Annotated in this window: 54 protein-coding genes (1 of these 54 running past the window's edge); 27 read left to right on the forward strand and 27 right to left on the reverse strand. The window is 47.7% G+C overall.

The features are described 5' to 3' along the window. Positions 1 to 977, reverse strand: partial view of a transketolase gene (gene tkt / locus ACK5NH_RS10590; protein ID WP_416919920.1) — the start only. It extends 1018 nt beyond the left edge of the window; 977 of the gene's 1995 nt are visible here — the first part of the coding sequence; it begins with the start codon at positions 975 to 977; its stop codon lies off the left edge, out of view. Between the two features lie 480 nt (positions 978 to 1457). Here tkt and metK point away from each other — a divergent pair, with 480 nt between their 5' ends. Both metK and ACK5NH_RS10600 read left to right on the forward strand, forming a co-directional pair. Beyond that, positions 1458 to 2609, forward strand: a complete 1152-nt coding sequence (metK, locus tag ACK5NH_RS10595) for a methionine adenosyltransferase (protein WP_416919922.1) — start codon at positions 1458 to 1460, stop codon at positions 2607 to 2609. Between the two features lie 130 nt (positions 2610 to 2739). Then, positions 2740 to 2940: a hypothetical protein gene (locus tag ACK5NH_RS10600; RefSeq protein ID WP_416919924.1), complete on the forward strand. Its 201-nt coding sequence runs from the start codon at positions 2740 to 2742 to the stop codon at positions 2938 to 2940. A gap of 254 nt (positions 2941 to 3194) precedes the next feature. Here ACK5NH_RS10600 and ACK5NH_RS10605 read toward each other — a convergent pair whose 3' ends face one another. The 3 genes from ACK5NH_RS10605 to ACK5NH_RS10615 form a co-directional block, all read right to left on the reverse strand. Next, positions 3195 to 3536: a hypothetical protein gene (locus tag ACK5NH_RS10605; protein WP_416919926.1), complete on the reverse strand. Its 342-nt coding sequence runs from the start codon at positions 3534 to 3536 to the stop codon at positions 3195 to 3197. Beyond that, a complete protein-coding gene (locus ACK5NH_RS10610) occupies positions 3529 to 5544 on the reverse strand; it encodes an EAL domain-containing protein (protein ID WP_416919928.1) in 2016 nt (671 codons plus the stop codon). Before ACK5NH_RS10610 ends, ACK5NH_RS10605 begins: the two co-directional genes overlap by 8 nt. Before the next feature lie 114 nt (positions 5545 to 5658). Beyond that, complete coding sequence (locus ACK5NH_RS10615; RefSeq protein WP_416919930.1) at positions 5659 to 6210, reverse strand: GNAT family N-acetyltransferase; 552 nt, start codon at positions 6208 to 6210, stop codon at positions 5659 to 5661. Between the two features lie 172 nt (positions 6211 to 6382). Here ACK5NH_RS10615 and ACK5NH_RS10620 point away from each other — a divergent pair, with 172 nt between their 5' ends. Next, positions 6383 to 7396, forward strand: coding sequence for a GGDEF domain-containing protein (locus tag ACK5NH_RS10620; protein WP_416919932.1), 1014 nt, complete (start codon positions 6383 to 6385; stop codon positions 7394 to 7396). Positions 7397 to 7413: 17 nt separating this feature from the next. On the opposite strand, the gene ACK5NH_RS10625 is transcribed toward ACK5NH_RS10620, so the two are convergent. Further along, positions 7414 to 7647: a hypothetical protein gene (locus tag ACK5NH_RS10625; protein ID WP_416919934.1), complete on the reverse strand. Its 234-nt coding sequence runs from the start codon at positions 7645 to 7647 to the stop codon at positions 7414 to 7416. 113 nt (positions 7648 to 7760) lie between these two features. Here ACK5NH_RS10625 and ACK5NH_RS10630 point away from each other — a divergent pair, with 113 nt between their 5' ends. After that, positions 7761 to 8177, forward strand: coding sequence for an META domain-containing protein (locus ACK5NH_RS10630; RefSeq protein WP_416919936.1), 417 nt, complete (start codon positions 7761 to 7763; stop codon positions 8175 to 8177). A gap of 54 nt (positions 8178 to 8231) precedes the next feature. On the opposite strand, the gene ACK5NH_RS10635 is transcribed toward ACK5NH_RS10630, so the two are convergent. After that, the gene (locus tag ACK5NH_RS10635) at positions 8232 to 9554 is read right to left on the reverse strand and encodes a dicarboxylate/amino acid:cation symporter (RefSeq protein WP_416919938.1); all 1323 of its coding nucleotides are present in this window, start codon (positions 9552 to 9554) and stop codon (positions 8232 to 8234) included. Positions 9555 to 9716: 162 nt separating this feature from the next. Then, positions 9717 to 10013 carry a hypothetical protein gene (locus ACK5NH_RS10640; protein ID WP_416919940.1) on the reverse strand — a complete coding sequence of 99 codons (297 nt, stop codon included), beginning with the start codon at positions 10011 to 10013 and terminating at the stop codon, positions 9717 to 9719. 222 nt (positions 10014 to 10235) lie between these two features. On the opposite strand from ACK5NH_RS10640, the gene ACK5NH_RS10645 reads away from it, so the two are divergent. Next, entirely contained in the window at positions 10236 to 10679 is a 444-nt protein-coding gene (locus ACK5NH_RS10645; protein WP_416919942.1) for a GNAT family N-acetyltransferase, read from the forward strand. Positions 10680 to 10738: 59 nt separating this feature from the next. Here ACK5NH_RS10645 and ACK5NH_RS10650 read toward each other — a convergent pair whose 3' ends face one another. Next, positions 10739 to 12031 (reverse strand): serine/threonine transporter, encoded by a 1293-nt coding sequence (locus tag ACK5NH_RS10650; protein WP_416919944.1) that lies wholly within the window; start codon positions 12029 to 12031, stop codon positions 10739 to 10741. A 433-nt stretch (positions 12032 to 12464) separates the two neighbouring features. After that, positions 12465 to 15032 carry an acylase gene (locus ACK5NH_RS10655; RefSeq protein WP_416919946.1) on the reverse strand — a complete coding sequence of 856 codons (2568 nt, stop codon included), beginning with the start codon at positions 15030 to 15032 and terminating at the stop codon, positions 12465 to 12467. A gap of 256 nt (positions 15033 to 15288) precedes the next feature. On the opposite strand from ACK5NH_RS10655, the gene yjjX reads away from it, so the two are divergent. The 3 genes from yjjX to ACK5NH_RS10670 all read left to right on the forward strand — a co-directional run bounded on the left by yjjX (position 15289) and on the right by ACK5NH_RS10670 (position 19600). After that, positions 15289 to 15828 carry an inosine/xanthosine triphosphatase gene (gene yjjX / locus ACK5NH_RS10660; protein WP_416919948.1) on the forward strand — a complete coding sequence of 180 codons (540 nt, stop codon included), beginning with the start codon at positions 15289 to 15291 and terminating at the stop codon, positions 15826 to 15828. A gap of 107 nt (positions 15829 to 15935) precedes the next feature. Then, the gene (locus ACK5NH_RS10665; RefSeq protein ID WP_416919950.1) at positions 15936 to 16916 is read left to right on the forward strand and encodes a bifunctional helix-turn-helix transcriptional regulator/GNAT family N-acetyltransferase; all 981 of its coding nucleotides are present in this window, start codon (positions 15936 to 15938) and stop codon (positions 16914 to 16916) included. Positions 16917 to 17149: 233 nt separating this feature from the next. Next, positions 17150 to 19600 carry an ankyrin repeat domain-containing protein gene (locus ACK5NH_RS10670; RefSeq protein ID WP_416919952.1) on the forward strand — a complete coding sequence of 817 codons (2451 nt, stop codon included), beginning with the start codon at positions 17150 to 17152 and terminating at the stop codon, positions 19598 to 19600. Between the two features lie 139 nt (positions 19601 to 19739). Here ACK5NH_RS10670 and ACK5NH_RS10675 read toward each other — a convergent pair whose 3' ends face one another. Further along, positions 19740 to 20936 (reverse strand): serine hydrolase domain-containing protein, encoded by a 1197-nt coding sequence (locus tag ACK5NH_RS10675; RefSeq protein WP_416919954.1) that lies wholly within the window; start codon positions 20934 to 20936, stop codon positions 19740 to 19742. A gap of 123 nt (positions 20937 to 21059) precedes the next feature. Next, positions 21060 to 21377 (reverse strand): hypothetical protein, encoded by a 318-nt coding sequence (locus tag ACK5NH_RS10680; RefSeq protein WP_416919957.1) that lies wholly within the window; start codon positions 21375 to 21377, stop codon positions 21060 to 21062. Between the two features lie 158 nt (positions 21378 to 21535). On the opposite strand from ACK5NH_RS10680, the gene ACK5NH_RS10685 reads away from it, so the two are divergent. Beyond that, complete coding sequence (locus tag ACK5NH_RS10685) at positions 21536 to 21805, forward strand: ankyrin repeat domain-containing protein (RefSeq protein ID WP_416919959.1); 270 nt, start codon at positions 21536 to 21538, stop codon at positions 21803 to 21805. Positions 21806 to 21994: 189 nt separating this feature from the next. Here the strand turns inward: ACK5NH_RS10685 and nqrF are convergent, their stop codons facing one another. The 6 genes from nqrF to ACK5NH_RS10715 are packed head-to-tail and all read right to left on the reverse strand — an operon-like array spanning position 21995 to position 27867. Next, the gene (gene nqrF, locus ACK5NH_RS10690; RefSeq protein WP_416919961.1) at positions 21995 to 23212 is read right to left on the reverse strand and encodes an NADH:ubiquinone reductase (Na(+)-transporting) subunit F; all 1218 of its coding nucleotides are present in this window, start codon (positions 23210 to 23212) and stop codon (positions 21995 to 21997) included. 51 nt (positions 23213 to 23263) lie between these two features. Beyond that, positions 23264 to 23872, reverse strand: a complete 609-nt coding sequence (nqrE, locus tag ACK5NH_RS10695; protein WP_037429000.1) for an NADH:ubiquinone reductase (Na(+)-transporting) subunit E — start codon at positions 23870 to 23872, stop codon at positions 23264 to 23266. Between the two features lie 9 nt (positions 23873 to 23881). Then, the gene (locus ACK5NH_RS10700) at positions 23882 to 24502 is read right to left on the reverse strand and encodes an NADH:ubiquinone reductase (Na(+)-transporting) subunit D (RefSeq protein WP_416919963.1); all 621 of its coding nucleotides are present in this window, start codon (positions 24500 to 24502) and stop codon (positions 23882 to 23884) included. Continuing rightward, the gene (locus tag ACK5NH_RS10705; protein WP_416919965.1) at positions 24499 to 25293 is read right to left on the reverse strand and encodes a Na(+)-translocating NADH-quinone reductase subunit C; all 795 of its coding nucleotides are present in this window, start codon (positions 25291 to 25293) and stop codon (positions 24499 to 24501) included. The genes ACK5NH_RS10700 and ACK5NH_RS10705 overlap by 4 nt, the downstream gene beginning before the upstream one ends. Continuing rightward, positions 25283 to 26497 carry an NADH:ubiquinone reductase (Na(+)-transporting) subunit B gene (locus tag ACK5NH_RS10710; protein WP_416919967.1) on the reverse strand — a complete coding sequence of 405 codons (1215 nt, stop codon included), beginning with the start codon at positions 26495 to 26497 and terminating at the stop codon, positions 25283 to 25285. Before ACK5NH_RS10710 ends, ACK5NH_RS10705 begins: the two co-directional genes overlap by 11 nt. Further along, the gene (locus ACK5NH_RS10715; protein ID WP_416919969.1) at positions 26497 to 27867 is read right to left on the reverse strand and encodes a Na(+)-translocating NADH-quinone reductase subunit A; all 1371 of its coding nucleotides are present in this window, start codon (positions 27865 to 27867) and stop codon (positions 26497 to 26499) included. The genes ACK5NH_RS10710 and ACK5NH_RS10715 overlap by 1 nt, the downstream gene beginning before the upstream one ends. A 466-nt stretch (positions 27868 to 28333) precedes the next feature. Between ACK5NH_RS10715 and ACK5NH_RS10720 the strand changes: the two genes are divergently transcribed. Next, positions 28334 to 29374 carry an NADP(H)-dependent aldo-keto reductase gene (locus tag ACK5NH_RS10720; RefSeq protein ID WP_416919971.1) on the forward strand — a complete coding sequence of 347 codons (1041 nt, stop codon included), beginning with the start codon at positions 28334 to 28336 and terminating at the stop codon, positions 29372 to 29374. Positions 29375 to 29498: 124 nt separating this feature from the next. After that, on the forward strand, positions 29499 to 29921 hold the full coding sequence (locus ACK5NH_RS10725; protein ID WP_416919973.1) for a VOC family protein: 423 nt from the start codon (positions 29499 to 29501) through the stop codon (positions 29919 to 29921). Positions 29922 to 30090: 169 nt separating this feature from the next. Here the strand turns inward: ACK5NH_RS10725 and dbpA are convergent, their stop codons facing one another. The 5 genes from dbpA to ACK5NH_RS10750 form a co-directional block, all read right to left on the reverse strand. Further along, entirely contained in the window at positions 30091 to 31467 is a 1377-nt protein-coding gene (gene dbpA, locus ACK5NH_RS10730; RefSeq protein ID WP_023266948.1) for an ATP-dependent RNA helicase DbpA, read from the reverse strand. Between the two features lie 490 nt (positions 31468 to 31957). After that, positions 31958 to 32815: a pirin family protein gene (locus ACK5NH_RS10735; RefSeq protein WP_416919975.1), complete on the reverse strand. Its 858-nt coding sequence runs from the start codon at positions 32813 to 32815 to the stop codon at positions 31958 to 31960. A gap of 528 nt (positions 32816 to 33343) precedes the next feature. After that, entirely contained in the window at positions 33344 to 33652 is a 309-nt protein-coding gene (locus tag ACK5NH_RS10740) for a hypothetical protein (RefSeq protein WP_416919977.1), read from the reverse strand. Between the two features lie 297 nt (positions 33653 to 33949). Next, positions 33950 to 34663, reverse strand: a complete 714-nt coding sequence (locus ACK5NH_RS10745) for a hypothetical protein (RefSeq protein WP_416919979.1) — start codon at positions 34661 to 34663, stop codon at positions 33950 to 33952. 628 nt (positions 34664 to 35291) lie between these two features. Continuing rightward, on the reverse strand, positions 35292 to 35492 hold the full coding sequence (locus ACK5NH_RS10750; RefSeq protein WP_011621538.1) for a YheV family putative zinc ribbon protein: 201 nt from the start codon (positions 35490 to 35492) through the stop codon (positions 35292 to 35294). A gap of 390 nt (positions 35493 to 35882) precedes the next feature. Here ACK5NH_RS10750 and ACK5NH_RS10755 point away from each other — a divergent pair, with 390 nt between their 5' ends. Beyond that, positions 35883 to 37796, forward strand: coding sequence for an ABC transporter ATP-binding protein (locus ACK5NH_RS10755; protein WP_416919981.1), 1914 nt, complete (start codon positions 35883 to 35885; stop codon positions 37794 to 37796). A 33-nt stretch (positions 37797 to 37829) separates the two neighbouring features. Further along, positions 37830 to 38291 (forward strand): TIGR02444 family protein, encoded by a 462-nt coding sequence (locus ACK5NH_RS10760; protein ID WP_416919983.1) that lies wholly within the window; start codon positions 37830 to 37832, stop codon positions 38289 to 38291. Between the two features lie 16 nt (positions 38292 to 38307). Here ACK5NH_RS10760 and ACK5NH_RS10765 read toward each other — a convergent pair whose 3' ends face one another. From ACK5NH_RS10765 to ACK5NH_RS10775, 3 genes are read right to left on the reverse strand one after another with little or no spacing between them, the layout of a single operon-like run. After that, on the reverse strand, positions 38308 to 38718 hold the full coding sequence (locus ACK5NH_RS10765) for a GFA family protein (protein WP_416919985.1): 411 nt from the start codon (positions 38716 to 38718) through the stop codon (positions 38308 to 38310). Positions 38719 to 38730: 12 nt separating this feature from the next. Beyond that, positions 38731 to 40332 carry a GMC family oxidoreductase N-terminal domain-containing protein gene (locus ACK5NH_RS10770; RefSeq protein WP_416919987.1) on the reverse strand — a complete coding sequence of 534 codons (1602 nt, stop codon included), beginning with the start codon at positions 40330 to 40332 and terminating at the stop codon, positions 38731 to 38733. A gap of 46 nt (positions 40333 to 40378) precedes the next feature. After that, on the reverse strand, positions 40379 to 40885 hold the full coding sequence (locus tag ACK5NH_RS10775; RefSeq protein ID WP_416919989.1) for a TAT leader-containing periplasmic protein: 507 nt from the start codon (positions 40883 to 40885) through the stop codon (positions 40379 to 40381). Between the two features lie 111 nt (positions 40886 to 40996). Here ACK5NH_RS10775 and ACK5NH_RS10780 point away from each other — a divergent pair, with 111 nt between their 5' ends. From ACK5NH_RS10780 to ACK5NH_RS10790, 3 genes are all read left to right on the forward strand, one after another. Then, entirely contained in the window at positions 40997 to 41980 is a 984-nt protein-coding gene (locus ACK5NH_RS10780; RefSeq protein ID WP_416919991.1) for a hydrolase, read from the forward strand. A gap of 9 nt (positions 41981 to 41989) precedes the next feature. After that, positions 41990 to 42235, forward strand: coding sequence for a YheU family protein (locus ACK5NH_RS10785; protein WP_011621531.1), 246 nt, complete (start codon positions 41990 to 41992; stop codon positions 42233 to 42235). 88 nt (positions 42236 to 42323) lie between these two features. After that, positions 42324 to 43211, forward strand: coding sequence for a phosphoribulokinase (locus ACK5NH_RS10790; protein WP_011071167.1), 888 nt, complete (start codon positions 42324 to 42326; stop codon positions 43209 to 43211). Between the two features lie 317 nt (positions 43212 to 43528). Here the strand turns inward: ACK5NH_RS10790 and ACK5NH_RS10795 are convergent, their stop codons facing one another. Beyond that, positions 43529 to 44041, reverse strand: a complete 513-nt coding sequence (locus tag ACK5NH_RS10795; RefSeq protein ID WP_416919994.1) for a GNAT family N-acetyltransferase — start codon at positions 44039 to 44041, stop codon at positions 43529 to 43531. A 174-nt stretch (positions 44042 to 44215) separates the two neighbouring features. After that, positions 44216 to 45508: an aminopeptidase PepB gene (gene pepB, locus ACK5NH_RS10800; protein WP_416919996.1), complete on the reverse strand. Its 1293-nt coding sequence runs from the start codon at positions 45506 to 45508 to the stop codon at positions 44216 to 44218. Positions 45509 to 45739: 231 nt separating this feature from the next. Between pepB and sfsA the strand changes: the two genes are divergently transcribed. The 11 genes from sfsA to ACK5NH_RS10855 form a co-directional block, all read left to right on the forward strand. Beyond that, the gene (gene sfsA, locus ACK5NH_RS10805) at positions 45740 to 46444 is read left to right on the forward strand and encodes a DNA/RNA nuclease SfsA (RefSeq protein ID WP_416919998.1); all 705 of its coding nucleotides are present in this window, start codon (positions 45740 to 45742) and stop codon (positions 46442 to 46444) included. Positions 46445 to 46607: 163 nt separating this feature from the next. Further along, positions 46608 to 47051, forward strand: a complete 444-nt coding sequence (gene dksA, locus ACK5NH_RS10810) for an RNA polymerase-binding protein DksA (RefSeq protein WP_007644947.1) — start codon at positions 46608 to 46610, stop codon at positions 47049 to 47051. 138 nt (positions 47052 to 47189) lie between these two features. Next, positions 47190 to 48086, forward strand: coding sequence for a tRNA glutamyl-Q(34) synthetase GluQRS (gluQRS, locus tag ACK5NH_RS10815; protein ID WP_416920022.1), 897 nt, complete (start codon positions 47190 to 47192; stop codon positions 48084 to 48086). A 284-nt stretch (positions 48087 to 48370) separates the two neighbouring features. Then, a complete protein-coding gene (locus ACK5NH_RS10820) occupies positions 48371 to 49678 on the forward strand; it encodes a polynucleotide adenylyltransferase PcnB (RefSeq protein ID WP_416920024.1) in 1308 nt (435 codons plus the stop codon). Next, positions 49678 to 50166 (forward strand): 2-amino-4-hydroxy-6-hydroxymethyldihydropteridine diphosphokinase, encoded by a 489-nt coding sequence (folK, locus tag ACK5NH_RS10825; RefSeq protein WP_416920000.1) that lies wholly within the window; start codon positions 49678 to 49680, stop codon positions 50164 to 50166. The genes ACK5NH_RS10820 and folK overlap by 1 nt, the downstream gene beginning before the upstream one ends. Before the next feature lie 56 nt (positions 50167 to 50222). Then, complete coding sequence (gene panB / locus ACK5NH_RS10830; RefSeq protein ID WP_416920002.1) at positions 50223 to 51017, forward strand: 3-methyl-2-oxobutanoate hydroxymethyltransferase; 795 nt, start codon at positions 50223 to 50225, stop codon at positions 51015 to 51017. A 76-nt stretch (positions 51018 to 51093) separates the two neighbouring features. Next, the gene (gene panC, locus ACK5NH_RS10835; protein ID WP_416920004.1) at positions 51094 to 51939 is read left to right on the forward strand and encodes a pantoate--beta-alanine ligase; all 846 of its coding nucleotides are present in this window, start codon (positions 51094 to 51096) and stop codon (positions 51937 to 51939) included. A 298-nt stretch (positions 51940 to 52237) separates the two neighbouring features. Then, positions 52238 to 52765, forward strand: coding sequence for a DUF4124 domain-containing protein (locus tag ACK5NH_RS10840; RefSeq protein WP_416920006.1), 528 nt, complete (start codon positions 52238 to 52240; stop codon positions 52763 to 52765). Between the two features lie 486 nt (positions 52766 to 53251). Then, the gene (locus ACK5NH_RS10845) at positions 53252 to 53671 is read left to right on the forward strand and encodes a curlin (protein ID WP_416920008.1); all 420 of its coding nucleotides are present in this window, start codon (positions 53252 to 53254) and stop codon (positions 53669 to 53671) included. Between the two features lie 28 nt (positions 53672 to 53699). Further along, a complete protein-coding gene (locus tag ACK5NH_RS10850) occupies positions 53700 to 55052 on the forward strand; it encodes a beta strand repeat-containing protein (protein WP_416920010.1) in 1353 nt (450 codons plus the stop codon). A 271-nt stretch (positions 55053 to 55323) separates the two neighbouring features. Further along, on the forward strand, positions 55324 to 56068 hold a 745-nt coding region (locus ACK5NH_RS10855), incomplete at its 3' end, for an IS5 family transposase (RefSeq protein WP_416920012.1).

Genomic DNA, 56068 nt, shown 5'->3' on the forward strand with positions numbered 1-56068 from the left:
TCGTATTCGGCTGCCAATTCTGGGTAAGCAGCAGCGTAAGCGGCAAACTTGTCGTTCCAAGCCGCTTCACGGGCGTTACCTGCTTCTTTGGCATCCCAACCTGCGTATACGTCTGCTGGGATTTCGAATGGCGCATGTGGCCAGCCTAAGAATTCACGGGCCGCTGCGATTTCAGCATCACCTAATGGCGCGCCGTGGCAATCGTGGCTGCCAGATTTGTTTGGTGAACCAAAACCGATAATGGTTTTGCAGCAGATCATGGTTGGCTTGTCGGTAACCGCTTTAGCCGCTTCGATAGCTGCACGAATCGCATCGCTGTCGTGACCATCTACGTTAGCAATCACGTGCCAGCCGTAAGATTCGAAACGTTTTGGCGTATCATCGGTAAACCAGCCTTCAACATGACCGTCGATAGAGATACCGTTGTCATCCCAAAATGCGATCAGTTTGCCTAAGCCTAAAGTACCAGCCAGAGAACATGCTTCGTGGGAAATACCTTCCATCAAGCAGCCATCGCCGAGGAAGCAGTAAGTGTAGTGGTCAACAATCTCGTGACCTTCACGGTTAAACTGTGCCGCTAAGGTTTTTTCTGCAATCGCCATACCCACAGCGTTGCTGATCCCCGCCCCTAATGGGCCAGTGGTGGTCTCAACACCAGGGGTGTAACCATATTCTGGGTGACCAGGAGTTTTTGAATGTAACTGACGGAATTGCTTCAGTTCATCCATTGGCAGGTCATAGCCAGTCAGGTGTAATAAAGAGTAGATCAGCATAGATCCGTGACCGTTAGAGAGAATAAAACGATCTCTATCTACCCATTTCGGATTGTTCGGATTGTGCTTAAGGAAATCATTCCACAGCACTTCAGCAATATCTGCCATGCCCATTGGGGCGCCAGGGTGGCCTGAGTTTGCTTTTTGAACTGCATCCATACTTAACGCACGGATTGCGTTGGCGAGTACTTTACGGGAAGACATGCTCTCTCCTGCTTAATTTGTGGGGTCTAGCGGGCAATTTGGACGCATATTTTCCCCTACATAGCGAAGCGACGCAAACGAAAATTGCATTCCAATGCCCAGTCCTGTGGATTACACCTTAGAAGCGTTAGGCTAATTCATCTTAAAACACATTACATTTATTTGTAATACAATAACTCAAATGCAACTAATAGTTTTTCCACATCGAGTCACTTAGCGCTCAAGCTACAACCTTAGTTTTACCTTAGCTCAGCAACGATTTACGCAACTCGCTTTGAATAAAAATCACATACCGCTATCAATTCATTGAGTTAGAGCCGGAACTCAAAACACACAAACGCTCCCCGATTTGGGGCTTACCTCACTTTACACACAAATATTTAGTTTAGGGGGTGTCAACCAAGGGAAATTCCACTAAAATAGCCGTCTAGATGTAGATGCTTCTACACGTTTGAATGCTAACGACGAGATTTTCCTACTATGGCAAAGCACTTGTTTACTTCTGAGTCGGTCTCAGAAGGTCATCCCGATAAGATTGCAGATCAGATTTCTGATGCTGTGCTAGATGCGATTCTGGCCCAAGATCCTAAAGCACGTGTAGCGTGCGAAACATATGTCAAAACTGGCATGGTATTAGTAGGTGGCGAAGTGACCACCTCTGCCTGGGTTGATATTGAAGAGCTGACCCGTAAAACGGTTCGTGAAATTGGTTATGTCCATTCAGATATGGGCTTCGATGCCGATTCTTGCGCAGTATTAAATGCGATTGGCAAACAGTCTCCTGACATCAACCAAGGTGTTGACCGTGCAGATCCAAAAGAACAAGGTGCCGGCGACCAAGGTTTAATGTTTGGTTATGCCAGCAACGAAACTGACATTCTGATGCCAGCGCCTATCACTTATGCCCACGCATTAGTCAAGCGTCAATCAGAAGTGCGTAAAAATGGCACTCTGCCATGGTTACGCCCAGACGCGAAAAGCCAAGTCACCTTCGCCTACGAAGACAACAAGATTGTCGGTATCGATGCGATCGTACTGTCTACCCAGCACAGCCCTGACATCGCCCAAGAGGATTTGATCGAAGGCGTGATGGAAACCATCATCAAGCCAGTTCTGCCAGCACAATGGTTGAACAAAGACACCAAATACTTCATCAACCCAACTGGCCGTTTCGTTATCGGTGGTCCAATGGGTGACTGTGGTTTAACCGGTCGTAAGATCATCGTAGATACCTACGGCGGTATGGCGCGTCACGGTGGTGGTGCTTTCTCTGGTAAAGACCCATCAAAAGTTGACCGTAGCGCGGCCTACGCTGCCCGTTATGTGGCGAAAAACATCGTTGCGGCTGGTCTGGCTGATCGTTGTGAATTGCAAGTGTCCTATGCTATCGGTGTGGCAGAGCCAACATCAATCAGCATCGAGACCTTCGGTACGGGTAAAGTGTCTGAAGAAGTCTTAATCAAGTTAGTCCGTCAACACTTCGACCTGCGCCCATACGGTCTGACCGAAATGTTGAACCTGGCTCGCCCAATTTATCAAGCAACCGCCGCTTATGGTCACTTTGGCCGTAGCGAGTTCCCATGGGAAGCGACGGATAAAGCTGACGCACTGCGCGCCGATGCAGGTCTGTAATCTGTATTAAGCCCATGCTTTCGCTTGTAAAAAACCGCCTAAGGGCGGTTTTTTTATGCTTTGGATGTATTGTCTAACCCCATCACGATCAGCAAGATAGCCTTATCTACAGGCAAATTACCAATGCAAAATGAAGCCGTTAATTCAACAACTCCAATCCTGTTCTTGGGCGACAAAAGTGGGCCATAGTGAACCGATGGCAAAAACCTTGGGCAATTTGGAGGAGATAGCCGCATACCTTGAAAGGGATCCTGACAGTTTTTTCCAACCGCCCTACACCGAACCCTATGAAAGCTATGTGTTAGCGACCATCAGCGAGCAGATGCTTTAAAGTCCCAAGTCGTCAGTGAACTGGTTGAACAAATTGCCCAAACTGCCTATTTGGAAACCTGGAAAATAGTACCCGTTGTAGAGGTTTGCGCGCTCGTATCCGATGATGCCGATACCTTAGCCACGCTATTGTTAGCAGAGGCCACACTTTGAGACTTCGCTCAAGAGCGTTTAACATGGTACTTACAGGGTAGACTCCCTTTTGGTTATCAAGGGAGTTATCCGAAGGGTAAATGGCTAATTCTATGAATCAGATTAACAGTGATCAAAATGGGCATTTTGCATACACAGCAGGTTTATCTGCGCGGCGGATAACAGCGCACACTCTTGCTGGTTCAGTTTTTTAGCGTTGCTCACAGCCTCATCTGTCAATTTTACAATGACTGTCGAATACGCATTCGTTTTGCCACAATCGAGCCAACAGTCTCCAACCTGCAGCCAATAATGGGTTCGGCTATCGTTGCAATCAACTTCAAATCCACGGGCTTCACATTGCTGCAACACGCACTCAGATAACAAAACTCGCAGATTATCCCAGGCCGATAAATTGGCATGGGCGTAAGTCGTCAGCAGGGTGCTGACCAAGGTATCACTCACTATTTCTCTCCAACCAAAAGGCTTTGGCCTCAGCACCCGGCATCGCCTTGGCGTATAACCAGCCCTGCACATAGGCAACACCTGCCGCTTTAACAAACTCGGCTTCCTCAGGGGTTTCAACCCCTTCGGCAATCAAACTGAAGCCTAAGCTACTGCAGAGCTTACAAATTTGTAGATACAAAGTACGACCTTTAGGTTCACTGGTATTGGCCAGAATACTGCGGTCTAGCTTGATGCCATCGACATTAATCCGACTCAATAGACTTAAACTCGAAAACCCAGTACCGAAGTCATCTAAGAAGAACGTAAAGCCATGTTGTTTAAGCTGCCTCATACTGTTATCGATGCGATTTAAATCCAACATAAAGGCCGATTCTAACATCTCAATCTCGACTCGCTTGGCAACGCTGCCTAACCTTTCATTCATGGTCGCCAACAATTGGGGATCGGTAATATTGTTAGGGTCGATATTGATGCTTACTTTGGGATAAAAACCTTCTAACTCCCAGCGAGCGAGGTCCTCCGCCACAGTGTTAATCACAAAGCGATCAATAATATGTGAATAACCAGCACGTTGAAATGCATCAATAAAATACGGTCCCTTCAGCTTACCATGTTCATCCTTCAAGCGAATAAGCGCCTCATATCCAACTACATGATTAGTGCTTAAGGCAATTTTCGGTTGATAGTGTAATTGCAATTCCCCCGCTAGGACTTCTTTAATGGTTCTTTCAAGATTTAACTCGGCTTTAAGTGATTCGGACTGCTGCTGTGAATAATGTTGCTCGGTCATGCGGTCGATATCGGCTTGAAATTGCACGCGCTTGATTAATTCACTATCAAATTCATAATGCTCAGACATCAAGGAAAACCGCCGGACAAAAGGCAAATAAATCAATACGCCTATGCCAATTAATAGCACTTGAAAAAGCACCGCGCTCATATGGCCGCTGGCAATATAAGCATTTAGCAGTGGCGGCGTAATCCAAGGAAAACTGTGCCCATCAAAGCTCAAGATCCCAACATGGATAGCACTGTAGGCCAAGATAAAATTAGCCAATGGGGACAAAATAAACGGCACTAATAGACGTGGATTAAAGATAATCGGTAGGCCGTAAATCAAAATCTCATTGATGTTAAAAATCGCAAAGGGTGTGGCAATTTTAGCGATATGCCGAGTGGCACTGTCTTTAGCACCGATAAAAATGGCAATAATCAACGACAGTGTAGCGCCACTGCCACCATAGATAATAAACAAGTCCATAAACTGGCTCGCCGTTAGGTTCGGCACCAGTTGCATTAAACCATTATCGACACCTATCAGCAGCAGATAAGCATTATCACCATGCACCCCAAAACACCAAAGCACATGGGTGATCAAAATCCGCATAAACAATTGCATACCAAGGCTCGCCTGCTGCAAAGCCTCGATAAATGGGGCAAATAACCATTCCAAAAAGATAGAAGCTTCGGCCACGACGGCAAACAACCCAATAAAACCAATCACTATCGGGAAGAATAAATTTAAATGTTGCTTTAAGTATCGACTCAACGCCTTCGCTGTAATTAACCGCAAGCCTTTCCACTGCGCTAAGAATCGCAATGAGTAGGCAGATAGAATAGGCAAAATAACAATTCGCGGATCGGCGACAATGGCACGTACATAATCGATATTAAATACATTCCCTGTATTGGGGGCATTAATAGCGAGCAATAGGCTCAGCGACAAAGAACAAACGGCAATTGCGGACAACTGCAAATACTTAGCAAAGTGGAAGGATAAAGAAATCAGTGCAAGTAACGGAAAAATCTTTGAAAGTTGTAGCGAAAAGAAACTAATAGCTTGATGAAATGTAGAGGTCTGCCAAGTTGGAATACTGATATCGAGTAATGTAATAACTAAGGAAAGAAATGAATTGATTAAAATAAAAGGCAGTAACGCGATAAATGATTCACGTATCGAGATAAGAAAGCTTCTATCGAGAAATTGGCGCAGCTCAAACTTCATAGCAGAGTTTATATTGATGGGTATGCTCTAACCATAGTCGATACTCTGCATTCCTCATAATCATATGCACTAAATACTGAGTTTCCAAGTTAGAGCGAGTGTAAACATGGGTGTTCACTCAGCTTGAGTTCGAGCCACCATTAAATAGTAATCCCTTGCCGAAACCGTAAAGAAATCTGCAACCTGCATCGTCGCCTTTTGCGTGTGAGCCGTAAAGGAACGCTCGTTTTCCTCGGCAATAAAAGTCACCACATAGGCAAAATGAGGCGCAATTTGCTGATAAATCCCTTTAACCAAGGTCTCAAAAACTCCCTGACCGCGGTAGTTTTTATCTATCCAAATCGGGCCATACTGGCAACTGTTCTGCTTCGTTAATTTGGGGCCATCCCACTCTAATCTCGTCAATCGGTTGAGGATTGTGCGATAAATTGGCCAGGTTTCGAAAAAGGCCCAGCGCCCAGCAATCACATAGCCGATAATCCGCCCGTTATCCTCGGCGACAACGACCCAATGCCGAGTCACTAACTCGGTTAATTCACTACGACCAAAGGCTTGCCCCTCCAGCCCCATGGCTGAAGACGCGAGTTCATCATTGAGAAAGGTTCTTTCTAATACAACTAAAAAATCAATATCTTGAGCCGTGGCTGGGCGTATATTTATTGTCATTTTCTTCACTCAATTTAGCGAGCTGCATGGCTAGCGGCGCGCCAGTATACAGGAGTCATAAATCATCCCAATAATAGATGCACAAAAAATGGTGTTTTTTTAGCCCACTGATTTGCAAATTATCCTGTTGTTTTCCAAACTTAAGGCATATTTTGGCCCCTTAGGCGCCGCTATGTTGCCCGAAACCATCAATCCCAATGTCAGCTTACTCGATAGCGATCATCAGCAGGTCAATTTAGGTCGCTGGATGCACCAATGCGAGTTGATCAAAAGTTACTACAGCGCCACTAGCGTATTCGTGCTGCAAATGACTCAGTCTGGTTTCGAAGTCATCGTAAGCTCAGTGAGTGAAACGCCGCTGTTTACCTCAGGTACCTTGTTTGCGAGCGACTTCCCCCTGTTTGAACAACTAAAACATAGCCCGGCCGAGGGAGACTATCTCAATCTTGGCCGTTTTATGCTCGACGAGCTGCCTAGGGATTTTGATGGTATTCAACATATTCTTTCCCGCCCTATCGCTTGGCCCGACGGCAGCCAATTTGGTTCACTGTGTGTGTTAAATCCTCATATGGTTGACCCCTTAAACAACAGTGCCATGCTCGAACCTTTCCAAATCTTGCTACAGCAGGAATTGTCCCTGTTATGCCAAAACCACCGGATTGAATCGCTGTCGATGCGCGATCAAGAGACCGGCATGCTCAACCATTACGGCTTTATGATGATGGCGCCAAGACAGCTCAATCTCGGACGGCGTTTCGGCGCCCATGCGGGGATTCTATTCTTCGAATTGATTGGGGCTGAAACGCCGGAAAACAGCTTAGAAGAGAAACACCACAGGCTGCTGGGTAATTTAGTCCAAGACACTATTCGCACCGCCGATGTGGCCGCCCATTACAGTACAACTCAGTTTGTGGTATTAGCCTTTGTCGATAGCGAGCGCGATATATTGCACATCATGAAGCGAGTCGAAAAACAATTAGAGCAACAGAATCCCCATCTAAAACTCGATGCCAGTTACAGCTTCTTTACCCCCGAATCGACGGCCAAGTTAGCGCCGATGATGGAAGATGCCCGTAGCAAACTTAAATCCATGGAGCCTGAGCCTGTGCAAACCTCGACTAATCAAGCATCCAAGCTCGATGCCAAGCTGTATGACAACCCCGCAGCCGACTCGGCCGAGCTTTAACGTATACTCTTGTTTTATCAGTCTTTGGGATGCTCGTCTTGACGTTTCGCCCATTGGATAAACAGCACCACGGGATAAGGTGACATCAGCACCAGTCCCAAACCAATGAGGCTGGCTATCAGTAACATACCGCTAATTTCTAGACTCCATTGGGTCAACATATAGAACCCAAGTCCACAAACTAACATCAAAACACCTAACCAATGTAAAAACTTCAACAAATTCATAGTGCTTTTAATGGCATCTGTCATGTAAACCTCTTTTTATCTCCCGTTAAACTTGTACACTATGGCCATATACCCAAGCGACCTGAAGATACGAGTCTCAGGTTTTTTGGGTATATACATGAAAAGGAACTGAGACAATGTTAAAACAAACATTTCTATTAAGCGCATTACTTTTTGGCTTAACCGCTTGTCAGAGCACTGACGTTACCAATCAGGACACATTACCATTACAGGGAAGCTGGCATATCGAAGCCGTCCAAGGACAACCCACTGTGGATTACAGCCCAGCGCAAATCACCTTCGCTGCCGAAGGTAAACTCTCGGGCAATAACAGCTGTAACAACTTCTTCGGTCAATACAGTCAACAAGGGCAAGAGCTGAAAATCATCCCAGGTGGCAGCACGATGAAGGCCTGTGTCGATGCGCTGATGCAACAAGAGCATAAAGTAATGCAAGCCCTGCCACTGGTCGCAAAGGCCAAGTTGGTACAAGGTCGCCTAACACTGCTGAGCAGCGACGATAAGCCCGTCTTAGTCTTAAGTCAGCTTAAATAAGCTCACTTTGATAATAAAAAACCGCCAACTTGGCGGTTTTTATTATTCAATGGATTAACCTTTGGTCGCTGCGCTTTCACTCGCAGCATTTTGCTCAGCAATCATAGCGCTTTGCACCATATCGGCATTGTAATGCTCAACATCGAGTTCATCTTCCGACTTAGCAATCACAGTCGTCGCGACTAAGTCGCCAGAGACGTTTACTACGGTGCGCGCCATATCGAGAATACGGTCAATCCCCGCAATTAATGCCACACCTTCTAAGGGTAAGCCCACGGTCGAGAGCACTAAGGTCAGCATCACTAAGCCAGCGCCCGGTACACCCGCAGTGCCAATAGAGGCTAAGGTCGCGGTTAAAATAATCGTTAGATAGTCGACCCAAGTTAAATCGATACCAAAGGCTTGTGCCACAAACAGCGCAGTCACGCCTTGATACAAGGCCGTGCCATCCATATTGATGGTGGTGCCTAAGGGCAGCACAAAGCTGGAGATCTTCTTGTTTACCCCAAGATATTCGCTCGCACATTTCATGCTCGCGGGTAAGGTTCCCGCCGAACTTGAGGTGGTAAATGCCACCGCCATCGCATTGCTGATCCCCTTGAAAAAATGCAGCGGATTGAGCTTGGCAAATAGGCGCAGCACTATGCTGTAGAAACCTAACACGTGGATAATACAGCCAATATAAACAGCAATAATCACTTTAATCAGCGGCCATAGCATGTCAATACCATACTCGCCCGCAACCCATGCCATCAGACCAAATACCCCATAAGGCGCAAGCTTCATCACCATATCGGTGAGCTTGTACATGGCCTCGGCAAGGCTTTCAAATACCTTGATCGCAGGCTTACCATGGTCGCCAATCAAGACCAAGGCAATCCCTAGCGCCACGGCAAATACAATGACTTGCAGGATTTGACCACTCGCCAAGGCGGCAACTGGGTTGGTGGGGACAATGTCAATCAGGGTTTGCATCACCGAAGGCACTTCTTTCGCCGTTTGTACCGCTTCGTGTTGCAGTAAAGGCACGCCTGCACCGGGTTGCACCACATAGCCCACGGCTAAACCTAGGCTGATCGCAATCGCGGTGGTGCAGAGGTAAAACGCAAAGGATTTAAACCCAATTCGGCCCATTTTGGCGGTGTCTTCCATTGAGGTCACACCGACAATCAATGAACAAAACACTAAAGGCACGATCAGCATCTTGATGGTATTCACAAACAGGGTGCCAATAGGTTTCAGGTAAGAAGCCTGCTCACCTAAGCTGACGCCCACCGCAATCCCCAACACCATACCGACGAAAATTTGCAGCCACAGGGGCACTGACATCCAAGAAGACCAGATCCGGCCTAAGGCTGATGACCTTTGTTTTGACATGTTTATAACCTTGAGTTTGAAATGATGATAGGGCGAAGCCTTATCCTTGGCGGGACTAACCTTAAATTAGCCAGCCGCCGAGTCTATCATAAGGGATAAAATTCTATGGATGATCTATATCACGTTGATGCCAACCGCTGCAAAAACCACCTAGGGCCGAGCTTAGGCCTCAAATTGTACCGAACTGGTGGACGCGGCAAAACGTTGGCGATAAAGAGATGCGGGGGGCTGCTCGCACTCGATAAGGTAGCTCCAATAGTCATCATCAAAACCGCTGAAGAGTGACTGATTTTCCCCCTGAGATTTGAGGATCAAATACCACCAAATGAGCCCCCATAGCCCAAAGGTAATTAGGGTGAGCATAAAGTGCATCCCATGATTAATCTCAAGATCTTTATGTGCATCATAGGCTTGTAAAAATCTTGGCTTAAAGCGACGAGTTGATTTTACGAATGCCATAATCGCGCCACTCCCTTAGGGTGAAAACCTTATTCAAGCCTAGCAGATTGGACTTTAGTCGTACAAAAATTAGCCGCAATTAAAGCTGGATTTGAAACTCTGCTCACTCGTTCTTCTGCATGGTTACGTGCTAAAGTGTGCCGCCGAATTAAAAGCTGATGCATAAGCGTCATCCACATACACAAGAGCGGTAAATTCCACTAACCGCCGAGGAGTTGTTAAATGTTGATCCGTAAAGCCAAAGTGCAAGATCTCACCGCCCTAGTCCAATTTAATCAGGCGATGGCGCAGGAGACCGAAGGTCTCGCCTTAGACGAAACCACTCTGATTAAAGGCGTCAATACACTGCTCAATCACCCTGAAAAAGGTTTTTATCTGGTGGCCGAAATCGACGACGAAATTGTCGGTTCGCTGATGGTCACTTTCGAGTGGAGCGACTGGCGCGCCAAAGATTATTACTGGATCCAAAGCGTTTATATTCGCCCGCAAAATCGCCGTCAGGGGATTTATGGCAAGCTCTATGCTGAGGTGAAGCAACTGGCCGAGGCCAATGGCGGCGCCGCGAGTTTTCGCCTCTATGTAGAGCAGGAGAACACCACAGCTCAGCAAACCTATCAAGCACTTGGGATGAAACAGAGTTACTATCTGATGTTCGAAGAAAAGTAACAAAAAAAGGATCGGGCATGACCCGATCCTTTCATTTCAAACAGCGATTAATCTCAAGCTTATCTCAGCAGACCAAACAAAATGGCGGTCATCGCCAGTAGGCCCGCAATAACCACAAACACATTGCTGATGCGGTTACGGTAAGCCTTCAGTGCAGGCACTTTATACACCGCATACATTGGCATTAAGTACAAAATCGCCGCAATAATCGGTCCGCCCAGCGCCTCGATCATCCCCAGAATACTTGGGTTTAGAATCGCGACGCCCCAAATCGTGGCAAACATAAACACTAAGATAAACTTGTTCAGCTTGCTCTCATTGATTTGTTTGTTAGTTGAGCGCAGCTGTTTAACGATAATACCCTTCATACCTTCAGTCGCGCCCATATAGTGTCCAAAGAAAGATGACACAATCGCCACAAACGCAATGAAAGGCCCGAAATAGCTCACAAAACCACTGTCATGCACGTTCGCAAGGTAAGATAAAATCGGCAGGTTCTTCGCCTTGGCTTCGGCCAACTGTTCTGGCGACAGTGACAACACGCAAGAGAACACAAACAGCATCACAAAGCCGACTAACATCATCGAAGTATTACGCAGGATCACATCGGCCTTGCGAGCGGCGTTGACGCCGTGGTCACGCTTGAGGGAAACCGAAAATTGCGAAATCGCCGGAGAATGGTTAAAGGCAAACACCAGTACAGGAATGGTTAGCCATACAGTGCCTAAAAAGGCGCTGGTTTCTGGCACGACTTGCAATGCATCCATTTTCCACTCGGGGATCAGATAGATGGACATAAAAGCCAAAATGCCCACCAGCGGATATACCAGCAACTGAGTCACCTTCAGCATAAATTGCTCACCGGCGACCATCACGGACATCATGCCGAAAATTAATACGCCAGAAAGCAGAAAACGTGGAGGCGAAGCCATGCCCAGCTGGTTAACGATAAAGCTATCGACTGTGTTAGTGATCCCTACACCGTAGATCAACACAATGGGATAAATCGCTAAGAAATACAGCAATGTAATCGCCTTGCCCGCGCCAATTCCAAAGTGTTCTTCAACTACTTGGGTAATGTCACTGCCGGGAATACTCGATGAACATACGAAGCGTGACAGGCCGCGATGGGCGAGATAGGTCATTGGGCCGATGATAATGGCCATCAAGACTAAGGGCCAAAAACCGCCCATGCCCGCATTGATAGGAAGGAATAAAATGCCCGCCCCCACAGCGGTGCCGAATAAACTTAGCATCCAAGTGGTGTCTTGGCGCGTCCATGGTAAGTGTCTTGTTGTGCTTTCTTGCGTGCTTTGAGGTGTTTCGAGAACACTGATCGCATCTTTTTGCATATTAAAATTACCTTACGGAGATACCGCATAAAAAATTCGGCGTAAGGATAGCGAAAAAGCTTAAGCAAAAGTTGATCTAACACCATTTTAAGTAATGAAATTTCAAATAAACCTGGGTTTGAGATCTAGATCCATGAATCTAAGTAATAAATTTTCAATAACGCATCAAAAAGATCACATAAAAACACCAATAACGCACAGTTAATTCACCCCTGCACCTAAGCGTTGACACTGCCAGTTTGTCGATAAAAACCACAAAATCGCATCAAGTCGCAAAAATGTACCAAACGTGATCACTCTCAAACAAGCCCCGTAAAAGCCTGTTCAAGATCACTATGTAAATTGTTAAATTTTTACATTTTGAAACAGCATGCCTTACCCATAAAAAAGGCCCACCTGAGTGGGCCAATTAATCAAACCAATAGCTAACGCATTACTGAGCCTTTTGCAGTGTCAGCTCTGTGGTCGAAATCACCGCAGGTGCGATATCCGCTTCCTTAAACAGTAAAGGACGGAAGCTCTTACTGCTGGAATACAGATTGCTTTGGTCGGTAAAGGAAGGTGACATTATGTTGCTCGACTCAGAATAGGTGAGTATGCCACGCGCGACAGGGCCTTCATCGGTAAAGCTGACCGCCATCATCCAACTCGAGCCGTAACGTATTTGATATCCCTTGGCCGTCATACCAGAGGCCATGGCCTTACCTGTCACTACATCCAGCAGCGGCGCGTACTTATACTGTGGGATCAGAGTATCATCACCCGACAAGCTAGTGGAAAACACGTTGAATCCACCCTCTGCGTTATGGCTGCCTGGCCAAGGCAAACGCGCCCCGCTGGCAGTGCCATCGGGGAGTGACTTCTCAACAAACTGCACATCACCTAACGGTGCATCTAAGGCAAAACCAGCGGCCTCAAGATTCAAAGCCGCATGGGCAAGTGCCACTAATGCACTGCCGTCTGTGGTGAGCGTGTTAGGTGTGGTCGCCGCATTCGCGGGGTCAAATCCCTTAGTCAGCATGGTTTTTTGGCTGAACTGATGGGCAAACTCACGTAGTAAGGCGCCGCCTTTACTGTCGTTATCTTGCTTACCGTTCCAGGCTTTGAGCGCTGCACAGGCTGAGGTGAGATCCTTATATAAGCTCGCAGATACCACCACAGGCGTACTGCCCTGCGCCTCACATTGGGCAATCAAATCCGGCAATACCAACTCAGCTAAATAACTGCGATTCGACAATACCGCGGCTTCTAACTCTTCCAGATTAAACTTGCCATCGCTGCCCGCCGCATCCTGCATCAGGGTTAAGCCCATACGGGTACGCAGCGATAATTGCCCTGCTTCTGGACCATACATGGGCGAGAAGTACGTCAGTGGCTCATTCAAGTTGGTAGACCAGAAGGAGTCATTGGAGTTTTGCACAAAGTCACTGCGCTCAAGCTTAGGCGCACGCTCATAGGGCGTGGGGCCACTAAAGCTAAATAGCGAGGTATTCCCCGGCAGAATGGTAAAGCCAGCTTGCTCTTTTGCCGCCTTAATATCGGGCGAAGTCTTTAACACCACCACGGCCGCCTCGGATAAACCGGGTACGGTCGAGTCGTCGATATAGAAGGCGTTGCCCTCTTTATCGGCGTACATTGTATTGTTGAAAATCACCCCGTCGTAGTCTTTAAAGGCTTGTTGGAATTCGTCTTTATTGGTCGCTAAGTTCATGGCGAGCCAATGATCGACCGGATCCATAGTCGCCATGTTGGCATCTTGGATCATAAAGGCACTGCCATCGTCCCAACCAAAAGGTGCGAGCGAAGGTGGCGCCTCGACCATAGGTCCTTTGGCGGTGGTGTAAATATCCTTTTCAGCCACTAACATACCAGCAGGGCCTGCGTTTACTAAGATAGACACTGTCTCTTTATTGATCGGCATCGGCTGCCCATCAAACAAGTATTGCAATCTGTCGCCCGAGACCAGCTCAAGGTTGTACATCACAAAATGTTCGGCGGTTGAGAAGGTATGAGTCCAAGCTAAGTCTTTGTTAAACCCGATGTTGATAGGGCCTGGCATGCCCACCAGCGAGCCGCCCATCATATCCAATTGGCCAGGGATGGTAATGTGCGATTGCCAGAAGCGCAGATTGCCCGTATGCGGGAAATGCGGATTACCCAGCACCATGCCGCGACCATTTTCGGTCTTGTCTTTACCCAAACCCCAACCGTTTGAGCCTAAATCACGCGGATTAGTCTCAGGTGTGGTAATGCGAGCCGCACGGGCAAGCAATTTAGACTGCATATCGCTGACAAACGCGGTTTGTTCTTGGCTTGGTGCAGGTCCGACTATGCGCGGCATATATTCCTGCCCATCCCCGGGGTTAGCGTAGAAAATCAAATCGAGGAAGTTAGCTGCGCCAGGTAACAGGGCGATAGAAAACAGATAAGTAACCACATCCTCTGGCACTATGGGCTTCACCCAAGGTTGGCCGCCACAGAAAGGCTCGGCGGTTTGTTTACCCACCTCAACATCGGCAAGGTATTGGTTATAACCCGCGGTAAAACCTTGGATTAATGCACGTGAGCGCTCGCTAAACTGCGGCCACTTGGCCTCGGCTTGCTCACGGATTTTTAAGGCTTTATAGGCAAAGTCGGAGATTAAGTTGCCATTGTCTTCTGAGGTGGGCTGCCCTGTGGTGAAATCAATCGACGCATGGGGGCCAAAGTACATAGAGCGCTGGGAGTTCGCCTTAATAAAACCATCGGCGAGCACACAGAGGTTGTCCTGCGCCTGCGCGTAACCGCTACCAAAACCTAAACTTTCTAAGTTATCGGCTTGGATATGAGGTACACCGTAGGTAGTTCGACGAATATTGGCTTTGAGTAAGCCGTTAGGGGCAAAGGTTTGCAGTTGGGTTTCGGGTTCGGTAGGTGGAGTGCTATCTTCACTATCGTTACAGCCTGTGAGCATCACGCCGCAGGCCATCCCCATAGCGATCATGAGTTTGTTGAATTTCATTATTATTATCTCTTAATTTTGGTTCCTTCAATGACATAGCTTTACTGCTTAAATCAGCTAAATCACTGAAGGAGCAATAGTCGTATGTCGCTTCCTGATGCACGACTCTGGCTATTTGCTCCCCATGCATTCGCTTTTTTACGGAGCCAAGGCGATGAATATGGCAGAATAGAAAACTCAGAGGCGAGACACCTCCGACCATTTAAGCAATGATTCAAACGAGCGTCCACATTAAAAATTAAAATAAATAACTTATATGCAACAAAACATTATCAAAGTGATTGTCGGTTCGAAAAACCCCGTAAAAATAAACGCGGCGGCCAATGCCATGGCGCTGCTCTTCCCCGAATGTGAGATCCAAACTCAAGGCATGGATGCGCCCTCAGGCGTCCCCGCGCAACCCATGACGGATAGCGATACCCGCCAAGGCGCTATCAACCGTGTCCACTATTGCCAGCAACAAGTTGAAGCGGATTATTACTTTGCGATGGAAGGCGGTGTCGACAACTTTGAGTTTGGTCCAGCCACCTTCGCCTATATAGCGATAGCCCACCAAACCCGTTTGAGCATTGGCCGAGGCGCACTGTTGCCACTACCTATGCAGGTCTATCAGGCACTCGAGGCAGGTGAAGAGTTGGGTCATGTAATGGATAGACTGTTTAATACTGTCAACATCAAGCAAAAAGGCGGCGCGATAGGTCTACTCACCCACGGTCACGCCACCCGTGAGAGCAATTACACCCAAGCGATCATCCTCGCCATGGCGCCGTTTTTAAATCCTGAGTTGTACCCTTAAATTTTGTTAATGAAATATTGCAAAGCCGAGCAAAGCCCGCTAATTTCGTTGTAACTTGCAACTAAATGATTCGAACTGAGCCACTGCCAGCCCACACAAGTGCTTGCATGGCTCAACTTTGGTTAACCCTGATGGCATTCAATCCGACTATGGCAAATGATCCCGGCTCATCTAGCCAACTGAGACACCTTTCCCGCTATATGGTCAGACACTTAGGCATGCTCAATGCGGCCTTTGGCGATTTACCTCTGTCCCCAGTACAGGCCCACGCCTTGTTTGAGATAGGCAATCAACCGCAAACCATTAAGGAACTCGCCTGCAAACTGAGCATAGATAAATCCAATGCTAGCCGTGCAATCAAACACTTAGTCGATAAAAACCTCGCCCAGAGCCAAATGCATCCGCGGGATAATCGCTGCCTCGTCGTACAACTGACTCCTGCGGGTAAAAAGCTGCTCGCTAAGTTAGATAGCCAGCAAAATCAACTCTTTCAAGAAATCTTGGCTCAGCTGACCCCTGAGCAAATTCAACAAATCGAGCAAGCCCTAATGCAATACAACCAAGCCATACATAAAGCCAAACAACAATCGGGTTGCCTTATCCGTGAAGCGACCGCCGCCGATGATGCCGCCATTGCCCAAGTGATCCGCGCGGTTTCCGCCGAATACGGCTTAACAGCGGATAAAGGCTATAGCGTGGCCGACCCAACCTTGGATTGTTTAAGCCAAATCTATTCGCAGCCGGGCGCCAAATACTGGGTGATTGAGCATGAAGGCCAAGTGGTTGGCGGCGCAGGCATAGCGCCACTGGCTAACAATGCCGGGATTTGTGAGCTGCAAAAAATGTACTTTTTGCCGGAGATCCGCGGTAAAGGCTTAGCTAAACGTTTAGCGCTGCAGGCCCTAGACTTCGCCCGTGAAGCGGGTTATCAGAGCTGCTATCTTGAAACAACCGTATTACTCAAAGAGGCCCTAAAACTCTACGAACACTTAGGGTTTAACTACTTAAGCGCCCCACTTGGTAATACTGGCCACGACGCCTGTGAAATCCCAATGCTATTACCACTGCACGCCGAGCTAACCCCATAACCACTCGCCAATATCAGCAGGCCATAGGCCTGCTGAACCTGTAAATGAGTAATTTACTCATTGAATAATGTGTTGTGATTTATGCCAAAATTCGACCAAGTCTGTTTTTATCCTTCCTAACTCGCATAGTTTTTTATTCAGCACCTGTATTAAACTAGGCCTCTTTTCATCCGGTAAAATGATATTTACCTAGATGAATTTGCTGCATTATTGTAAAATAATTAGGGAAGCCCATGCTAAATTGGATTTTTGGTGAGAGTAAACTCACCCTGCGGGAAATATGTTTAGATAACGAATTGTCGACGGCCAAGAAAATACAAAAAATAACTAAGTACCTCGCCAATGACGGTGATATTAATTTTATCGACTCCGAGATTTCCCCCTGTAACGTGTTAGTCCCGCTTTCTCGTAGCCCTGAATCCGACCTCGAATTGATACAATATCTGCTGGATAATGGCGCTCAAATTGAATGCAATGGTTTTAGTGCCTTACACTCTGCGCTTGAATTTAATAATCCTGAACTAGTGAAACACTACCTCAAGGCTGGCGCTAATTTTTACTATCAAAATCAATTCAATAACTGCTGGTTAAACTACCTACTCCACCCTACCCCTCAGTATATCTATCAAGATAGTCAGCGCATCACCATGCTAGATCTGTTGCTTGAGTTGGGGCTAGATATCAATCATTCAGTGAGTTTTTGGACCAATGGCGAGTTAAATCATCCCTTAGAAATTCTTTATGCAGAGCGCAGTAAAGATGTATTTTTACATATTATTAATAAAGATCTTTATTTGGACATTGGCCAATTAAGCCTAATTGAAGAAATTATTTTTTCTAGCGACTTTTGGGGGATTGAAGCCTTCGCACCATTAGTAAAACGCTATCCTGAGTTTAAAAAGCCCCGCTATATTATGGCCAACGATAGCAGCTTCTGGGACGACGCCAATTTACTCGAAATCTGTGTCTACGCAAAAGCGCAGGAATACACTGAATATCTGCTAGATCATTATCCGCAGCTCAAAGCCGACTCCCACGCTAAAAGTTTAGTCTATGCGGCATTGACCTCAGAATTTGACCTCAGAATTATCGAAAAATTGATTAAGGCGACCGTCGATATCAATCGCATCTATAGGATGACACCGCCTGACGCCGACCATTCCCCCGTACTCAACCAGTTTATTGATAACGCCCAATTTACCGATGTGAATAAACGGCGTTATATCTATCAAGCCCTTGAGCTGTTGCTCAAATATGGGGCTAATCCAAATGCCGTATTTATGAATACGGGTAAACCCTATGAAATGTTGGCCTGGTCGAACTTGCGACTATTGGTTTATCCGATGGTCGAGAAGAAAACCTTTCTGCCGGAGTTTCTCGACCTCTTCATAAAATATGGTATGGATATCAATAAAAAATTTGGTGCTGTGGATGAACCAAGCTTGCTGACTATCTGCCAACGTGGTTCGGGTAAAGAAGATCAAGCCACACTTATCCAAGTGATGGAATATCTGCTCACCAAAGGACTCGATTTAAGCCTCACCAATATCTACAACACTAACTATGTGTCCGCGGCTGCCATCGCCTGTCGCACTCAAGTGCTCGAATGGCTGATTAACCAAGGCGGGGATATTTTTACCCATTGCGGTCACGATAACTCACCCATATTTCACAAGGCGATTTCAACCTACTGGTGGGATCAAATCACCGGCCCCATGCGGCGTAATACCGTGGAACTGTTACTGCGCCACGGAGCCAAAATTGAAGAATTCTCTGTAGATGAACAATTTACACCACTTATGTGCGCCTGCTATTACGGCGCACAGTCCTGCGTAGAAGTCTTACTCGAACATGGTGCCAACCCGAATGCAACCAATGCCGAAGACACCACCCCAGCGCTTTGCGCCGTAATGGGCGGCAGTTCGAATGAGTTTCCACGCTTTGAGTCAACGGCGGTGCGGATCTTAAGACTATTGCAGCAACATGGCGGCGACTTAACCGTAAGTAACAGCTTAGGTTATAGCCCGCTAAGTGTGACTATGGAGCAGGAATACAAAGAGATTTTCGAAGTTCTGCTACAAATCGTCCCCTACAGTGAGTCTCAACTTGAGCAAGCTCAGGGTAAAGCTCAACCACAAAGTTATTTCCAGCGTCGGCTATTACAGAAGCTAGGGCGTGAAATTCCACCGGCGCCCACAGTTATCGCCCATAACGCAGTGAAGCCAGAAGAAGCATCACTCCCGTCTGACTCTCCCACAAACCATGTCGAGGCGCCAAAACCCGCTCTGACCCATAAAGCCAGATTAGAGGTCAGTGATGCGGCGGTGGATAGAAGCCAAATTCCGACGCTGTTCGATCTCAAAAGCAAAGTGCAACATTTCTTTAAGCCGATTGCCAGCGATCCAAGCATCACGGCTCACCAGTTAAACTCGGTTAAAGAACTGGTGGAACTATTGATTGAAAAGCTCGACCACTTCAGCTTTTTCCGCAATCAAGCGACTAAAGCTGAGTTTGAAGAAGGAGTGCAAGACTATCTCGATGAAACAGTTGATGAAATCAACAAGATTATCGGGGATGATTACCCCGCGCTTACCGAAGTCTTAGTCGATTCCGTCTGGACAATTTTGCAGTACTTTAGGGTCGATATTGAAATCGAAACCGCGCTAAGAAAGCGCTTTTGGTAGCCATTAGCCCTTAGCTATCACCCCTGCATAAAGCCCCAACGTTTTATATAGTAACTTAAAGGGGCTTTATGCTTTCGAGGTTAGGCCTAACCTCGCACCAGCAGACTTAGCTGACTCTAAACCGACATGGTGGCAAGGCTTAAATCTTATACTTCGATAATTTAGTCAGTAGCAAATGACTACGGAGCACTTGGCGTATCTGATTGTGCAATTCAAATACCCGCTTGCGGTCGTTAAGGTTTAAGGAAAGGTTTTCCAGCATCACCAAATCCACATTAAATTCTGGATAATGCAGCGTCATCGACATATAACCCGAAACATAGCCCGTATGGCTATATTCGACTAAGCCATTGTCCTTATTGATCCTTATCCCATAACCGTAACGCATATTTGGCCATAGAAATGGCAGCTCGATATAGGCAGTGGTCATCCGTTGATAACTCTCAGGGCTCAACAACTTGCCAGCATGTAATTGCTGCTGAAAGGCGGCATAAGTGGCTGGCGAGGCTATTAATCCCCCTGCGGGCAATAACGCTTCATCAATCACCAGCTCAGCAGGTGCAATCACTTCGCTTTCTTGCAATCCCACCGCCAAGCTAGGCACTTTGACTTGAATCGCCTCAAGGTTACCAAGTTCTGCACTTAGTCCATTGAGCTGATATCGGGTAGCAAATTGCGCCACCTGCTCGGCAAAAGATTGATGATTAACCTTCTCAAGCACTTGCCCAAGCAGCGAATACCCTAAGTTAGAGTATTTAAATTGGCTACCAGGCGTGAATCTATTGGGCTGACCAAGCCTATCGACTCCCGATGTATGGCTGAGCAACTGGTGTAAAGTAATGCGCTCGTCATAGCGGTTGGGATTCAAAGTGCCTGCATTGGTGTCCGCCTTATTAGCTTTTAGCGCCTTGTGTTCCCCTTCAAGATCGCCAAAAAGGTAATGGTTGAGCGTTTGATTTAAGTCGAGTTTTCCCGCATCAAGCGCCTGCAATACTAAGGTTGCAGTAATTTGTTTAGAGAGCGACGCCATCACAAAGCGCGAATCTTGATTAATTTCTTCGCCCTTTTGAAATTCAAGCAGTGGTTTCCCCTCTTCAAGCAGAATAACGCTGCCACTAAATGGCTGCGGCGAATACATTATCGCCGCTTGGATAATAGCTTGAATCTCCCCGAGCTTAGATTCTGAGGATGCTGTTTGGCTTTCAAGCTTAGCGGATTGATGCTCTCGCAAGCTCTGTGCATTTTCACCAATCGTCCCTTGTGATGCGCCAACACTATTGGCACTGGGGAATAATAACAACCCCGTTAGCAGGGAGCCGATAACACTCAAACGCATGGGTTATCCTTAACTTAATTAGCAAATATTGCTGATTAGAAAGCGGCCAGCTTATCATAGCCGTACCTAATATGTTGTTAGAATTAAGGTTTAGAGTGCCACTTAGAGGCTATAGTTAAATCGTTATAAAACCATGACTGTGAAAATTACCGCACCCAACATATATAAACCTGCGGTGAGTGATATCGATTTTAGCGGGCTAAACTCTTCAACTTCCAAGGTCTGTATTTCTTCAATTTTGACTTCTTTTCCCTCTCCCTCAATCTGCTGTTCCGTCACTCTTTCGACTTTAAATTCCATCTGTTCACCCGATTTGGTGGTGACTTTGACCTTTTCGCCGATATAGCTAGGCGCCGATTGAGAGTCTAATTTAACCTCATTGAGTGAAGAACATGCACTAAGGGAGAAACAGATAAGTGATGCTATAGCTAACCTTTTCAAACGAACCTCCTATCCTACAAACGGTTACATCCATAATAAGTAATACCTATAGGAATAAGCACTTAAACTTAGCTTACGGAATGTCCACCCTAAACTAAAGGAACCTAGGCCAAATCAACTAAAGTTAAGTCTTTTGACTGAGGTTAAATATCTATCAAATGAGCATAGAACTTATCGATGCGCTTAAAGCCAAGGATGTGCTTGCGGTTAAACGCATTATTGCCAATGACGACGAGGATGGGATGCTGGCACTGTTGCATACCTGTGAGCTACAGTCTTTTGCGCTGCTTAAACTACTGGAGGTTAAGGGGGCCGATGTGAATCATCCGAATGTGCAAGGTCACTATGCCGTCGATATTGCTTACTGGCATTGCGAGTTTATATGGTGTTCTATACCACCGAGAGCCAGCGTATGGTGGGCGATTTAACCCGCCATGGTGGCAAATCCTTTCGCTAGAAAAGCAGTTAAATAGCAGCAAGATTTGATAGCTAAAAATATGGTAGCTAAAGATACGAAGCGAAGGATAACAAGACGCTAAGAAGCCAGATAAACAAAAATCGCGTTAGGTTCGGTTGTACTCGTTCTGCCTAACGCGATTTTCTATTCCACTTACCGCTTAATCACCAAAGTCATCAAGCAGGATATTCTCAGGCTCAACCCCTAGGCTTTCGAGCATACGGATCACCGAGGAGTTCATGATCGGTGGGCCACACATATAGAACTCGCAATCCTCTGGTGCCTTATGATGTTTAAGGTAATTTTCGTAAATCACATTATGGATAAAGCCTGTGTAACCCGTCCAGTTATCCTCTGGTAGCGGCTCCGACAGCGCCACATGCCAGACAAAGTTGTCATTTTCAGCCGCTAATGCATCGAAATCTTGTTTGTAAAACACCTCACGGGTCGAACGGGCACCGTACCAGAAGCTCATCTTACGCTTGGTCTTTTTACTCTTTAGCTGATCGAAAATATGTGAGCGCATCGGTGCCATGCCCGCACCACCGCCGATAAATACCATTTCTGCATCGGTATCCTTCACAAAGAACTCGCCGAATGGGCCAGAGATAGTCACCTTATCCCCCGCCTTGAGGTTAAAGATGTAAGAAGACATCTTACCCGGTGGTACATTGGCCGATGGTGGCGTGGCAATCCGCACGTTAAGCATAATGCGGCCCTTTTCATCGGGATAGTTCGCCATCGAATAGGCGCGCAGCACATCTTCATTCACGGTGGAGACTAAGTCGAACAGGCCGTATTTTTCCCAATCGTCGCGGTACTTAGCCGGAATATCAAAATCGGCATACTTCACCACATGGGCTGGCGCTTCAATTTGGATATAGCCACCAGCCTTGAAGTGTACATCTTCACCTTCGGGCAGTTTCAGCAGTAACTCTTTGATAAAGGTGGCCTTGTTATCGTTTGAGATCACCTCACATTGCCACTTCTTCACGCCGAAGATTTCTTCTTCTAGCTCAAGTTCCATATCGGTTTTCACCGCCACTTGGCAGGCGAGACGACAACCTTCTTTGGCTTCTTTTTTAGTGATATGCCCTTGTTCTGTTGGCAGAATATCACCACCGCCCGATTTAACTTTTACTCGACATTGACCGCAGGTACCGCCGCCACCACAGGCCGAGGGAATAAAAATATTCTTACTCGCTAAGGCGCCTAGCAGCTTGTCGCCCGCGGCAACTTTAATGCTTTTCTCGGCATCGTCGTTAATCCCGATAGTGATCTCACCGGTAGTCACTAATTTCTTTTTGGCGATAAGGATTACTATCACCAGTAGGCACACCACTAAGGTGAACATGCCTATGCCTATTGCCATTTCCATTCGATAACCCTTTTTCTAAACAGAATGCGGTTTCACTTTCTCAGCCACGCGTTACAGCGAGATCCCCGAGAAAGACATAAAGCCAAGTGCCATCAACCCTGTGGTAATAAAGGTGATACCAATCCCCTGTAAGCCTTCAGGAATCGCATGAAACTTCATCCGCTCACGAAGCCCCGCCAGCATCACAATCGCCAGCGCCCAACCTGTGCCTGAACCCATAGCAAACACCGCCGATTCGGCAAAGTTGTAATCACGGTTAGCCATAAAGATCACCCCGGCAAAAATCGCGCAGTTTACGGTGAGCAGTGGCAGGAAGATCCCGAGGGAGTCATACAGGCTTGGAATGTATTTATCTAAAAACATTTCAAGAATTTGCACTAAGGCCGCAATCACACCGATAAAGGTGATCAGTTGCAGGTAACTTAAGTCGATGCCAGGCATGCCCGCCCAAGCCAATGCACCCGGTGCTAACACCTTCGCGTAGATCAGTTGGTTTAAGGGCACGGCTAAGGTCATCACTACGATAACCGCAACGCCTAAGCCGAAGGCGGTCGACACCTTTTTAGACACGGCTAAGAAGGTACACATACCGAGGAAGAACGACAGCGCCATGTTGTCTAAGAATGTGGCCTGTAAAAACAGATTAATATAGTGTTCCATATCCGCTCCTTAACCGCGTTTACGCTGGATCACGTTAATGGTCCAGATCAGCAGGCCAATCAGGAAGAAGGCGCTTGGGGGCAACTTAAACATCTCGTTAGGTAAGTACCAGCCGCCGTTTTCAACCGTAGTCAACACGCTATGACCAAATAGATTGCCCGTGCCTAACAGCTCACGCACAAAGGCCACACTGATCAGCACCAAGCCATAACCCGCCGCGTTACCCACAGCATCGACCACGGCTAAGTGAGGTGGATACTTCATCGCAAAGGCTTCTGCGCGGCCCATGATGATACAGTTAGTGATGATTAACCCAACAAATACAGAGAGTTGTTTAGATAGCTCGTAAGCCACATCCTGCAACACCATGTCGACGATAATCACCAAGGAAGCAATGACCGTCATCTGGGCAATAATCCGCACACTGTTAGGGATAAAGTTGCGAATGGCGGAGATGATAAGGTTAGAGAACACCAGTACGAAGGTCACCGCCAGTGTCATCACCACGGCCGTCTGCATGGAGTTACTCACCGCCAGCGCCGAACATACGCCCAGCACTTGCATCGCCACTGGGTTATTGTCAAATACAGGGCCTGCTAGCATGTCCCGCATGGATAAACTGTTGCTCATTTTGCACCTCCCAACTCACCTTGCTCAGCCGATGCTTTTAATTGGTTGAAGAAGGTTTGGAAACCCTCAACGCCAAACCAAAACTCCATTGCGCGCTGCACGCCACGGCCTGTCATGGTCGCGCCACTCACAGCATCGACACCGTGGATATCGCCCTCTTTGGCACCGCCTTTCACGAGGCGCATCGCAAACTTGCCTTTTTCATCAAAGAGTTGCTTACCCTTCCACAGGGATAACCAATGTGGGTCAGTCACAAAGTCACCAATACCAGGGGTCTCACCGTGCTCGTACACCACTAAACCTTTGATGGTGTTAAAGTCCGGCTCGACGGCCACATAACCGTAGATCATCGACCACAGCCCTTTACCGTAGAAAGGCACGACCACGCTGGATAACTTGCCGCTGTCATCGAACACCTTAAACACGCGGGCATCGTTGGCGCGGGTCTTGATTTTGGCGATATCCTTTTTAGGGGCGCTTGAGGTTTCTGGGTTAATCGCCGCCATGCGCTCGTCAAAGTCGAGTACATTGGCATCAGAGTCCACTTTACCGGTGTCGAGATTAATCAGTAGTGGCTTAACGGATTTAGCAAAAATATCTCTAAACTCATTGCCTTGGCCTAAATTGACATCGGCCGCCATCAATACATAACGCTGTAACTCATCGCGTTTTTTCGCGAGCTTACGTTCTTTCAATACACCTGCGGTGCCGGTAATCATAAAGGAGCACAAAAGGCAGAGCGTAATGGTGAAGATCATGGTCCCCACCACAGTATCTTTCTTAAATACCATGACGTTTTAATCTCCGTTTGATGTTGGCACGGGCCACCAGATAATCGAACAGCGGCGCCCACAGGTTGGCGAACAGGATGGCTAACATCACGCCTTCTGGCATCTTGGGGTTAGCTACACGGATTAGGACTGTCATAAAACCAATCAGCGCGCCGTAGGCAAATTTGCCTTGGCGGGTATAGGAGGTAGTCACAGGATCTGTCGCCATAAACATCATCGCGATAGCAAAACCGCCCGTAACTAAGTGCCATGTCCAAGGCATTGCCATCATCTGGTTAGTGCTCGAACCGATAACATTGAACAAGGTTGCAGTGGCAATCATCCCCAGCATTACACCAGCCACGATGCGCCAGTCGGCTAAACGGGTAATAAGCAGTAATAAACCACCGATCAGCACAGCCAGCGTGCTGGTTTCACCAATCGCACCGACGGTAAAGCCGAAGAAATTATTCCACCAGTTAGGATCGCTAAAAGCGCTGTACCAGGCGTAATCGGCAAATTGCAGCTTACCAGCAGCGGCTTGCGCTAAGGCAGTCGCACCAGAAAAACCATCTATGGCAACCAGTTGCTTAACGGTTGAGACTTCAGAAGGATAGGCAAAATAGATAAAGGCTAAACCTGCTAATGCGGGGTTAAGGAAGTTATATCCCATACCGCCAAACAGCTCTTTGGCAATCACAACCCCAAAGCTAATGCCCATTACTACCAGCCAGAGTGGAATTGAAACGGGTAAAATCAGCGTAAATAACAAGGCGGTGACGAAGAAGCCTTCGTGCAATTCTTGGCGACGCACCTTAGCAAATACCACTTCCCAAAACAGGCTGGTCAGCAATGCCGTTAAGTAAATAGGTAGATAATAACTTAAGCCATAGAGGAACAGACCAATCACACCTGTCTCTGCGCTTAAGCCGCCGCTCAGGGCATTAAACAGCGCGAGTTTCCAAGAATCCGGTGTGGTTAAACCGCTGGCTAACGCGAGTTGTGCCTGTAAGCCTACGTTATATAAGCCAAATAAAATGGCGGGTAATAAACACAGGCCCACTAAGGTCATGGTACGTTTCACATCAATGGCGTCACGTACGTGCACTTTGCCCTTAGTGCTGCGACCACTGGCGATCACCAATGAGCGCACAAAGCCCTTCATCGATTTGCCCGTGGCGTAGTAGTCTTCCTGTAAATCAGGTTTTTTAGGTTGTGTCGTCATTAACCTTCCCTCTCGATAACATCTAGACAGGCACGTAACTCTTTACCGAAGTCATACTTGCCGGGGCACACAAAGGTACACAGGGCCAAATCTTCTTCATCTAATTCCAGTGCGCCTAGGGCCTGCGCCTCATCGGTATCTCGCACGACTAAATCACGCACCAGCAGAGTGGGTAAAATATCTAATGGCATAACGCGATCGAGCTGACCAAAGGCCATCATGGCGCGGTGAGAGCCGCCCTGATGGGTGGTAAATTCGAAGGACTTAGTCAAGCCAAATAAACGGGAGGTCACCGCGCGGGTGATAGAGAACTTGTCCGAACCGCCACGCACCCAAGGCAAAATTTGGTGCTCGGCATCTTCGGCGAGAACCGATACCTGATTGTGGAAGCGACCTAAAAAGTCATGCACGCCCCTAGCAGTATGGCCCGATAACACAGAGCCTGACACCACACGGTTATGGCCAAGTTTAATCTCATCGGCCACTAAGGCACTCAGCTCTGCACCTAACTGAGTGCGCAGTAAACGTGGGTTAAGCACACTCGGGCCACCCAGCGCTACTACGCGGTCGGTATAGAGTTCACCGGTTTGGAATAGCTTGCCGTAGGCGATAACGTCTTGATAGCCGATATGCCACACTTGGCGCTCTAAGCTCGCTGGCAAGGTAAAATGAATGTGAGTCCCGGCTAATCCGGCAGGATGTACCCCAGCAAAACGACGTACTTGTACTTTAGGTAAATCGGCGCCGACTAAGGCTTCGCCCTTATCTTGGCAGAGGTAAACCTTACCTTCGGTTAAATGACTCAGTACCGCTAAGCCCGCCTTAAAGGCATCGCTCTGTTCGGCAATAATCAACCTAGGATCGGCGGCGAGTGGATTGGTATCCATAGCCGTCACGAAAATACCTGCGGGTTTGCTATCTAACGCGGGAACACGGGAGAAAGGACGGGTACGCAGTGCAGTCCACAGACCACTCTGCACCAATTGCGCTTTAACCACATCGGCAGACAGCGCCTGTAGATCGGTGTGGATATCGAAACGGATCTGCTCATCGGCGTCTAAGCCATTGCAGCGGATCACCACGGATTGCAACACCCGACGTTCGCCGCGGTGGATTGCAACAATCTCACCACTGGCTGGAGCGGTAAACAGCACACCCTTTGTTTTTTTATCTTCAAACAAAGGTTGGCCCTTTTTGACCTTATCGCCGACTTCCACCAACATAGTCGGTTTTAAGCCAACATACTCCTCACCCAACAGAGCCACTTGGGATGGCCTGTTACCGGGTTCGATGATCTGCCGCGGCTCGCCCGAAATCGGCAAGTCTAGGCCTTTTTTGATCGTTATAACTTGGTTTGAAAAATCTGCCATCACAAATATCAACCATGAAAATTTTTAGATAAATTTAGGGTAGATGTTTGTTAACAGATAATCCGATATTGGCGTCACATTACGCCGCAATTTCGTAAGTAATATACGTAAATTCGCGCCATTTTGTGACACAGATTCACATCGATTGCAGTCTAAAGTTGCAAATGTAGTTTTATAACAAATAATTCATAATTCCTGTGTTTCTGATTTAGTTTCGACTTAACTAGATAAAAACTGACAAAAATTCCCCTTTCCAATCCAGAATCTAAGCAAAGGTGCAAAAGTGTATGTCGGTGGCGAGTTAGCGTGCAATCCGATGTGCCAGCCCCCGCAATCCTGTTGCAACTCTGGGCTTTAAGACATTGGTCATTTTTACTGCAGTAAAATGTTTGATGCCCTATTAACCTTTGCTTTACAGCAAAAGCTTGATAGCCTCGGACTAAGATAGTTTCCGTAGGAGAAATAGATGGAATACAGACGCATACCGCATTCTAATCTCGAGGTGAGCAAAATCTGTTTAGGCACTATGACTTGGGGCGAACAAAATACCCAAGCCGAAGCCTTCGCACAGCTAGACTACGCCATCGGCAGTGGCATCAACTTTATTGACACTGCGGAAATGTACCCTGTGCCGCCCAAGCCGGAAACCCAAGGGGAAACCGAGCGCATTTTAGGCCAATATATCAAGGCCCGTGGTAACCGTGATGACCTAGTCATCGCCACTAAGATTGCCGCACCGGGTGGTAAGAGTGACTATATTCGCAAGAATATGGCGCTGGACTGGAACAATATCCACCAAGCGGTCGATGCCTCACTCGAGCGCCTGCAAATCGATACTATCGATCTCTACCAAGTGCATTGGCCAGATCGCAATACCAATTTCTTCGGGGAATTATTTTACAACGAACAAGAGATTGAGCAGCAAACGCCGATTCTCGAAACCCTCGAAGCCCTCGCAGAAGTCATTCGCCAAGGGAAAGTGCGTTACATAGGCGTGTCGAACGAAACCCCTTGGGGACTGATGAAGTATCTGCAACTAGCGGAGAAACACGGCTTGCCCCGCATAGTCACAGTGCAAAACCCCTACAATCTGCTTAACCGCAGTTTTGAAGTCGGCATGAGTGAAATCAGCCACCGCGAAGAATTGCCACTGCTGGCCTACTCGCCTTTAGCCTTTGGCGCCTTGAGCGGTAAATATTGCAATAATCAATGGCCTGAAGGCGCGCGCCTGACGCTGTTTAAACGCTTCGCCCGTTACACGGGGTCGCAAATGGCACTCGATGCCACGGCGGCCTACGTAGACTTAGCCCGTGAATTTAAACTTTCACCGGCGCAAATGGCATTAGCCTTTGTTAACTCTCGTAAATTTGTTGGTTCTAACATCATTGGTGCCACGGATTTATATCAGTTGAAGGAGAATATCGATAGCCTAAAGGTCAGCCTCTCCCCCGAATTGCTCAGCCGTCTAAATACACTCTCTGATAAATTTAGATTACCTTGTCCTTAGTCTCTTGGGTCAGTGGCGACCTAAGCTACTTATTAATGTTTTATGCTATCGCCGCGGTATCCCAACCGTTGCGATAGCCATTACAATAGCGGTTTATTAGACAGGCAAAAGTCGAGAAACCTAGATGAAACAGGCGATTGTCCATATCGCACTCGTCGTAAGAGATTACGATGAGGCGATCGATTTTTATGTCAATAAACTCAAATTCGAGTTGATTGAAGACAGCTATCAACCCGAGCAAGATAAACGTTGGGTCGTGGTAGCGCCGCCCAATTCCCATGGCACCGCCTTACTGTTAGCCAAGGCCTCTAAATCTGAGCAAACACCATTTATCGGTAATCAGGCCGGTGGTCGTGTGTTTCTGTTCTTAAATACCGATGATTTTTGGCGTGATTATCACTATATGCAGTCCATTGGGATCCGCTTTATTCGCGAGCCACAGGAGCAGGATTACGGCACAGTCGCCGTGTTTGAAGACCTCTATGGCAACCGCTGGGATCTATTGCAGTTAAGCCCTAATCATCCCATGACCCAAAGATGCCAGTGACTATGTGATTGATAAATAGGAAAATCACCTTGATACAAACGCAGTAGTACCAAGCGTTGCTAGTTACGGCCAAGCACTCGGATTAAGACAAGGCACTATCAGCCTAAATGCTGTAAAAACAAAAAAGCGAAGCCATTTGGCTTCGCTTTTTTGTTTACGCGATAACGGTTTATTTCATTAACCACGCGCGGTAGGACTTACCCTTAATGCGGCCGCTGGTGATTTTGCTCAGCGCCTTTTTAGCGACTTTGCGATTCACCGCCACATAGGCGCGATAATCGGTCACAAGGATTTTGCCGACCTGCGAGCCTTCGATACCATTCTCCCCAGTGAGGGCACCGAGGATATCGCCTGGGCGAAGCTTCTCTTTTTTACCGCCATCGATTTGCAGGGTGATCATGGTTGGTGCATTGGGCGCAGTGCCCAGCAAGCTTAATGATGGTAAGGCTTCGCTCTGAATATCGCGCTCTAAGTACTCTTCTAATAACGCAATTTTGTAGCCATCTTGATCGTCAAAGAAGGTAAAAGCCGCGCCCTTACTGCCCGCACGGCCGGTACGGCCAATACGGTGAATATGCACTTCGGTATCGTAAGCAACGTGATAGTTAAATACCGCGTCCAGCGCGTCGATATCGAGGCCACGGGCGGCCACGTCGGTTGCCACCAACACACAGGCACTCTTGTTAGCAAATTGCAGCAGGGTTTCATCCCGGTCACGCTGTTCTAAATCGCCGTGTAGGGCGATAACGCTAAAGCCAGCATCGCTGAGTTCATCGGCCACTTTTTGGGTTTCGCGCTTGGTATTACAAAACACCACAGCGCTCTCAGGCTTACGATCCAGCAGCAATAATTGCAGCGCCTGCATGCGCGCCTTGTCGTCATCCAAGTGGTAGAAATGCTGCTCGATGGTGCTCTTTTCATGGGTCACAGCCACTTTCACCATCACAGGGTCATACATAATTTGCTTAGCAATCGACTGAATCTGCTCGGGGAAGGTCGCACTAAACAGCAACGTTTGGCGCTCACGTGGCGACTGCTCGATAATCGCATCGAGCTGGGGTTGGAAGCCCATTTCTAGCATACGGTCGGCTTCGTCCAGCACGAGCATATTCAGGTTGCTTAGGTCTAAACGGTTACGCTCTAAGTGATCGACAATCCGTCCCGGCGTACCGACGATAATGTGGGCGCCATGCTCGAGCGAACCGATTTGCGGCCCCATGGGCACGCCGCCGCAAAGGGTGAGCACTTTTACGTTGTGGATACCACGTGCCAATGTGCGGATCTCCTGCGCCACTTGGTCAGCCAGTTCGCGGGTTGGACACAGCACTAAGGTTTGAATGCGAAAACGCTTCACGTCTAACTTGTTCAGCAGACCTAAACCGAAGGCCGCCGTTTTACCCGAACCAGTCTTGCCCTGACCAATCACATCCTCGCCCGCTAAAATGGCTGGCAGACTCTGCGCCTGAATCGGCGTCATTTCGTGATAGCCCATAGTGGTAAGGTTCTCAAGCAGTTCGGGTTTTAGCTTAAGAGTCGAGAAAGCCATTGAAGGCTGAGTGTCTGAATTGCTCAAGGCGAATATCCTGTGGTGGGTAACCCGCGCTGGCATAAACTCAGGCAAGTCACTGAAATTGCATAGTGTTACTGATTAAATACGCTTATCGCTTCGGGGCGTTTAGCCATTTGTTTAGGCCTTTATGTCTGGCGGTTAAGTTAACTAAGCCTTTAAATTAGCCCTTTAAATAGCCATGCCATTCGCGCAATAAAGGCTAAGTAGGCAACTTGCCGTGCTCAGTCTTATCCGCACCATCCCAAAGCTCGGCTATTGTAGCAATAAAGCGCGCCCTTTTCCTGAAGTCTTTCGCTTAACCACCAAAGCAGGCTTTATTGCCTGCTTTGAAGTATCTGATAGATACGAAGTGCACTAACAAAAAGCCCTGCGTTTGCAGGGCTTAGTGGGTGTGACTTACGGAAAAACAAGCTTTGTACCAGCGGTGTTTTTCAAGCGAGGATTCAAGATTTAAAGCAAGGAAGCCTTAGGCTATGCTGCCAAAGCGGCCCTCTTGATAATCGCGAATCGCCTGCTGAATTTCCGCTTGGGTGTTCATCACAAACGGCCCCATTTGAACGATTTTTTCGCGAATCGGTTTACCCACAAACAGTAACATGCCCGCACCGCGTTCATCGGCCTTAAGCTGCAATGGTGTTTGGCTATCGAGCACTAAAAACTGGCCTTCATTGAATGACCACTGTGAGCCTTCGCCTTTACTCAAGCCACCTTGGTAAAGATAGAGGGCGGCAAACTCATGCTTGGATAAATCGAGCTGCGCCTCACCATTGGCGTTAATCATCAAGTCGGCAATCGCCGCTTCGCCCGCTAATCCTTGAATGGTGGCACTGAGCACGCTCTTACCCGCAAATGCCCAATCCCCCGCTAAGGCTTTAAGGGTTGCGCCTGTGTCGTTCGAGGTTTCAACACTTGGGGTTGAAGCCGTATCTTGATAAGTCGCGGGGCGCAGTTTGTCCTTGGCAGGCATATTGACCCAAATTTGGAAGCCATGCAGACCATTAAGCGCATCGGCCAGAGGCATTTCGGAATGCACCACGCCGTAACCCGTGCTCATCCACTGCACATCGCCAGCACGAATCGCTTTGACATTGCCCATCTGATCGCGATGCTCAAACCCACCCTTACGGATGTAGGTAAAGGTCTCCATTCCACGGTGCGGATGCGGCGGAAAACCACCAATAAAATCCTGTTTATCATCGGATTTAATCTCATCCATCATCAAAAACGGATCAAAATGGGTAGTGATAAAGTCCGCCACACGGCGAATATTCACCCCGTCGCCATCCATCGCAGGCTTAGCAGAAAACTGACTTAAGACTTTCATTTTATGCTCCTAACTCGTAAGGCATTAACCTGTGTACTCACGATCACTTGGGTTAAAAGTGACAGAGTGAAACAGTGGCAATGCTGATGGAGGCAGAATAACAAGGAAATTTGCAAAAGAATAACGCGAAATCACGCTTAGATTTTTCGATAAAATAGAATGGTTTGGAATTGAGTAAAGGGCGTTATGACTTGCTTACACGATACTTCTCGAAATAAGGCGTTTGTGAAAAAGCGTGTGAAGTGTTTATCACTAGGGCAAAAGAAATTGCCATTGTCTCTCCAGTGACACGCCATAAACTCTTCCATGAGGGCTCGACGGCGACATCCATGTCGCCAACGGTCACTGGCGCTTCAATGGCAATTCACATCCATACAACCGTTTTGTCATCTAAAGATGGGACAAAAGAGAGTTAGATTCCTGACTATTATTTCCTAATTTCGGGTTAAAACTTCTATTGAGATAACGCACGCCTAAACGGCGAGCAACTTGTTGCGAGTCCAGCGGCCGCAATGTTTAAGGCGCTTGTTAGGGCCGCTTTGGCGCATAAATAAAAACGTAACTATGAATACCATTGCGTACAGTTTTGTTTCTTGGCGCTGGATAGATTTTAAAATCTTGGACCTTTAGCTCTGGCGTACCGGTGCTATTAACAGCACGTTGAGCTAACGGAATTGTTGTGGCCAATCCCTTTAAATTTATAGTGTCCAGAGCTTCGATAAGCTTTTCATTCTGCGCGACTTCAATAACAAAATCTCGCCCGTTGTCCGAAATATAATATTTCGCTGTACTATCACTTAACCCAGCATCAAGCAGAATTTGACATTCTAGACTCATGTTTAACTCCTTAACCTTTACGCGAGCAAAGGGCGCGTTTTTGATGGCGCTTGTTAGCCACCATTAAAAGTTAATTTATAGCGAGGTAAGCTAAACGATATACCAAGCAACCGCCATTATGGCCACACCAAACGCAAATCCATAAATAAAAGGCTTAAAACGAAAATCTGGTGAAGATTGCTTGTTTTCCATTGTAATGCTCCTTGAAAACAGTTCTTAATTCAAAACTAGGGCTAACGCCGCGCTCTGCGGCAAATTTGGAGCGCAGCGAAAAATTTGTCCGACAGCAGCGCTTTGTTATGCATTGCTACCATCCGGTAGTTTCAGCTCTAATTGCTCATTGAACTCTTTTGGTGTGGTAATTACAGCAATATCGCTTAAATCACCTACGTCTAAGATGTACGGGCCTGATTCAGGGCGATTCAAATCAATTTTTACTCTATATTCGCGCTGATGAGAGAACATGCTTCGCTTTTGATATCCGAGCTTGTCACTTGGCATGTTTCCGTGGAATTCATGCTCATTGAAATAATCGACCAAGCCAAGATTGCCATTGACGTTTAGCTTTTCTATTGCAGACTGACAGCGCTCAATAAATTGCGAAGCATTCAGAATAGCCACACAGTAATTTCCTAGCCCAAAGCATGAATCATGAAGCTCAAGCGTGCGCTTGAAATCAGATAAGGTTTCAGCTGATACAGTGTCGTGACCTCTGCTATTAAGTGAGTATATGCAGAAAACATTGTGATCTAGCAAATGATTGCCATGCATGACTATTGGTGCAGCTAAATCGGATGCTGGAATAGTATGCTCACCAAAATTTATTTCACCTAACTTCTCTGGTTGGTAAAGTGCAACAATTCCTTCGTATTCATCGCCACGCAACTCACCAGCCTCGTCCTCATACTCTTTGAAGGATCGAATGGTATTCATGAACAGTTTTCCGCTCACAAAAGCTTGTGCATAATCTTTGTTTTCAAACAATTTTACGAAAGCAAATATTGTAGACACTCGTATTCCTCAAGATGCATAACGTCTTAGTTCAACATTTTATTCGTGCGCATGCGCGTTTACCTCATTGGACTAGTGAAAACGCGCACGGTTAACTATCTGTTTATGCAGAAGTTATCAGCTTTTTATAAAATACACCATCTGGAAAAACGCGCATGCGCGTTTTCCAAACCTATTAACTAAAATTCAGCTACTATATTCACCTGATTTTAAAGAGTTTTATTTATTTCGGGTGGAATTAGTGCGCACTGATTTTGTCTGAAAATCATACCAAAAAACCTAAATTTAAATACGGCTGTATACCCATACATTGTTAGTCGATTTCTGGTAAGGCCAAACATAGTAAATAGATAAGAATTTGTATGGCAACAGGAGTAGGAATGGTCGATTGAGCTAACGAGCCGAAACACGGAATGGGCAAATAGCTTTTAGTAGAACGAGCTGCGAGAAGGCTAGTTAGCATTGGCAATTTTTACGGAAGTGACCGTTGGTGGCATGGATGCCACCGTCGAGCCCTCAGGGATGAGTTTATGGCGTGTCACTGGAGTAATATTGCCAATCGACACGGCACAGATTTAAATCTTTTAGTGACTAAATTTAACGAATAAAACAGCCATGCTAAGCACTATTAGTCAGGCTTAAACACCCCAATCACGGCACCTGTAGCTTTTTCGGTGACTTTGACATCGGTTTGTTGTTCGCGGTAATCACAGTCGGTGCATTCTACGGTTTCGATACCGTTTTCTTTAAACAGCAGAATGCTGTCCTTGGCGCCACATTTAGGGCATTTTGCGCCAGCTACGAAGCGCTTTTTGATTTTGGTTGTCATGCTAATACCTTTATGCACAGACCAGCTCAGTTGGATCAGAAGATGACCACGCTTCGCTTGAGAAACCGAAAGCGTGAGCCTGAAATTGGCCGCTATTTTGCCACAGTGCCCAGCTATTGCCAGCCTTTAAACCAAGTTGTGATGCCATAAGATATGAGCAAGCGTTGGCGCCTTGCGAGATTCACTCAAGAAGGATTTGCCAAATCGGCCGCACACTCGCATTGGCACTCATCCAAAGAGCCCCACAAAAGCCGCCACAACATTCACCAAAAAGATGCAGTAAAAAGTGTAAGAAATCCTCAGCAACTCGGCCTAAGTTGTGGTTTGCCATCGGCTTGTACGCTATCATCACAGCCCTTACTCATTCATGATATGACCAAGTTGTAGTTAATGATCAGCATCAACCAAGCGCAATTAATCCGTGGCAGCAAAACCCTGCTCGACGAAGCCTCTTTGACCATCTATCCCGGCCATAAGGTCGGCCTAGTCGGCGCCAATGGCACGGGTAAGTCCTCACTGCTGGCATTAATTATGGGTCACCTGAGCTTAGACAAAGGCGAGTTTAGTATGCCTTCGGGTTGGCAAATCGCCACCGTAGCTCAAGAAACGCCCGCGCTGGAAGTCTCTGCACTTGAGTATGTACTTGATGGTGATAAAGAATATCGCCAGCTTGAGGCCGATTTACATATCGCGCAGGAACACAATGATGGCCATGCCATTGCCACCCTGCACGGAAAAATCGATGCCATTGGCGGCTACGCCATTCGCGCCCGCGCAGGTGCCTTGCTGGCAGGTTTAGGCTTTAGTGAAGCCGAGCAAAACAACCCAGTGAAAAGCTTTTCGGGTGGTTGGCGGATGCGCCTCAACCTTGCCCAAGCGCTGCTGTGCCGCTCCGACTTACTGCTGCTCGATGAACCGACCAACCACTTAGACTTAGATACCATGTACTGGCTCGAAGGGTGGATTAAGTCCTATCAAGGCACGCTGATTCTAATCAGCCACGATAGGGATTTTATCGACGAGATTGTCGATGAAATCGTCCATGTCGAGAATCAAAAACTCAATTATTACAAAGGCAACTACAGTGCCTTTGAGCGCATCCGTGCCGAACGTATGGCGCAGCAACAGGTCGCCTATGAGCGCCAGCAAAAAGAACGGGCGCATATGCAGTCCTTCGTTGACCGCTTCCGCTACAAGGCCAGTAAAGCTAAGCAAGCGCAGAGCCGCTTAAAGGCGCTGGAGCGGATGACTGAGCTGTTGCCATCCCAAGCCGATAGCCCGTTTTATATGGAGTTTCGCCCTCCAGAAGCCCTGCCCAATCCATTGATTAAAATGGAGCAAGTGGCGGTGGGTTATGGCGACAAGCAAATCTTAAGCCGTGTGCATTTGAACTTAGTCCCCGGCGCCCGTATTGGCCTATTAGGGCGCAACGGCGCGGGTAAATCGACACTGATCAAACTGTTATCGGGACAACTGTCACCGATGACCGGATTGTATGAGCCGAATCCCGGCCTCAATATCGGTTACTTTGCCCAGCACCAAATCGAATTTTTACGCTTAGACGATACGCCGCTGCAACATCTAGTGCGCCTCGCGCCAAATGCCCGTGAACAGGAATTACGTAACTTCCTTGGTGGTTTTGGCTTCCATGGCGATATGGCGCTCTCGCCGGTTCGTCCCTTCTCGGGGGGCGAGAAAGCGCGTTTAGTGTTGGCCTTATTAGTGTGGCAGCGCCCTAACCTGTTACTACTCGACGAACCGACCAACCACTTAGATTTAGAGATGCGCCATGCGCTTACTATGGCATTGCAAACCTTTGAAGGCGCCATGGTTATCGTATCGCACGACCGTCACTTACTGCGGTTAACCTGTAGCGATTACTATCTGGTTGACCAAGGCCAAGTGCAGGCATTCGATGGCGATTTAGAGGATTACCATCAATGGTTGCTCGATGCAGCTAAGGCTGCCAGTGCTAATCCCGCAGCCAACGGCGACGATGCTAAGCCCGCAGTCGATAAGAAACAGCAAAAACGGTTAGAGGCAGAGCTGCGCCAAAAGGTGTCTCCACTTAAACGTAAGCAGGCAAAGCTTGAAACCGAACAGCAAAAGCTCAGTGAACGCCTCGCCGAGTTGGAGCATCTGCTGGCCGATAGCGAGCTCTACGATCAGGACAATAAAGCCAAACTCACTTCGGTACTTAGTGAGCGCACCAGCTTGACACAAACGCTGGAAGAAAGTGAAATGCAATGGCTTGAGCTGCAAGAAGAAATTGATGCAATGGAACTTGAGCTGACGGGTCAATAATCGCCTCGTTAGCCTAACGTACAAGGAAGCCGTATGTCGGATACAACCCCGCTAGACAGTCAAATTTGGCATTGGTGTGATATGAGCTACGGGCAAAATAAGCAACTTTGCCTTGAGCTACAGGATAACTGCCAAGTGAATGTGAATCTCTTGCTGCTGGCGCAGTATCTAGACCTCACCAACGATGTGGCGGGTCCGCGGGTGTATTCGAGCGAGCAATGGCAACAACTAATGAATGCGGTCAGCGATTGGGATGAAAAGTTTCTCACCCCCTATCGCCGTCTGCGCCGCCTCGCGAAAGCCAGCCTGAACGAAGAAGAATATCAGCAGATGCTCGATGTTGAGCTGATGATGGAACGTAAGGCGCAGCGAACGATTCTAAATGCCGTCAATGGCTTATCGCCAACTGGCACTCAAACCAATCTCGTCAATTACCTCGCCTTGTTTGGCCTATCCGCTGCGGATGTAAATTCTCTGAATTTTATCGCGCCTTAATAGACCGAATGTTAGCTTACTTAGTGCGAGCTTGAGGATAACGCTGGCAGTTATCCTCAATCTTGAGCCATCTCGGCTGCTCGGCGGTATAAATATGGTAATTGGGCAGCACGAGATTCGGATCATCTAAGCTTGCGATCGTTAAGGTGAGATAATCGGGATACTCAGTGTGCCTGTAGGTAAGCGAGCAGCCACATTGAGTGCAAAATCCACGTCTTACAAACTCTGATGAGGCAAACTCAGTCACTTGCCCCTTAAGCCAAGTCACCTGTTGCACCTTAAAATCCATCCAAGCGCCAAACACGGCCCCAATGCTTTTTTGGCACATGCGGCAATGGCAATAATCGGCGTCGAAGGGTTTACCCTCAATCCGATAACGAATCGCCCCACATAAACAGCCGCCTTCCAACGATTCTACAGATTGCATAGAGACTCCAAACTATTGTGGCTCTCGGCCATCGGTGAGCTTTTGCGCTAGCGCCGTAGCATTACGCGCTGTGATGCCATAAATCGACAGCTGCGGATTGGATCCTAAGCTTGTCGGGAAGATAGAACCATCCATTACCGACAGATTATCCAAATAATGTGACTGACCATAACTATTGACCATAGAAAGCTTTTCATCCTCACCGAAGGGACAGCCGCCCATCACATGGGCCGACGCGACCACAGTCTTTAGCGGCGCTAAGTCCATCTGCGCAATGCTCTCTTTCGCCTCCTTCCATGACGACAGATACGGCATACCATCACTGATGGGCAATACTTTTAATGCCCCCGCCGAGAATTGCAATTCGGCCATGCTGGCATACGCCCGCCGCGCCGCCCGCCAAAAGGCCTCGGTTAACGGATAATCCAAGGTAAATCCCGTCGAGGTAAGATGCACTTGCCCACCCTGGCTCTCGGGATGATAACCATCGCGGATCAAGGCGATTGTGACCTGTAGCTGATTAAACTGCGCCATCAATTCGGCATGGCTCACGCCGTAACCTAAGGTTTTAGAGGCGATCAAAATCGGATGCACCGGCGGCACTTCAAGCTTGTAGCCTAACTCGCCATCAGCACCGTTTTTCCACACAAATTCATCGGAATAGATAGATTGTGGCGCACCGCTATGTGCATTAATCGCATCGGCAAATACGCCACCCGAGAGCACTGTGGGATGTAAAAAGGTACGCTTGCCCAACAGCTGATAGGGATCGGGCACCTCGGAGCGCATCATTAAGGTCGGCGTATGGATAGCGCCAGCACTTAAAATATAGTGTTTGGCTTTGAATAACAGCTCGACCGACGTCGGCCGTAAATTAACATCGAGCGCCTGCGCCTTGAGGGCAAACACTTGGCCATTATGGTGTTCAATCTTAACGACTTTGGTACGACTAAAAAGCTGCGCGCCCTTCTCTAATGCAGTCGGGATAGTCGTGACTAACATCGACTGTTTAGCATTAACGGGGCAGCCCATGCCGCAATAGCCGGTATTCCAACAACCCGCCACATTGCGCTTAATGACGGTGTAATCCCAACCTAGGTTGATACAGCCTTGCTTGAGGGCGCCATTATTGCGGTTAGGTTCATAATTCCATTCATGAATATTAAGCCGCTGCTCCATCTGCTCGAACCAAAGGGTAAGGGCTTCGGGGTCGAGACCCGCAACGGATTTATGTTGTGCCCAAAAAGCTAAGGCTTCCTTCGGGGTACGAATCGAGGTGGTCCAATTGATGGTAGTCGAGCCTCCCACGGCGCGACCTTGAAAAATACCAATCGCCTTATCGGCGGTTTTCATCGCGGCCGCCTGTTGATACAAATTAGGGTAAGCGACCCGCTCCTCCATATTAAAGTCGCTGGAGGATTTAAGCGGCCCCGCTTCAATCATGATCACACTGAGTCCAGCTTGGCTAAGGATCTCCGCCGCCACACCGCCGCCAGCGCCCGTGCCCACAATGACGACATCGGCTTCAAATTGCTGGTTCTCTTGCAGTTGACTGGCGTCGGTATGTAACCAACCGGAATTTAAGCCTGTCACTATGGGATCTATGATTGCCACTTGGAATACTCCATTCTTACATTATTGTTATTATTATAAATTCAGCCTATTTGAACAATTCAGGCTTAGCATAGTGGAGTCGGCTCCAATGCTCTGGACAGGCGTAATAACTGGCCATCACTAATTCCCGCAGGCCTAAATAAGCCGTTTGCAATAACGCAAAATAGCTGTGGCGCCAAGTCTCTAACATTTGGGTTAATTCGGCAGGAGAGCGCATCAGCAGCGGCGTCATACTTGAGGTCAGCAGCAGTAAGCCGAGACGATTTTCCAGCATATCCAGCAGTTCGAATAGCTCTGTCTGCTGCTCGTCGGGCAAGACATCAATCGAATGTTTAATGGCATCTAAGGTACGATTTTGCGCCGCCAATTTATGGGTTGCCACATCGGGTAAGGCCCCATCTAGCATCACAGGTAACAACACGCCGAATAACAAACGGTAGTCTTTTCCTTGGCCTTCATCGGGGAGGCTGAATTCGGGAGAGTAGAGATTCACCCCCAAGGCAATCGCCGCCGTGCCAGCAAACGCGCCCAGTAAAAAGGTACGTCTATTCATCAATGTCTCCCCAAGACGCTTAGTGTTAAATTATTGTGCTACAATGACCGCGAATCTAAATTAAACACACGTTTTAATTTTCAGCAATAGTTGATATCAAGATAAGATCCCATGCCAAACGTTTTTAATCCGCCTTGGTGGGCCAAAAGTCCCCATGTACAAACTATTCTGCCCGTATTTACTAAAGTGGCCAAACCTGTGCTTGAGCGGCAGCGACTCGAGCTTCCCGACGGCGATTTTATCGATTTAGATTGGCAAGCAAGGCCAGAAATCGGCAAACCTATTGTGGTAATCATTCATGGGTTAGAGGGCAGTGCCCAATCCCATTATGCCAGACGCATTCTGCAAGCCTGTAAAGAGCAAGGGTTAGCGGCTGTGGTTCACCACCACAGAAGCTGCTCAGGGGAAACCAATCGCCTCGCCCGCAGTTACCATAGCGGTGACACCGACGATTTGCAGTTTAGCCTAAACCAACTGCAACAAACGTATCCGCAATCACCTTTATTGGCCGTGGGTTACAGCTTGGGCGGCAATGTACTGACCAAATATCAAGGCGAATATCAAGAGCACAGCCTGTTAAGTAGAGCCGTAGTGGTGTCGGCGCCGCTGCAATTATCGGCCTGCGCCAATCGCTTAGAAAATGGCTTTTCCAAGGTGTATCAAAGTCATTTAATCAAACAGTTACAACACAAGGTCAATCAAAAGCTTAATGATCCCGATCTGGCGGGCACTATGGCATTGACCCCAATGCAAGTTGCTAATCTCAATACTTTTTATGACTTTGACGATAAAGTCACCGCACCGCTCCATGGATTTTTGGGAGTTGAGGATTACTACACCCGCGCCAGCGGCTTACCCTTTGTTAATCGCATCACCAAACCCACGCTGATATTGCACGCCAAGGACGATCCCTTTATGACGGATGCCGTTATCCCGCATTCCAGCCAGCTTTCGGAGCATGTGGAATATGAATTACATGCCCATGGCGGCCATGTCGGTTTTATTGAGGGTGGTACACCTTGGAAGCCACGCTATTATCTAGAGCGGCGCATTTTAGACTTTTTACTCGCCAATGATGTTTCATCGGCACCTTAAGGAACCCGAATGCTTATCCCCTACGATGCTTTACTCCAACTCCCCAAAGAGACGTTAGCCAATTTGATCCGCGAATATCTTTTAGGCCAAGTGGAGGATGGTAGTTTTACTAGCCTAGATGAGCAAGAGCTATCAGCCGCAATAGTGCAATGCCAACAAGCACTTAAACAAGGAAAACTCGTCTTGGAATACAGCGAGGACGATGAATCCTTTGCCATTCGCCACGCCGACCAAGTGGCAAAACGGCAAGATTGACCATCAGTATCCCTGTGCCGTATAAATAGCTTATACGGTTTATCGCTCCCAATGAGCGGCTCTTTAGGTTCCTAGCTAGGTAGAAAAAATGTCAGCAAAACATCCGATTATTGCAGTTACAGGCTCATCCGGCGCAGGAACCACCACAACTACTACCGCCTTTAGTCATATCTTTCGCCAACTTGGGATCAACGCCGCCTTTGTAGAAGGCGATAGTTTTCATCACTATACCCGCGCAGAGATGGAAGTGATGATCCGTAAATCCCAAGCCGAGAATCGTAACCTGAGCTATTTTGGCCCCGAGGCCAATAATTTTGCCCGCCTAGAACAATGCTTTCGCGATTATGGCGCCACGGGCCAAGGTGAAACCCGCAGCTATTTACATACCTTCGATGAGGCCGTGCCCTTTAACCAAATGCCCGGCACCTTCACCCAATGGCGTCCACTGCCTGAAAATACCGATATGTTGTATTACGAAGGCTTACATGGCGGTGTGGTCACGGGTGATGCCAATGTAGCCCAGCATGTGGATTTGCTGATCGGCATGGTGCCTATCGTCAACTTAGAGTGGATCCAAAAGATTATTCGGGACACTTCTGAGCGGGGGCATAGCCGCGAAAAAGTCATGGGCTCGATTGTGCGCAGTATGGACGATTACATCAAGCATATGACACCGCAGTTTTCCCGTACCCATATCAACTTCCAACGGGTGCCGACGGTCGATACCTCTAACCCCTTTAGCGCCAAAGATATTCCAAGCCTAGATGAAAGCTTTGTGGTGATCCGTTTTCGCGGCATCAACAATGTCGACTTCCCCTATTATTTGAGCATGATCCAAGGCTCCTTTATGTCGCGGGTAAATACCTTAGTGGTGCCGGGCGGCAAAATGTCCCTCGCAATGGAGCTGATCCTCACCCCGTTGATTAAAGATTTAATGGAAAAACGCCAGCAGCTGAATAGCCCGCAAGCAAATTGAGATAGAGCTTAGATGTGTCTTAATCAAATAAAGCCTTTTTGAGCAATAGATTAAGCTTGATTTAAGCCATCGAAGTTAATCTTATTGGCATCGGGATTTCAGGCGAAAGAACGATAGTTGGCATACTCTTGGGAGTTAATTCCCCCATCTTGATCTGTTGATTCCCTTGGGTATGCCAGCAACCCCATCTTGCTGTTAATTCCACATCCATGCTTGCTCTATTGATTCCCTCAAGTATGTCAGCAACCCCTTCAAAAAAGTCCTAGCAGTTAATCCCACATCTAAGCTTTATCAGCCCAGATTGTATCTGTGCTCCGTTAACGGCGAACAGTTAAGCGCCCTAAATTTTTATACATCACCCGACAATCCAAGGCGATACCGCGGGGCGAGCAATAGACGGCGTCTTCCTCTAGACCTTCACCACCGAAGCCGCAGTGGCGATAAAATTTGACCGCATTTAAGGTTGACTCTAATCGCAGTTGGGCGATGCCTAAGTTAAAGGCTTTTTCTTCAATAAATTGCAGTAGCGACCTACCAACACCCAGCCCCATAGCGTCGGGGGAGACGAATAATGCCTCGACCTGGGCATAGGGTTCATCCAGCATGATGGTGCCAACCACAGTATCTTCTTGAGTTGTATCATCAAGGATTTCAGCCACATAAAAATGTGCGTCCACCATGCGACGGAAGGACTCTGTCAATTCGCCCTGTGTCCAGATTTGCAAGTCATCTTGAGAATAAAATCCAGCGCAGCCTTTATTGATGGCCGCATTACGGATATCCCAGCAGGCTTTGGCATCTAATAGAGTCGCTTTACGTATCCTTAGCATTGTCTTTCCCGAACAATCATTTGAGCCACAACAGCAACTAACTTGCTGAATCATAAAATAAACACATGAACAGTCAGTACATCCTATTCCTCAATTTTAGGCAATAAAAAACCGCCCGAAGGCGGTTTAAATCAAAAAGCGAGTTGACTCGTAAGCTTAAGTCGAAAAGTAAACTTAGTCTTTAATCAGTTCACTGATGGTCAGTACGCCATGGGTTGTCGCACCAGCGCCCCACATAGCAGAAGCCGAATCTTCGAAGGCCGCCGCTAAATCGACGTGTAACCATTTCGCTTCTGGCGAAACGAAACGCCACAGGAAGCCAGCCGCATTCGAGGCACCGCCTGCACCACCGCCTTTTACAGGGCGGCTGTTTGCCGTGTCAGCATAGGCCGATGGACACATGTCTTTGTGCCAAGGATCCAGTGGCAATGGCCATACACGCTCGGCCACAGTAGAGGCCTTTTGCTGCGCCAGTTGTAACATTTCAGTCTGTGGCGAGAAAATTGCGTTGTAGTTAGAGCCAACGGCCATGACGGCTGCGCCAGTTAAGGTTGCCGCATCGATAATAAAAGGAGCCCCCGTCGCAGAAGCCGCTTGCAGACCATCGGCCAGCACTAAGCGCCCTTCGGCATCCGTGTTAACCACTTCAACTGTCACGCCATTTTTGTAGGTGAGGATATCACCCAACTTGTAGGCGCGGCCGCTGATAAGATTTTCGGCACAGCAGAGGAATAACTTAACGCGTTTATTCAGGCCCGATTTGATCGCTAAACCTAAAGCGGCAGTCACTGTTGCGGCGCCGCCCATATCGCACTTCATGCCCAACATGCCTTCGGAGGCTTTAATGCTATAACCGCCTGAATCGAAGGTAATGCCTTTACCCACTAAGGCAACAGACACAGGGGCATCGGCAGACAGGGGATTAAAGTCCAGCTCTAACATCGCAGGTGGACGCTCGCTACCACGACCCACAGCATGAATTCCAATCCATTGCTCTTCTAATAGGGCTTCGCCTTCAATAATACGGTAGCTGACCTTAGCGCCACCGATATCGGCCAACCATTTGGCCGCTTGCTGCGCCAGTTTCACCGGGGACAGATTTTCAGGGGTATCGTTGATCAGTTGACGGGCAAATGTCGCCACTTCGAAGCGACGCTGTAACTCGGCTTTCACTGCGTCATCGCCGCACCATTGGATCTTGTAACCTGGTTTAGCGGTGGCAAAGCCTTGGGCGAAGACCCATTGGCTATTCAGATCCCAAAGAGACCCAGCCAAGGCAACACTATTAATCCCTTGATTACGTAATTTACGCGCCGCCATTTGAATTTGACGTAGCTCATCGCCACCACCTAAATGGACTAGTGCGCCTTCGGCATTGAAGGTCACATCGGCTTTGCCCCAATGGGCTGCGGGGGTATCTTTGGTTAACTCAACTCTCATCACTTCAGTCACTTTAAGTTCACTCATGAGGGGTCCTTATGTTGATTTGTTCTTGCTCTTATATCCATACAAGTTAAGGAGTCGAGTATCAGAATCCTCAAGCTTTTAGGGTATATACAGTACGACCTGGTTGGCGGCAGTTTACTGCCAGCGGCCGAGGACTGAAAGCCATAGGCCTAAGTTACCTAGGTAAAATCTGTAAACATTTGCGAAATTTGTTAGTCTTGGCCGCCAGAATCCCCAGATACAGGTTATAGCATGCACTTTAGTCCAGCACTGAAACCGGGAAAGTTACTCAAGCGCTACAAACGTTTTCTCGCCGACGTTCAACTCGAAGACGGCAGTGAAATCACCCTGCATTGTCCCAATACCGGCTCAATGCGTAACTGTTTGTTCCCCGGTGAAACCGTATGGTTTTCTTCCTCAAACAATCCTAAGCGCAAATATGCCCATACATGGGAGTTAATGACAACGCCAACGGGCGGCCTTATTGGCATTCATTCGGGCAATGCCAACGCTTTGGTCGAGGAAGCGCTTAATAAAGGTATCATCACCGAACTTACAGGCTACGACAGCTTAAGTCGCGAAGTGAAGTATGGAGATGAAAATAGCCGCATCGATATCCTGCTGGAAGCTGCTCAAAAACCAGCCTGTTATATAGAAGTCAAAAGTTGTACTTTGCTTGAAGATGGTCAAGGTTATTTCCCAGATGCAGTAAGCCTTCGCGGGCAAAAACATCTACGGGAGTTAATGCATATGGCGAGCCTAGGGCACAGGGCCGTATTGCTATTTGTTGTACAACATACCGATATCATGAGTGTCGCACCAGCGGCACATATCGACCCGGAATATGCTAACTTATTGAAAAAGGCGATTTTATCTGGTGTGGAAGTGTTAGCTTATCGCTGCGAAATCTCCCCCGATGAGATACATCTAGCCCAATCGTGTCCAGTCCGAGTATGATGTTAAGATTGAGTAAAATGCTTTTTCATTTCAATTAGCGAAGGCAGTCAAAAAATTCTGCCAAGGTGAAATGAAAAATTTGCCTCGTTGTAAAGATTCTGATATAGATAGCGGCCGTTCTTAAGGACGCCCTACAAACGCAAATGATGACAGGAGATGCGTTATGCCTGAAGGCACCAAAAAACTTGGCGTACTCGCTATCGCAGGTGTAAGTCCCTACCAGGAAAAACCCGGTGAGGAGTATATGAACGCTAAGCAACTGGGTCACTTCAAGACAATTCTTGAAGCTTGGCGCAATCAGTTGCGTGAAGAGGTCGACCGTACTCTGAGTCACATGCAGGATGAAGCCGCAAACTTTCCCGATCCTGTAGACCGTGCAGCACAGGAAGAAGAGTTCAGTCTCGAATTACGTGCGCGCGACAGAGAACGTAAACTGATCAAGAAGATCGAAAAAACCCTTCAAAAAATTGAAGAAGACGATTTTGGCTTCTGCGATTCTTGCGGTATCGAAATCGGCATTCGCCGTCTCGAAGCGCGTCCAACGGCCGATCAATGTATCGACTGTAAAACGCTTGCGGAGATCAAAGAGAAGCAAATGGCGGGTTAATCAGCCATCTTCGGGCGGGGATTTCCCCGCCTACTTGTTTGTGCGACTTGCATTACCTTCCCTGTTTCACTTCGCTTTTTTGTTAGCATCCCTTTAAAATACAGCCACTTTGACTGGTAACTCCTGCAAATTCCTATGATGGCGACTCACTCCTCCGACACTTCCGCTTTGCGTCCCTATGTTGGCCGTTTTGCCCCTTCGCCTTCAGGTGCGCTGCACTTTGGATCGCTCATCGCCGCCCTTGGCAGTTATCTGCGAGCACGCTCCTTAGGTGGGAAGTGGTTAATTCGCGTTGAAGATATTGATCCACCGAGGGAAGTCGCAGGCGCAGCCGATGATATTTTACGTACCTTAGAAGCCTACGGCTTCGAGTGGGACGATGCAGTGCTGTATCAGAGTGCTCGCACCGAGGCCTATCAGGCCAAACTCGATGAATTACTCGCAAAGGATAATGCCTATTTTTGTCAGTGCAGCCGCAAACAGATTCAAGTCATGGGCGGGATTTACGATGGTCGCTGCCATCGATTAGCCACAAAGCACCATACGGGCGCGATTCGTATTGTGAATCGTGCGCAAGTGGCCGAGTTTACCGATAATCTGATGGGAAAAGTGATTGTAGATCAAGCCTTCGCCGCTGAAGATTTTATTATCAAACGCAGCGATGGACTTTATGCCTATCAACTCGCCGTAGTGCTGGATGACGCCTATCAAGGCATTACCGAAGTGGTACGGGGCTATGATTTGATCGAAGCCAGTTGTCGCCAATTGAGCCTGTATCAAACCTTTGGCCTAAGCGCGCCGCAGTGGTTGCATTTACCCCTCGCCAGCTTAACGCCGGGATTTAAGCTATCGAAACAAAACCATGCGCAAGCCATCGATAAACAGCATCCGCAAGCGAGTCTCAATGCTGCCCTTGCCTTTTTGGGCCAAGCACCAGTGGAAATCACAACAGCGCCACAAATGCTGGCTCAGGCCGTGGCACAATTTCAATTGTCGGCAATCCCTAAACAACGGGAAATCCTGATCGCCCCTTAGGGGCCTGATGGGCGAGTGTTCGGCCAAAAAGCATCATTTTATCAGCGCTAAGTCGTGGCATAGCGCAAAAATCGCGATATACCCATCGGAGCGCAATTGGTATATCATAGCCGCCAGATTTTTAATCACATAACAGATACATTCCGAGGTGTCCCATTTTTCGCCGTATCAGCCAATTCTGCAAGCAGCTATTTGAAGACGCGCCTAAAACGACCGCTCCGACTCCAGCTCAGATTGAACCCCAAACGCCAGAACTCACTTCAGGCGGCTTAAGCTTGTCGCTCGTGCCTCGGGATGCGCATTCGATTTCCCGTAAGCAGATCAGCGAAAACGCACTTAAAGTATTATATCGATTGAATAAATCAGGTTTTCAGGCCTATTTAGTCGGTGGGGGCGTACGGGATTTACTCCTCGGACTCGAACCGAAAGACTTCGACGTTGTTACCAATGCGACGCCGGAAGAAATTAAAAAGCTGTTTCGCAATTGCCGAGTGGTGGGGCGCCGCTTCCGCCTCGCGCATATTGTGTTTGGCCGCGATGTAATTGAAGTGGCGACTTTCCGTGGTCATCACGGTGAAAGCAATGAAAAGATTTCCAAAGCCAATGCCGAGGGGCGTTTGCTCAGGGATAACGTTTACGGCGAAATCGACGAAGACGCAGAGCGCCGCGATTTTACCGTCAACGCCCTTTACTACGATATCAGCGATTACTCTATCCGCAGCTATGGCGGAGGTATGGAAGATCTTAAGGCTGGTACCTTAAGACTTATCGGCGATCCCGAAACCCGTTACCGTGAAGATCCGGTACGTATGCTTAGAGCTGTGCGTTTTGCCACTAAGCTCAGCATGGCAATCGATGAAGTGACCGCTAAACCCATCAAACAGTTAGCACCACTGCTCAAGGATATTCCTGCCGCCCGCATGTATGAAGAAGTACTGAAACTCTTCTTCGCAGGCAAGGCTATGGCCAACTTTGAGATGATGCAGGAATATAAGCTATTCGCGCCGCTCTTCCCACAAGTGGATGCCCAGCTAAAAGAAGCGCCGAAAGGCCCTGCGATGAAGATGGTGCAAGCCATCATGAAGAGCACAGATACGCGCGTAAACGAAGATAAACCGGTGACACCGTCCTTCTTCTATGCGGCGATCCTTTGGTATCCACTACGCCAACGCGCCGAAGATATCGCGGTCGAAAGCGGCCTCACCTTATATGATGCGTTTTTCGCCGCCATGGGTGATGTGATTGAGCAGCAATGCCAGACCATTAGCATTCCACGCCGTTTCAGCACACCAGCAAAAGACATCTGGCAATTGCAGTTACGCTTCGATCGCAGCCAAGGCACGCGCGCCTTTAAACTATTAGAGCACCCTAAATTTAGAGCAGCCTACGACTTACTATTGCTACGTGGTGAAGTCGAAGGTGGCAATGTCGCTAAGAGTGCGGCCTGGTGGCAACAGTTTGTTGAAGCGGATGAAACCGAGCGTTTAGCCATTGCACGCAGTGGGAACAAAGCCACAAGCAATCGTAATCGCAACGCTCCACAGCGCCGTCGCCGCCGACCCAGTGCCGCGAAAGCCAAAGCCGAAGAATAATGACTCAGGTTTTTGTCGCCCTAGGGGCAAATCTTGAAGATCCTACAGCTCAATTGGACAATGCCGTCGCGGCCTTGTCCGCCTTAGCTGACAATCAAAGCCTCAAGGTTTCGCCCTATTATTGCTCCGCCCCCATGGGTGACGTAGTACAACCCGACTATATCAATGCCGTTGCCAGTTTTGAGACAACACTGTCGCCCATCGCCCTGTTGGATGCTCTGCAAGAGATTGAAAATACTCAGGGCCGCGTTCGTAGAGAACGTTGGGGTCCCAGAACCTTAGATCTCGACTTACTCTTATATGACGATGCCATTATCGATGTGCCCAGACTCAAAGTACCGCACTATGGCATGAAGGAGCGTAGTTTTGTGCTGGTGCCCTTAGCTGCCATTGCACCCGATCTAGTGTTGCCCTGTAAAACGCCGTTACGCAGCCTTATCAGTGAAAAATTCTTGGCCGAGTTACAACTACTGGGCAATGATCATTGAAGTCAGTCCCCAGTTAGCTTATAACACCACTTCCATTTGGTTTGAAGATCACCCATATGTCTAAAGTTACTAGCTCAACCCTGTTGAAATACAAACAGGAAGGTAGAAAATTCACCGCTCTGACAGCCTATGATGCCAGCTTTGCCAGTGCGTTCGACGGCGAAGGCATCGATGTGCTACTGGTCGGCGATTCTTTGGGAATGGTTCTGCAAGGCCACGATGATACCCTGCCCGTCACGACAGCCGATATTGCCTACCACACCCGTTGTGTGCGTCGCGGTATCGAGCGCTCACTACTGATCGCCGACATGCCATTTATGAGTTACGCCACGCCTGAACAGGCTATGGAAAACGCCACTGCGCTGATGCAGGCCGGCGCCAATATGGTCAAGCTCGAAGGCGGTCACTGGTTACTCGAAACAGTCACTAAACTGACCGAGCGCGGCATTCCCGTATGTGCCCACTTGGGCCTAACGCCGCAATCAGTACACGTCTTTGGTGGTTTTAAGGTACAGGGCCGCGATGCTGAAAATGCCCAGCGCATTCTCGATGAAGCTAAAGCCTTAGAGGCGGCTGGTGCACAACTGTTAGTGGTTGAATGTATTCCTGCGTCTCTTGCTACCGCAATCACTCAAGCATTAACTATACCTGTGATCGGCATTGGCGCAGGCGCCACCACCGACGGTCAGATTCTGGTGATGCACGATGTGTTAGGTATTTCGAGTGGTTATATTCCACGTTTTTCAAAGAACTACCTCAAACAAACGGGCGAAATCCGCTCGGCAGTACGCGCTTATATTGAAGAAGTGGCCAATGGCACCTTCCCAAGTGCTGATCACACGTTTAACTAAGCGTGCTAGCACTCATTGAACTAAATAGTGCTAAGCACACAGACGACTATTTCAAGTTTTAGCAAGGTAAGAGTTAATGATCACTAGCGCCCATATCGATGACATTCGTACTCAAGTGCGGGCATGGCGTGCCAAAGGCGAGACTGTCGCCTTTGTACCGACCATGGGCAATCTCCATCAGGGACACATCACCTTAGTGAAAGAAGCCGCGAAGAAGTGCGACCATGTGGTCGTCTCTATCTTCGTCAATCCTATGCAGTTCGGGCAGAATGAAGATCTCGATGCCTACCCGCGCACCTTAGAGGCCGATAGCCAAGCGCTCACCGCGGCAGGTGCCGAGCTGCTATTTACGCCAACCCCTGCGATTATTTACCCCAAAGGGCTGGCGCAGCAAACCTATGTTGAAGCCCCCGGGATTTCCGATGTACTCTGTGGTGCCAGTCGCCCCGGCCACTTCCGTGGCGTTGCGACTGTCGTCTGCAAACTGTTCAACATAGTGCAGCCCGATGTGGCGTTCTTTGGCAACAAGGATTATCAACAACTCTTAGTGATCCGCACTATGGTTGAAGACTTGTCACTGCCGATTGAAATTATCGGTGTGGATACCATTCGTGAAGCCTCAGGCTTAGCCATGAGTTCACGCAATGGCTACCTGACTGAGGAAGAAAAAGCCGCTGCGCCTGCGCTGAAAAAAGCCATAGATGCCATGGCGCAAGGCATCAAGCAAGGTGTGAGTATTGAACAAGTCACAGCTGAAGCTAAAGCGAGTCTTATCGCCGCAGGCTTTACGCCGGATTACTTGGAAGTTCGCCATGCAACCACACTGGCGAATGCCGAGGCTGAGGACCAAGCACTGGTGATTTTAGCCGCCGCTTACTTAGGCAAGGCGCGTCTTATCGATAACCTGCGCTTCGAGCGCTAAATATACATCCAAGTTGATTAAAAAGGAGCTTAGGCTCCTTTTTTTGTTTGAGAGCAGCCCAGCTCAAAGCTTACATCAACCCATAGAGTGTCAAAAAAATTCCATCGTCAAAAAACTGGTTTTATGCTTTGAGTTAAGCCATAGTATTCACGGTTGTTAATGCTAAGTAACAAGTATTTCTGCCCCTCGGATTTATAGCTGCTAGAGTTTAAAGAGAGTAAAAAGCTCTGCTTCAATCTAGCGCATTACCAATACGATATTTTATTCATCATTGCGGATACAAAGGATCTGTCGTCGAATGGCAAGACTCATAGTGACTCTAATTTGTGTAGCACTCCCGACATCGGCGCTTGCAAATACCGTCTATAAATGTCGCAAGGACGATAAGGTCGTCTTTAGCCAAACCGCCTGCCCACAGGAATACAGCCAACATAAGATTGAGTATCAACTCGGCATCACCACCGAAATCGATTCGGATAAACGTGATATCCCAGTCGATCCATTTCAAGCACTCTTGAACAAACAAACAATTTCGAAAGAAAAATTAATCCAACTACTCGACGGTGAGATCTATCGCCTCAAGCAGGAAAATAGCTATTTTGAAATACTGAGAGCCAGTGAATTACAGAAGCTTGAACGCAATCGCTATTGGCAGAATAGAGAAAAGGATGATCCCGAGTATATTGCTAAGCTAAAGGATATCAACACTCGCTTCGATGAATTGACAGTAAGCAATAACAGCGCAATACAGCAACTCTCCGACCGGAAAGCGCAAATTTTAACCGAAACACCTCCAGAGGAATCCAATGAGGAAAATCCTCAGTAAATCAACTGAAGCAAGCGAATACTAGTTGCAGGAAATGAATCACCTCCTCAAAACTTCACACGAGTCATTATTGAGACCGTAAGCTGAAAATCGTAAAAGGTTGTCCCGCTCCAACCCGCTAGAGCTTTATTTTATTGCGGTTAAACTGGCTCTATCTTAGTTATGTCAATAAAGAAATCTCACCTTCGGACGAGAGCTTGGAGGTTTTCTTGCACAAATTATTTGTACTGCTTTAAACCAGATCTACAACATATTACGACTTAACTACTAGATAAATTTGCCTCTAACACGGCAATCAAAAATTAAAAATCATTATTTTTCAACAACTAACAAAATATTTGTTTGGCGAAGCTCAAGGTTACCATAGTCCCCAAAAATACTCTTTCGGCCAATAGTCATCCTGATTCATCCAGCCTAACTTTATACAAATCCGATCGCCTACAGATTGATCCTGTCAATCTAGATGAAAATGCCAGGGAGTACTCAGTGTCAACATTACCTTATCGTATATGTGCTTGGTTAGGATTCGCGTTCTATTGCTTTGTCGGCATGGGCCAAGTGAATGCCCAAGAACTTTCTCTTAACTTACAAGCATTGCTGGAACGCTCAGGAAGAGACAACCTCATCACCCTCATTCAACAAGGAAATATCAACATTGGAGGTGTGCTCCAAGCAGGTAATGACAATAGTGCTTATCTGATTCAGCAAGGCAATAACAATAACGCCATTGTTATACAGGTAGGGATTGAGAATGAAGTTCAATTGCAGCAAGCAGGTAACAGTAACTCAGCGTTAATAACGCAGTGGGGTGATGCCAATTTAGTTCAACTGAATCAGACCGGCAGTAACAATTTTTCCATCACACAGATTGCAGATAATGCTGCAATTTCAATTACGCAATACTAAACAAGCAATATTAAACAAGGAGTGTCACATGAAACTAGCTAAAAAATCACTTATCGCATTAGCGATTGTAGCGGGTATCACAGGTCAAGCGTATGCGGCGGACCAAAGTACCGCCACTATCACGCAATCAGGGACAGCAGAAGTTGCAACCGTCACCCAAACCGGCACACTACAGACTGCAACGGTCACACAATCTGGCTCGGCAAACCTAACCGCGATTATTCAGACAGGCACAGGCGCAACAGGACAAACCGCCACGACAACTCAATCTGGTGCAGTCAATGCCGTTATAGTGACTTCAACGGGTGATGACAATACCATCACCAGCACTCAAAATGGCTCACTAAACTCAGAAACGATAGCGGTAGATGGTATATCAAATACTGTGACCACTAACCAAGATGGTTTTGTTAACGAAAGTTACACAACTACCCTGGGTGATGGGAACCAAATTGATGTGGTACAAGACGGCAATTTTAATGACAACAACGTGAGCCAAGACGGTGATAATAACACTGTTGACGTAGACCAAATCGGCAATAGCAATAGCACCACCACAGAACAGATTGGTAACAATAACTTCGCGACTTTCCAAGTGGATGGTAACGGCAATGATGGGGTTATCAAACAAACTGGAGATAACAACCAAGCTGGTTTACTGTCCGCTGGATTCTCATTAAATAACGGGAACAATAACGACGTTTCCGTTGAGCAAATAGGTAACAATAACCTTGGCGGCGCCATCGGTCTGGATGGAAATAACAATAACGTGGATGTATATCAGCGGGGCAATGATAACCAAAGTATTGTATACAGCCTCACAGGTAGTGGTAATGACGTCGATGTTGACCAAATAGGTCAACAAAACGCCGCCCTTCTTTCAATGGCATCAGGTGACGACAATAATGTGACCATTTTTCAAGATGGTAACAATAATAATGTCGGCGCAGGCTTAATTGCGGTGCTGGATGGCAATGACAATGACATTAACATTACCCAGGATGGTGACAATAACGGGACTAACTTTACTATCGATGGCGATTCAAATGATGCCACGTTAACGCAAACCGGTGACCAAAATATCGCCAATTTTAGTGCTATTGGTAACGACAATGACATCACAACGACTCAAACGGGCGACTTAAACTTAGTCGACCTTTTGGTTGATGGCGATTTAAACCAAAGCTTAATCGCACAGACAGGCAACAGCAACCGGGTTGGCGGATTATCAGCATTTAGTGTTGATGGCAATGACAACCGGTTAGACATCGCACAAAACGGTAATAGAAACTTAGTCACCGGCTCTCAGTCCGGCACGGGTAATATGATAGATGTGCAGCAAACAGGCAATCTGAACGTTGCCAATGTCGTTCAGAATTAATCCCATTCACTCTCTTACATGCTCATAAGAGGGAGTCTAATGGACTCCCTCTTAATTACCTTGATCCACGGTATAAGCCAGGCACGACAAGACTAAATAACCTCAACTCATGATAGGTAAATTTGAACTAATGGCCCTCCAGCTGATCGGCTCTTGCGAATAAGAACAACCCCGTTACATCAAAGAGGGTAGGCTTTGTTTCCTAAATCGGTTGAACTAAAGCAGTAGCCGCTGATCTGATCGACACAGCCTATCAACTACCCCCTCAACCGTGCCAAAACCTCGCTATAAAACAACCAACTGGAAGCAATACAATCAAGCTTTAATCAATCGTGGCTCACTTACCTTCTGGATTGATGAAGGCGCTATTGCCCAGTGGAAGGCCAATGCAGAGCAACCTGGGAAAGGTCGCCCTCGCGTATTTAGCGACTTAGCCATTACCACTGCGCTGATGGTTAAACGTGTTTTCTCTATGCCAGTGCGAGCGCTGCAAGGCTTCATTAACTCGGTGTTTAAATTGGGTGGCATTCCGCTAATGTGTCCACATTGCACTTGCATCAGCAAACGCGCAAAAACGGTCAATATTGCTTTTAAAACCAAGACTCGCGGCATCATCGAGCACTTGGCTATCGACTCCCCAGGCTTAAAGGTTTACGGCGAAGGTGAGTGGAAAGTGAAGAAACATGGCACAGATGGCAAGCGCCGCGTGTGGCGTAAGCTGCATATCGCTGTCGATACCCATAGCCATGAAATTATTGCAGCGGAACTGAGTTTATCCGGTGTCACTGACGCTAAAGTTATGCCGAATTTGCTCAAGCAAATCCATCGCAAAATCCGCAATATCTCAGGTGATGGTGCTTACGACACAAGAGCCTGTCACGATGCCGTTCGTAGAAAACGGGCTTTAGTACTCATTCCACCGAGGGAAGGCGCTGCGCTCTGGGAACAAGGTCATCCGCGTAACTTAGCGGTCAGTTGGCAACAGCTTCATGGTTCAAATAAACAGTGGAAAAAAC

The organism is Shewanella sp., from assembly GCF_047975355.1.
Lineage (GTDB): Bacteria > Pseudomonadota > Gammaproteobacteria > Enterobacterales > Shewanellaceae > Shewanella.

What these genes read in the sequence shown, in the direction of transcription:
- metK (WP_416919922.1), top strand. Translation starts at nt 1,458, where the DNA reads ATGGCAAAGCACTTGTTTACTTCTGAGTCGGTCTCAGAAGGTCATCCC.
- ACK5NH_RS10600 (WP_416919924.1), top strand. Translation starts at nt 2,740, where the DNA reads ATGAAGCCGTTAATTCAACAACTCCAATCCTGTTCTTGGGCGACAAAA.
- ACK5NH_RS10610 (WP_416919928.1), bottom strand. Translation starts at nt 5,544, where the DNA reads ATGAAGTTTGAGCTGCGCCAATTTCTCGATAGAAGCTTTCTTATCTCG.
- ACK5NH_RS10615 (WP_416919930.1), bottom strand. Translation starts at nt 6,210, where the DNA reads ATGACAATAAATATACGCCCAGCCACGGCTCAAGATATTGATTTTTTA.
- ACK5NH_RS10620 (WP_416919932.1), top strand. Translation starts at nt 6,383, where the DNA reads ATGTTGCCCGAAACCATCAATCCCAATGTCAGCTTACTCGATAGCGAT.
- ACK5NH_RS10625 (WP_416919934.1), bottom strand. Translation starts at nt 7,647, where the DNA reads ATGACAGATGCCATTAAAAGCACTATGAATTTGTTGAAGTTTTTACAT.
- ACK5NH_RS10630 (WP_416919936.1), top strand. Translation starts at nt 7,761, where the DNA reads ATGTTAAAACAAACATTTCTATTAAGCGCATTACTTTTTGGCTTAACC.
- ACK5NH_RS10635 (WP_416919938.1), bottom strand. Translation starts at nt 9,554, where the DNA reads ATGTCAAAACAAAGGTCATCAGCCTTAGGCCGGATCTGGTCTTCTTGG.
- ACK5NH_RS10640 (WP_416919940.1), bottom strand. Translation starts at nt 10,013, where the DNA reads ATGGCATTCGTAAAATCAACTCGTCGCTTTAAGCCAAGATTTTTACAA.
- ACK5NH_RS10645 (WP_416919942.1), top strand. Translation starts at nt 10,236, where the DNA reads ATGTTGATCCGTAAAGCCAAAGTGCAAGATCTCACCGCCCTAGTCCAA.
- ACK5NH_RS10650 (WP_416919944.1), bottom strand. Translation starts at nt 12,031, where the DNA reads ATGCAAAAAGATGCGATCAGTGTTCTCGAAACACCTCAAAGCACGCAA.
- ACK5NH_RS10655 (WP_416919946.1), bottom strand. Translation starts at nt 15,032, where the DNA reads ATGAAATTCAACAAACTCATGATCGCTATGGGGATGGCCTGCGGCGTG.
- yjjX (WP_416919948.1), top strand. Translation starts at nt 15,289, where the DNA reads ATGCAACAAAACATTATCAAAGTGATTGTCGGTTCGAAAAACCCCGTA.
- ACK5NH_RS10665 (WP_416919950.1), top strand. Translation starts at nt 15,936, where the DNA reads ATGGCTCAACTTTGGTTAACCCTGATGGCATTCAATCCGACTATGGCA.
- ACK5NH_RS10670 (WP_416919952.1), top strand. Translation starts at nt 17,150, where the DNA reads ATGCTAAATTGGATTTTTGGTGAGAGTAAACTCACCCTGCGGGAAATA.
- ACK5NH_RS10675 (WP_416919954.1), bottom strand. Translation starts at nt 20,936, where the DNA reads ATGCGTTTGAGTGTTATCGGCTCCCTGCTAACGGGGTTGTTATTATTC.
- ACK5NH_RS10685 (WP_416919959.1), top strand. Translation starts at nt 21,536, where the DNA reads ATGAGCATAGAACTTATCGATGCGCTTAAAGCCAAGGATGTGCTTGCG.
- nqrF (WP_416919961.1), bottom strand. Translation starts at nt 23,212, where the DNA reads ATGGAAATGGCAATAGGCATAGGCATGTTCACCTTAGTGGTGTGCCTA.
- nqrE (WP_037429000.1), bottom strand. Translation starts at nt 23,872, where the DNA reads ATGGAACACTATATTAATCTGTTTTTACAGGCCACATTCTTAGACAAC.
- ACK5NH_RS10700 (WP_416919963.1), bottom strand. Translation starts at nt 24,502, where the DNA reads ATGAGCAACAGTTTATCCATGCGGGACATGCTAGCAGGCCCTGTATTT.
- ACK5NH_RS10705 (WP_416919965.1), bottom strand. Translation starts at nt 25,293, where the DNA reads ATGGTATTTAAGAAAGATACTGTGGTGGGGACCATGATCTTCACCATT.
- ACK5NH_RS10710 (WP_416919967.1), bottom strand. Translation starts at nt 26,497, where the DNA reads ATGACGACACAACCTAAAAAACCTGATTTACAGGAAGACTACTACGCC.
- ACK5NH_RS10715 (WP_416919969.1), bottom strand. Translation starts at nt 27,867, where the DNA reads ATGGCAGATTTTTCAAACCAAGTTATAACGATCAAAAAAGGCCTAGAC.
- ACK5NH_RS10720 (WP_416919971.1), top strand. Translation starts at nt 28,334, where the DNA reads ATGGAATACAGACGCATACCGCATTCTAATCTCGAGGTGAGCAAAATC.
- ACK5NH_RS10725 (WP_416919973.1), top strand. Translation starts at nt 29,499, where the DNA reads ATGAAACAGGCGATTGTCCATATCGCACTCGTCGTAAGAGATTACGAT.
- dbpA (WP_023266948.1), bottom strand. Translation starts at nt 31,467, where the DNA reads ATGGCTTTCTCGACTCTTAAGCTAAAACCCGAACTGCTTGAGAACCTT.
- ACK5NH_RS10735 (WP_416919975.1), bottom strand. Translation starts at nt 32,815, where the DNA reads ATGAAAGTCTTAAGTCAGTTTTCTGCTAAGCCTGCGATGGATGGCGAC.
- ACK5NH_RS10740 (WP_416919977.1), bottom strand. Translation starts at nt 33,652, where the DNA reads ATGAGTCTAGAATGTCAAATTCTGCTTGATGCTGGGTTAAGTGATAGT.
- ACK5NH_RS10750 (WP_011621538.1), bottom strand. Translation starts at nt 35,492, where the DNA reads ATGACAACCAAAATCAAAAAGCGCTTCGTAGCTGGCGCAAAATGCCCT.
- ACK5NH_RS10755 (WP_416919981.1), top strand. Translation starts at nt 35,883, where the DNA reads ATGATCAGCATCAACCAAGCGCAATTAATCCGTGGCAGCAAAACCCTG.
- ACK5NH_RS10760 (WP_416919983.1), top strand. Translation starts at nt 37,830, where the DNA reads ATGTCGGATACAACCCCGCTAGACAGTCAAATTTGGCATTGGTGTGAT.
- ACK5NH_RS10765 (WP_416919985.1), bottom strand. Translation starts at nt 38,718, where the DNA reads ATGCAATCTGTAGAATCGTTGGAAGGCGGCTGTTTATGTGGGGCGATT.
- ACK5NH_RS10775 (WP_416919989.1), bottom strand. Translation starts at nt 40,885, where the DNA reads ATGAATAGACGTACCTTTTTACTGGGCGCGTTTGCTGGCACGGCGGCG.
- ACK5NH_RS10780 (WP_416919991.1), top strand. Translation starts at nt 40,997, where the DNA reads ATGCCAAACGTTTTTAATCCGCCTTGGTGGGCCAAAAGTCCCCATGTA.
- ACK5NH_RS10785 (WP_011621531.1), top strand. Translation starts at nt 41,990, where the DNA reads ATGCTTATCCCCTACGATGCTTTACTCCAACTCCCCAAAGAGACGTTA.
- ACK5NH_RS10790 (WP_011071167.1), top strand. Translation starts at nt 42,324, where the DNA reads ATGTCAGCAAAACATCCGATTATTGCAGTTACAGGCTCATCCGGCGCA.
- ACK5NH_RS10795 (WP_416919994.1), bottom strand. Translation starts at nt 44,041, where the DNA reads ATGCTAAGGATACGTAAAGCGACTCTATTAGATGCCAAAGCCTGCTGG.
- pepB (WP_416919996.1), bottom strand. Translation starts at nt 45,508, where the DNA reads ATGAGTGAACTTAAAGTGACTGAAGTGATGAGAGTTGAGTTAACCAAA.
- sfsA (WP_416919998.1), top strand. Translation starts at nt 45,740, where the DNA reads ATGCACTTTAGTCCAGCACTGAAACCGGGAAAGTTACTCAAGCGCTAC.
- dksA (WP_007644947.1), top strand. Translation starts at nt 46,608, where the DNA reads ATGCCTGAAGGCACCAAAAAACTTGGCGTACTCGCTATCGCAGGTGTA.
- gluQRS (WP_416920022.1), top strand. Translation starts at nt 47,190, where the DNA reads ATGGCGACTCACTCCTCCGACACTTCCGCTTTGCGTCCCTATGTTGGC.
- folK (WP_416920000.1), top strand. Translation starts at nt 49,678, where the DNA reads ATGACTCAGGTTTTTGTCGCCCTAGGGGCAAATCTTGAAGATCCTACA.
- panB (WP_416920002.1), top strand. Translation starts at nt 50,223, where the DNA reads ATGTCTAAAGTTACTAGCTCAACCCTGTTGAAATACAAACAGGAAGGT.
- panC (WP_416920004.1), top strand. Translation starts at nt 51,094, where the DNA reads ATGATCACTAGCGCCCATATCGATGACATTCGTACTCAAGTGCGGGCA.
- ACK5NH_RS10840 (WP_416920006.1), top strand. Translation starts at nt 52,238, where the DNA reads ATGGCAAGACTCATAGTGACTCTAATTTGTGTAGCACTCCCGACATCG.
- ACK5NH_RS10850 (WP_416920010.1), top strand. Translation starts at nt 53,700, where the DNA reads ATGAAACTAGCTAAAAAATCACTTATCGCATTAGCGATTGTAGCGGGT.